30 protein-coding genes are annotated in these 44,444 nt (G+C 59.5%); 10 read left to right on the forward strand and 20 right to left on the reverse strand.

Going from position 1 to position 44,444, the window contains the following annotated elements; translation table 11 throughout:
- Positions 1 to 707: 707 nt before the first annotated feature.
- Positions 708 to 1,571 (reverse strand): sensor domain-containing diguanylate cyclase, encoded by an 864-nt coding sequence (locus tag HX855_RS10835; protein WP_178948002.1) that lies wholly within the window; start codon positions 1,569 to 1,571, stop codon positions 708 to 710.
- Positions 1,572 to 1,649: 78 nt separating this feature from the next.
- Entirely contained in the window at positions 1,650 to 2,258 is a 609-nt protein-coding gene (locus HX855_RS10840) for a LysE family translocator (RefSeq protein WP_177090542.1), read from the reverse strand.
- A 113-nt stretch (positions 2,259 to 2,371) separates the two neighbouring features.
- On the opposite strand from HX855_RS10840, the gene HX855_RS10845 reads away from it, so the two are divergent.
- From HX855_RS10845 to HX855_RS10855, 3 genes are all read left to right on the forward strand, one after another.
- A complete protein-coding gene (locus HX855_RS10845; protein ID WP_177090544.1) occupies positions 2,372 to 3,235 on the forward strand; it encodes a LysR family transcriptional regulator in 864 nt (287 codons plus the stop codon).
- Between the two features lie 301 nt (positions 3,236 to 3,536).
- On the forward strand, positions 3,537 to 4,076 hold the full coding sequence (locus tag HX855_RS10850) for a YbhB/YbcL family Raf kinase inhibitor-like protein (protein WP_177090546.1): 540 nt from the start codon (positions 3,537 to 3,539) through the stop codon (positions 4,074 to 4,076).
- A 5-nt stretch (positions 4,077 to 4,081) separates the two neighbouring features.
- A complete protein-coding gene (locus HX855_RS10855) occupies positions 4,082 to 4,891 on the forward strand; it encodes an AraC family transcriptional regulator (protein ID WP_177090548.1) in 810 nt (269 codons plus the stop codon).
- Positions 4,892 to 5,030: 139 nt separating this feature from the next.
- On the opposite strand, the gene HX855_RS10860 is transcribed toward HX855_RS10855, so the two are convergent.
- Positions 5,031 to 6,290, reverse strand: a complete 1,260-nt coding sequence (locus HX855_RS10860; RefSeq protein WP_177090550.1) for a serine hydrolase — start codon at positions 6,288 to 6,290, stop codon at positions 5,031 to 5,033.
- A gap of 319 nt (positions 6,291 to 6,609) precedes the next feature.
- Here HX855_RS10860 and HX855_RS10865 point away from each other — a divergent pair, with 319 nt between their 5' ends.
- From HX855_RS10865 to HX855_RS10880, 4 genes are all read left to right on the forward strand, one after another.
- Positions 6,610 to 7,836, forward strand: a complete 1,227-nt coding sequence (locus HX855_RS10865) for an MFS transporter (RefSeq protein ID WP_177090552.1) — start codon at positions 6,610 to 6,612, stop codon at positions 7,834 to 7,836.
- Positions 7,837 to 8,194: 358 nt separating this feature from the next.
- Complete coding sequence (locus tag HX855_RS10870) at positions 8,195 to 8,524, forward strand: DUF6124 family protein (RefSeq protein ID WP_177090554.1); 330 nt, start codon at positions 8,195 to 8,197, stop codon at positions 8,522 to 8,524.
- Positions 8,525 to 8,828: 304 nt separating this feature from the next.
- On the forward strand, positions 8,829 to 9,542 hold the full coding sequence (locus HX855_RS10875) for a TIGR02391 family protein (protein WP_177090556.1): 714 nt from the start codon (positions 8,829 to 8,831) through the stop codon (positions 9,540 to 9,542).
- 198 nt (positions 9,543 to 9,740) lie between these two features.
- Complete coding sequence (locus tag HX855_RS10880; RefSeq protein ID WP_177090558.1) at positions 9,741 to 10,700, forward strand: HEPN domain-containing protein; 960 nt, start codon at positions 9,741 to 9,743, stop codon at positions 10,698 to 10,700.
- Positions 10,701 to 10,973: 273 nt separating this feature from the next.
- Here the strand turns inward: HX855_RS10880 and HX855_RS10885 are convergent, their stop codons facing one another.
- Positions 10,974 to 12,428, reverse strand: a complete 1,455-nt coding sequence (locus tag HX855_RS10885) for a serine protease (RefSeq protein WP_177090560.1) — start codon at positions 12,426 to 12,428, stop codon at positions 10,974 to 10,976.
- A gap of 597 nt (positions 12,429 to 13,025) precedes the next feature.
- Positions 13,026 to 16,829, reverse strand: coding sequence for an SIR2 family protein (locus HX855_RS10890; RefSeq protein WP_177090562.1), 3,804 nt, complete (start codon positions 16,827 to 16,829; stop codon positions 13,026 to 13,028).
- Positions 16,830 to 17,296: 467 nt separating this feature from the next.
- On the opposite strand from HX855_RS10890, the gene HX855_RS10895 reads away from it, so the two are divergent.
- Positions 17,297 to 18,793, forward strand: coding sequence for a methyl-accepting chemotaxis protein (locus HX855_RS10895; RefSeq protein ID WP_177090564.1), 1,497 nt, complete (start codon positions 17,297 to 17,299; stop codon positions 18,791 to 18,793).
- Positions 18,794 to 18,985: 192 nt separating this feature from the next.
- Complete coding sequence (locus tag HX855_RS10900) at positions 18,986 to 19,732, forward strand: BPL-N domain-containing protein (protein ID WP_177090566.1); 747 nt, start codon at positions 18,986 to 18,988, stop codon at positions 19,730 to 19,732.
- Positions 19,733 to 19,774: 42 nt separating this feature from the next.
- On the opposite strand, the gene HX855_RS10905 is transcribed toward HX855_RS10900, so the two are convergent.
- On the reverse strand, positions 19,775 to 20,038 hold the full coding sequence (locus HX855_RS10905; RefSeq protein WP_177090568.1) for a hypothetical protein: 264 nt from the start codon (positions 20,036 to 20,038) through the stop codon (positions 19,775 to 19,777).
- A 283-nt stretch (positions 20,039 to 20,321) separates the two neighbouring features.
- Here HX855_RS10905 and HX855_RS10910 point away from each other — a divergent pair, with 283 nt between their 5' ends.
- Complete coding sequence (locus tag HX855_RS10910) at positions 20,322 to 21,530, forward strand: MFS transporter (protein WP_177090570.1); 1,209 nt, start codon at positions 20,322 to 20,324, stop codon at positions 21,528 to 21,530.
- A gap of 58 nt (positions 21,531 to 21,588) precedes the next feature.
- Here the strand turns inward: HX855_RS10910 and HX855_RS10915 are convergent, their stop codons facing one another.
- The 14 genes from HX855_RS10915 to lexA all read right to left on the reverse strand — a co-directional run bounded on the left by HX855_RS10915 (position 21,589) and on the right by lexA (position 44,339).
- A complete protein-coding gene (locus tag HX855_RS10915; protein WP_177090572.1) occupies positions 21,589 to 22,794 on the reverse strand; it encodes an EAL domain-containing protein in 1,206 nt (401 codons plus the stop codon).
- A 103-nt stretch (positions 22,795 to 22,897) separates the two neighbouring features.
- Positions 22,898 to 23,992 (reverse strand): fimbrial protein, encoded by a 1,095-nt coding sequence (locus HX855_RS10920; protein ID WP_177090574.1) that lies wholly within the window; start codon positions 23,990 to 23,992, stop codon positions 22,898 to 22,900.
- Positions 23,989 to 26,586, reverse strand: a complete 2,598-nt coding sequence (locus tag HX855_RS10925; RefSeq protein ID WP_306219138.1) for a fimbria/pilus outer membrane usher protein — start codon at positions 26,584 to 26,586, stop codon at positions 23,989 to 23,991. The genes HX855_RS10920 and HX855_RS10925 overlap by 4 nt, the downstream gene beginning before the upstream one ends.
- Positions 26,587 to 26,620: 34 nt before the next feature.
- A complete protein-coding gene (locus HX855_RS10930) occupies positions 26,621 to 27,361 on the reverse strand; it encodes a fimbria/pilus periplasmic chaperone (RefSeq protein ID WP_177090576.1) in 741 nt (246 codons plus the stop codon).
- Positions 27,362 to 27,422: 61 nt separating this feature from the next.
- Positions 27,423 to 27,965 (reverse strand): fimbrial protein, encoded by a 543-nt coding sequence (locus tag HX855_RS10935; RefSeq protein ID WP_177090578.1) that lies wholly within the window; start codon positions 27,963 to 27,965, stop codon positions 27,423 to 27,425.
- A gap of 264 nt (positions 27,966 to 28,229) precedes the next feature.
- A complete protein-coding gene (locus HX855_RS10940; protein WP_177090580.1) occupies positions 28,230 to 31,871 on the reverse strand; it encodes a transporter substrate-binding domain-containing protein in 3,642 nt (1,213 codons plus the stop codon).
- A gap of 6 nt (positions 31,872 to 31,877) precedes the next feature.
- Complete coding sequence (locus HX855_RS10945; protein ID WP_177090582.1) at positions 31,878 to 32,504, reverse strand: response regulator transcription factor; 627 nt, start codon at positions 32,502 to 32,504, stop codon at positions 31,878 to 31,880.
- 129 nt (positions 32,505 to 32,633) lie between these two features.
- Positions 32,634 to 33,851 carry an EAL domain-containing protein gene (locus HX855_RS10950; RefSeq protein ID WP_177090584.1) on the reverse strand — a complete coding sequence of 406 codons (1,218 nt, stop codon included), beginning with the start codon at positions 33,849 to 33,851 and terminating at the stop codon, positions 32,634 to 32,636.
- 193 nt (positions 33,852 to 34,044) lie between these two features.
- On the reverse strand, positions 34,045 to 36,573 hold the full coding sequence (locus tag HX855_RS10955; RefSeq protein WP_177090586.1) for an excinuclease ABC subunit UvrA: 2,529 nt from the start codon (positions 36,571 to 36,573) through the stop codon (positions 34,045 to 34,047).
- A gap of 224 nt (positions 36,574 to 36,797) precedes the next feature.
- Entirely contained in the window at positions 36,798 to 38,507 is a 1,710-nt protein-coding gene (locus HX855_RS10960; RefSeq protein ID WP_177090588.1) for an ATP-binding protein, read from the reverse strand.
- Between the two features lie 115 nt (positions 38,508 to 38,622).
- The gene (locus HX855_RS10965) at positions 38,623 to 41,712 is read right to left on the reverse strand and encodes an error-prone DNA polymerase (RefSeq protein ID WP_375140077.1); all 3,090 of its coding nucleotides are present in this window, start codon (positions 41,710 to 41,712) and stop codon (positions 38,623 to 38,625) included.
- Positions 41,688 to 43,103: a DNA polymerase Y family protein gene (locus HX855_RS10970; RefSeq protein ID WP_177090592.1), complete on the reverse strand. Its 1,416-nt coding sequence runs from the start codon at positions 43,101 to 43,103 to the stop codon at positions 41,688 to 41,690. The genes HX855_RS10965 and HX855_RS10970 overlap by 25 nt, the downstream gene beginning before the upstream one ends.
- 7 nt (positions 43,104 to 43,110) lie before the next feature.
- Positions 43,111 to 43,722, reverse strand: coding sequence for a translesion DNA synthesis-associated protein ImuA (gene imuA, locus HX855_RS10975; RefSeq protein WP_177090594.1), 612 nt, complete (start codon positions 43,720 to 43,722; stop codon positions 43,111 to 43,113).
- Complete coding sequence (gene lexA / locus HX855_RS10980; protein WP_177090596.1) at positions 43,722 to 44,339, reverse strand: transcriptional repressor LexA; 618 nt, start codon at positions 44,337 to 44,339, stop codon at positions 43,722 to 43,724. The genes imuA and lexA overlap by 1 nt, the downstream gene beginning before the upstream one ends.
- Between the last annotated feature and the right edge of the window lie 105 nt (positions 44,340 to 44,444).

Here is a 44,444-nt window from a genome sequence, read left to right on the forward strand (position 1 = left end):
GACCCGGTACATCTCGCCATCCGCATGGCTGAGCAGGCTGTGATGATCGTTCCCACGCTCGGCGTGGGAATGCCGCCCTGGACGCTCTGCGTCCGGCCGTTGCGCAGGTTTAAGTCCTGCACCGCCGTGACGCGGAGCGTCACTGGAGGCATTCCCACGCGGAGCATGGGAACGATCAGNNGCTGACACACCGCCTTCGCAGCCTCGCTAAAGCTCGACAGCTCCCACACTGAACGCTCTGTGCTTGTCAGATCTTCGCCGCTTGAGTGCACACGATTCGGGAAATCTTGAGTCACTCCGTGGCAAACCGCTGCCTTTTGACCCGGTACATCTCGCCATCGGCATGGCTGAGCAGGCTATCGGCATCCTGATGATCGTTCCCACGCTCGGCGTGGGAATGCCGCCCTGGACGCTCTGCGTCCGGCCGTTGCGCAGGTTTTAAGTCCTGCACCGCGGTGACGCGGAGCGTCACTGGAGGCATTCCCACGCGGAGCATGGGAACGATCAGCGTGGGAACGATCAACCGAGATCAAAGGTGGGAGCTGTCGAGCTTTAGCGAGGCTGCGATGGCGGCAGTCCTGCAAATATTGATGTCGGCTGACACACCGCATTCGCAGCCTCGCTAAAGCTCGACAGCTCCCACACTGAACGCTCTGTGCTTGTCAGACCTTCGCCGCTTGGGTGAACACGATTCGGGAAATCTTGAGTCACTCCGTGGCAAACCGCTGCCTTTTGACCCGGTACATCTCGCCATCGGCATGGCTGAGCAGGCTGTCGGCATCCTCCCCGTCTGCCGGGTAAAACGCCACGCCGATACTGCAGGACGGCATCTTCAACCCGCCACATTCAGCGCCCAGCGGTTCGGCCATCGCGGCGAGTATTTGCTCCACCTTCCCGGCAACCGCGCTCTGCGACTGCACATCCGTCAGCAGCACGGTGAATTCATCACCGCCCATCCGCGCCACCAGGTCTGTCCCGCGCACGCAGCGTTCCAGCCGTCGTGCAATCACGCAGAGCACGCGATCGCCCATGGCATGGCCGTGCACGTCGTTGATGCCCTTGAAGTCATTGACGTCCAGAAACAGCAACGCCAGCGTGGTGTCATGGCGCTCGGCCGCTTGCAGGGCCGCGTCCAGCCGGTCGTTGAACAGGGACCGATTGGTAAGGGCCGTCAGCGAGTCATGATGGGCGAGGAAACGTAACTCTTCCTCCGCCTGCGTCAGGGCCGTTACGTCCCGCGCGACACCGATCCGCGCCCCCACTTCTTCGGACCAGAAGGCCGCCCACAGGATGTGCACCACGCTGCCATCCTTGCGGAGGTAACGGTTGCGGAAGTCGACGTGGGGTTTGCCATTCATCACCCGCACAATCGAGGCCCGGGTGCGCGCCAGGTCTTCGGGGTGCATGTAATCGGTGATCAGGGTGCCGGTGAGCTCGTCGGCGCGGTAGCCGAGCAACGCTTCGCAGGCGTCGCTCACAAACACAATCAGGTTTTCACTGTCGACAACGAACACCGTATCCAGCATCAGGTGGATCAGTTTGGGATAGAGGGCGTGCAGGTCAACGGGCATGGGTCATCGGGCGTCAGGTTCAGATAGGCCGATCATAGCCGGTTCATGAAGGATGGCGAAAAGGAATCATCACAGTCCTCAGGCATGAATCGGCAGCGCCACCCCAAACAGCACAAAAAACCCGCCACACACCTTATTGAAGCGGCGCCCGGTCCGCGCCAACCAGGGCCGGACCCGGTGCGCTGCGCTGGCCACCAGGTACTCGACGATGAACTCCACCACGGCGTAGGTCAGCGCGATGGTGAGCGTCTGCGCGATGATGCTCCGGTGCGGGTCCAGGAACGGTGGAACAAACGCGGTGAACAGCAGCAAGGCTTTGGGGTTGGAAATGGCCGATACCAGCCCCTGACGGAACAGCGACCAGCGCCGCGAGCCGTTAGCGCCGGCCACCTCCAGACTGATGGGCCCCGCCCGCCACAGCCCGAAGCCCAGCCAGATCAGATACAACCCGCCTATCACCTTCAGTGCGGTGAACCAGCTGGCCGACGCCTGGATCAGTGCCCCCAGCCCCAAGGCGCAAAACGCAAGCACGATGGCAAAGCCGAGCACGCCGCCCGTAATCGTGAACAGCGCTTTGCGGCGCCCGTGAAGGGCCCCGTGGGTCAGCACCAGTAACGCATTGGGGCCTGGCACCACCGAGATGCCGCAGCAGGTAAGCAGGTAAAGCAACCAGGTCTCAACGGGCATGATCCGATCCAGAAAGTGTGGGTTCAGGCCTGGAGAGTGCGGGTGAACAAACCGTCATGAAAAGCGCATAATTCACGCCATAGCCATTCGATTAACGAATAGAGGTTCTCGCGATGCCCGCCAGCGATTTGCAACTCGATTGGCTCAAATGCTTCGTGGCCGTGGTGGATGCCGGCTCACTCTCCGGCGCGGCCCACGAGGTCAACCGGTCACAGTCTGCCGTCAGCATGCAGATGAAAAAACTCGAGGCCGCGCTCGGGCGGCAACTGCTGAGCCGTGGCCCCCGGCACCTGCAACTGACCGCCGACGGCCAGACGCTGCTGAGCTACGCCCGGCGCATGCTCGCCCTTCACGCCGAGACCCAGGCGGCGTTTCACGGTGAAGAACTGACCGGGCGCATCCGCCTGGGCGTCGCCGAAGATTATGCGGCCAGGTACCTTACGCCGGTTCTCAAGCGGTTTTCACCGCGCTACGCCGGGGTGGAAATCGAACTGACCTGTGAACAGTCGACCGCGCTGATCCCCCGTGTACGCAGCGGCGACCTGGATCTGGCGCTGGTGTCCAGGGACTCGCCGCAAAGCGGTACATTTCTGTTCAAGGAACCCATGGTGTGGGTCGGTTCACCCCAGTTCGAACTGTGGCGCCGCGACCCGGTGCCGATCGCTGTCTACGAAAGTGCAAGCCTGGCCCGGCATTACGCGGTGAACTCGCTCACCCAATTGGGGCGGGCATTCAAGGTGGTGTACAACAGCTCCAGCCTTGCCGGGCAGGTGGCCGCCGTAGAGGGCGGGCTGGCGATTGCCGCGATCACCCAGTGCACCGTGCAGGAGTCGCTTCAGGTGTTGGGGAGCGAGCACGGCCTCGGAAACATTCAACCCATGGAAGTTTCGATTCTGCGTAGCCGGGCGTCTCGCGGGTCTAAAGCGGTCAACAGCCTGCATGCATTCATCATCCGCGCGCTGAGGGCTCAGCCGTAGTCGTTTTGTGATGTGTGGCACCGGCCTCTGTGGCGAGCGGGCTTGCCCCGCGTTGGGCTGCGCAGCAGCCCCAAAACCTGCCACCGGGCAGTGCCTGACAGAACGCGACGGCACTCAGTGGGGGCCGCTTCGCAGCCCAACGCGGGGCAAGCCCGCTCGCCACACAAGCCCTGTTTGCCTTAATAAGCATTGAGGAGGGTGCGACAGAGCATTTCGGCACAATCATCGAGCGCTTCGGCGCAGTCCGGCGTCCCGGCGCTGTTTAGGCTTAACCCTCACCCCACGCCTGGACACCACCGCGATGAAACTCAAAGCACTTGCACCTGCGATCACCCTGATCATGGCCGCCAGCGGGCACGCCGCCAGCTTCTCCCTCAGCAGCCCGGACATCGCCGACCAGCGCCCGCTGACACGCCTGCAAGAATTCAACGGCTTCGGCTGCAGCGGCGGCAACACCTCCCCTGCCCTGTCCTGGACCCCGGGCCCGGCGGGCACCAAAAGCTATGCCATTACCGTCTACGACCCCGACGCCCCCACCGGCAGCGGCTGGTGGCACTGGACCGTGGTCAACCTGCCCGCCACCGTCACCCGCCTGCCGAGCAATGTGGGCACCCACCTGCCAGCCGGGGCGGTGCAAGGGCGCACGGATTACGGCCAACCCGGCTTCGGCGGCGCCTGCCCGCCCGTGGGTGATAAACCCCATCGCTATCAATTCACCGTATGGGCGTTGAAAGTCGACACGCTGCCGATCGACAATCAGTCCAGCGGCGCCCTGGTCGGCTACATGCTCAACGCCAACAGCCTGGCCAAGGCCACACTCACGGCCCCTTACGGACGCTAGTCACGATGGATGTTCACGAAGGTTTGCGGCACCGGGAAAGCATCATCGAAAGCTGCGTGATCAGGGCCCGGCAACACCACACCCTGCACCGCGTGCCGATCTTCATGACCGCCCTGTGCCGCGTGCGCCAAGGGCAAAAACAGCTGCAGTGGGACGCGCGCGAAATGCGCGCCGGCCCACAGGAGTTGATTTTGCTGCCGGCGGGTCGCGAGCTGGGCGTGACCAACTTTCCCGGCGCCCAGGGGGACTACATCGCCGACGTGGTGTCGTTTCCGGTGCCGGTGCTGCGCAATTTCATCGCCCGGTATGGCGCGCAGTTCAAGGGCAGCCTGAACACAGACCTGTGCGTACGCCTGGACAAACAAACCCGACAAGCCTGGGACCACCTGCTGCTCGCCCTGAACAGCGGCGCCCCGGCGACCTTGTGCACCCACTATGGCGAGGCCGTGCTGCTGTGCCTGTGCCTGGCCGGCCAGGCGGGGCCGTTGCTGATGGACCGCAACGATCCCTTGAGCGAGCGCGTGCAGCGGTTGATCAGCAGCCACCTGTCCCGGGACTGGACGGTGGCCAGTGTCGCGCAGCAGTTGAATCTGGGGGAATCGACCTTGCGCCGGCAACTGGCCAATGAGGATGCGAGCTTCAGGTCCATCCTGGAAAACGTGCGCCTGGGGGCGGCGTTGCAACAGCTGCAAACCTCCAGGGATTCCATTGGGGAGATTTCCAACGCCTGCGGGTATGCGTCGGCTTCACGGTTTGCGGTGCGGTTCAAATCGCATTACGGGCTGTCGCCGCGGTCGTTGCGGGCGGCGATGTGAACGACCTGAGTCGCAAATACCCCGTGGCGAGGGAGCTTGCTCCCGTTGGGTCGCGCAGCGGCCCCAAAAGATGGGACTGCTGCGCAGTCCAGCGGGAGCAAGCTCCCTCGCCACGGGTACGGGGTTGGTCGTTGAGCGGTTACTGAAGCGCTTTGGCAACCGCGTCAAAGGCAAACATATCGTCGATCACCTTGCCACCCGTGGGTTTGGTCTGTGCCTGCCACACCACAATCACCACATTCTTGGTCGGGTTGATGTAAACGTACTGCCCGAACGTACCGGCCGCGGTAAAGGCTTTATCCGCCTTGGAAGCGTCCGTCCAGCCCGGCCACCACATGGACGCAAAGTCACCATACGCCGCATCTGAACCCGTGGTCGCGCTGGCAAAACTCAACCAGTCCTTGGGCAATACCTGCTGCCCACCGGCCTTGCCGCCGCTGAGCACGAACTGCCCAAACCGTCCGTAATCCTCAAGCGTCGCACTGATGCCGCTGCCGCCCACTTCATTGCCATGGGTACCGTCCAGCCACCACTTGGCGTCGGTTTGCATGCCATAGGGCGCCCAAATTTTCTCACTCAGGTATTGCGTCAGCGGCTTGCCCACCGCAGCGCTCACCAGTTGCCCCAACACCTGTGTTTCACCCGTGCTGTAGTTGGTGCGCGTGCCCGGCGGCGCGGCGGTTTGCAGGCTGGCCATAAACTTGAGCAGCGACCCGGGCACTTGCTCGCTGCGCAGTTTGATCAAGTGGCGTTCGTCGGAGGTGGGGTCGGTGTATTGCTCGTTCCACTTGATCCCGGAACGCATGGACAGGATCTGGCGCACCGTCACCTGGTCATAACCGCTGCCCGCCAACGCCGGCAAATAGCGAGTGACCTTGTCATCCAGGCTCTTGATGGCGCCGTCCTGCAGCGCAGCGCCTACGAGCGTCGAGGTAATAGACTTGGCCACCGACATCGACATCCACCGCGTCTCGGCGGTGTTGCCTTTTTCATAACGCTCGTCAACGATCTTGCCGTCCTTGAGCACCAGCAACCCGGTGACCTTGTTGATCGCCACATAGTCGTCAAGGCTGTAGTGCTTGCCTTTATAGTCAAAGGCAACCGGCCCGAGTGGCTGACTGCTGCGGGGTAACGGGAACGGATGGCCGCCGGCCTTGATCGTGCGTGTGGGGAACAACCGGTCCGTGTTACGGAAGGTCGTCACCGCCAGCTCCTCGCTGAGCCTGCCGTCATAGATGGCCTGCACATCGCCAATCGGCTCCTGTGCATGGGGGTAAGGCTTGGCGGGATCCGGGGTGGCCGCGCCGGCGGTCAACGACAGGGCGAGCGTTGAAGCGCACAGCAACACGTTAAGCGCGCGGCGTTCAACCAGGGATGAAGGGCGATGGAGCACGGGCATAAGCACCTCTTTATTATTGTTTGATCGGTCTTGAAACGCTGCTGCACATCAGCTCCACTGACATGCCGAGGCTCAGGATGCAGCGCGGGATTTTTTCTGGCGCGCGGGATCGGGCCGGATTACGCGCGGACTCGGGCCATGGAAAATCCGAAGGGTTTACACGCACGCGAACGCTCTGCTCAGGGCGTCTTATCGATGAGACTGATGATTACTATCGAAATGGTCGCCTATTGGCTTAACAGAACCCCTTCCTATAATCGCCTCCACTTTCTCCCTCCCGCCTGTCCTCAGGCGAAATCTCCTCCCGGAACCCGACACCATGCCAAGCGCAAGCCGGGCCCCTAGCGGCCTCCCCGAACATAATCAACAAACCGTCCTGCAACAGTGGCTGGCCATTCTCTCAGTGGCCGTGGGCGCCTTCGCCCTGGTCACCAGCGAATTCCTGCCGGTGGGCGTACTCAACGACGTCGCCGCCGACCTCGGCATCAGCGCCGGCCACGCCGGCCTGATGGTCACCCTGCCCGGCATCATGGCCGCCCTCGCCGCCCCGTTGCTGTCGGTGGGCATTGGCGCCATGGACCGCCGCTACCTGCTGATCGGCCTGACCCTGATCATGATCCTCGCCAACATGGTGGTGGCCTACGCCAACGACTTCAGCCTGCTGCTGTTCGGCCGCGTACTGCTGGGCATCAGCATCGGCGGCTTCTGGGCCACGGCCATCGCCCTCAGCGGCCGCCTGGCCCCCAAAGGCGTGGGCGTCGCGAAAGCCACCTCCATCATCATGATGGGCGTGACCCTGGCCACCGTCCTCGGCGTGCCCGTGGGCACCTGGCTGAGCGGCCTGATGGGCTGGCGCATGACCTTCCTCGTCACCGCGCTGGTAGGCATACCGGTACTGCTGGCACAAATGTTCCTGCTGCCCCGCCTCGAACCGGAAAAAGCCATCCGCGTCAGCGACCTGCCAGCCCTGTTCATCAACCCACAAGCCCGGGTCGGCCTCATCGCCGTACTGCTGATCGGCCTGGCGCACTTTGCCGCCTACACCTACGTCGCCCCGTTCTTCAAAAACAGCTCCGGCTTCGACGGCCCGACCATTGGCTCCCTGCTGCTGCTCTACGGCGTGGCCGGCGTGATGGGCAACGTCTTCGCCGGCTTCGCCGCCAACCGCAGCGTGCGCCACACCCTGCTGCTGGTGGCCTTGATGATCGGCACCAGCACTGCGCTGTTCCCCTACTTCGCCACCGGCATGAGTGGCGCCGTGATGCTGATCGCATTGTGGGGCTTCGCCTTCGGCGCCTTCCCGGCGTGCGCGAGTATCTGGATGTTTGTGGTTGCACCCAAGGATGTGGAACGTGGCATGCCGCTGTTCGTGGCGTTGTTCCAGGTGATCATTGCCGTGGGCTCGTTCTTTGGCGGGCAGATCGTCGACAAGATGGGCACTTCGGTGCTGTTGAGTCTGGCGACGGCGTTGGTGGGTGCCGGGTTTGTGACGGTGCTGGTGTTGGGGCGCAAGGTGAGTAATAGCCTGGCGGCTCAGCCTGCCTGAGTATGAAAAACGGGACTGATTGATTTCAGTCCCGTGGCTTGTGGCAGTGAGCACAGCACCTTGCTCCATTGCCTACAGTTGCGTCAGAATCCGCCGGCTTGTGCTCCTGGGTCGGCCTCTCTAAGGTTGCTCGGTCGCTGAAACCTCAGTGATCGGGTTTAGTAGCCCGAGGTTCAACCTAACGTGTGCATGAGCTTCATCTGTCGGACGTCCTTGTCTGTGCTTGATGGTGGCTGTGCGTAGGGCGCCCTCGGGCGCGCCGGTTTTTATTAGGTTCCCCCGGTCTACTAACCTGCGTACAGCTGCCACCCCCTCGTTTAGTAGCAACGGGGTGGAAGCCCGAGCAAGGAACTTAACGATGTTCAAGGTAACGCCGAATCCTCCGGGAACTCCCGATCTCAAACTCCACCAGGCCGCCCAGCGCGCCCTAGATCACTACCTCAATCCCTCCTCCGCCAAAACTACCCCGCCGTCGGGTGCGCTGTTCAGTGTTGCGGCTGATGCCAGCAGTGAAAGCCTGATTACCAATAGCTATGAAACCTTTGCCTCGGTCAGCGCGTTACTGCTTGATCTGTCGGAAGAGCTGAGCGGGAAAGACCGTGATGTGGCGTTGGCGATTCACCAGCTTAGTGAATTGGGGGTGTTGTTGATGGGGAAGCTGATGGATCGGGAGGTGCCTTGTAGCTGAAGCCGGGCGTTGTCCAGGCTGCTTAACTAGTTCAAACATTTAGTCGCCGAGGCGCTGTAGGTGTCTACAACGACTCAGCGACGATGTGCCATCAACTGGGTGAGTCGCCGCTCATACCGCGCTCAATGGCGGCTTTCGGCTAAAAGCGGACGGTAGCCAAGTGAACTCAACACTGATTGAATAGTCGTGCATCTACGACATTCGGGGAGAGACTCGATGTGATTGAGCTTGCTTGGCGACTACTCCTCCGTTCGGCTACGAAGGCTATAGTCTGTGATCAGTCGAACTGTAGCAGGTACATTTTATGCTGCGGCTCAAGGATATTTACCCAACGACCACTCAGCTTTGTGACGCGCCTTTGCTGGACCTGAGTGAAGCTATTCTGCAAGTCTTGGGTAGCCAATTGCACGGTTCTCAAAAAGCTGAGTGCGCCCATAACTTTCTTTCAAACGTTCTGACGGACTACGACCGAAGCGAGCTCGCAGCATTGGCATGTTCAGAAGCATGGGGTTGGATGTATAGCAACGGCTTTATTTGCCAACATCCGATTAGCGACAGCCCGTGGATGACCCTCTCACGCCTGGGGTGTAAACATTACGAGCAAAGCACGCCGTTGAAATCGTGGGTAGAGGATCGCCAGCTCCCAGAGGAGTTGCTCCACCCATCGCTACGGTCTGCCGTACTAAATCTGTTCAAGCAGGAAATGTTTGATACTGCAGTTTTTGAGGCGTTCAAGACTCTCGAAGTCTCCATACGCAAAGCAGCACTTCTCAGTGATGAATGGATTGGCACCAAGCTCACTACACATGCTTTTGCTCCGAAGATTGGCCCATTGACAGATAAAAAAGCCGAATCGGGCGAGCAGCAAGCATTGATGCAACTGATGTCAGGCGCAATCGGTAGTTATAAGAATCCTCAAAGCCATCGTCACGTAGGACTTGAGGCGTCCGAGGCACGGGAGATGATCATTATGGCGTCTCACTTGCTCGGCATCGTCGACAGCCGCCGTGCGACATAGCGGCATCCTCGTTCACGGTAATTACCATTTTTAAGGAGGCAGTTAGCGACGAGAAGCAACTAATCGGCCACCGGGTTTCTGGACGCATCACACCCTTCCTGCGGGCTTGCGGAAACTAAAAATATGTATCTCGACACTAATACCTGACGCTATGCTCAGAGCCTTCATACATGTTCATTTCCGCAAAGGATCTGCCCGATGAGAAAATTTTCATGGCCAGCCTATCCCCTGGCAGAGGCTGAGTTTGAAAAGCTCATGGCCGCTGCTGATGAAGCGTTAGCAACTGAAGGCTTGACGCCTTTTCAAAGGCCACTTCACGTTGGACGCTTATTCTGGGAGGCTTTTGGTTGGGGCGGTCGTATGACCCCGCCAGACGAGCTAGCTGACATGCCTGGTTACCAAGGCGATGTTCTGATGGCCAAGGCTCTTCGTTGGTACACACAAACTCTTGGTAACCGGTTGAAAACCTATTTCGAACTAGGGTACGTACCGGCTCGTCTTGCACAAACTATTTGGCGAGTTCGGATAGCTGGCTGGTATGGTTCCGTGGAATTTTTTCTACATAGAAATTTGCAAAATAAAGGATCTAGCAAAGGGAGCCAATCAAGCTTACCAAGTATGAACATACTTACACTCGTTGAAGATTTGCCACAAGGGTTGGTAGACCGACTTACTAACGATGAACTAAAAGCTCACTTCATGTACCACATGTTCGCTGTAGAGAATATCCAATGGCTGGATAATCTTCCCCGCACAAATATGCTAAGCGTTGCGAAAGGTGATTATGCAGGCTCCACTCAGGAACTCCTCGCACACCGTTATCCCCAATCCCGATGGGCAGCGCAGCAATGTGTCGAAAAAACATTGAAAGGGTTCTTGGAAATCGCCGGCATAGCTTATTCCAAGAGAGGAAAAGATGGGCACGACCTCAGTAAGCTGGCGAAGACTCTTCATGATGAAAAAGGAATTTCGATAAGTTCACAGCTGATCGATATGGCTCACTGCTCCACCGGCGCGAGATACCAGGATGAACCATCCACGGAAAATCAGGCTTTCCAAGCTAACGTGGCCGCACTTCACATTTTCGACACACTGAGGAAAAGCCCAGAAGTCGTTAGATTGCTGGAAAACTACTATACAAAAAATCCAAACTGTTAAGTTGCGCCAGAATAAACAAATGGAGCCGTAGGTATTTGCTGGTTTCAACGCCCGCTTCTCAATGACTTCCGTCTAATCGCGAAAATCAGCTATGGGTCGATTGCAGCCCCTTGTGACAGGCATCAATCGGCCAGAAACAGCCACTCGCTCCTTGCCGTTTATATGCTGAAGGGAGCATCAGTAGACCGTTGCTCCGCCATCACATATCAGCTTTTGAGAAAATAAATTCCTTGCTGAAAGCCCGCTCAGACTCAGAGATATTCGGATGTTCAATCATTGAGTATTCTTTTGTACTCTCTTGTTTGGTATCCGAATACCCATCCAGACGAATTTCATATCAGTAAATTCTTCTGTTTCTGGGTTGAAAATCACATCAGCTCTAAAAAGGCATCGTTGGAAAGCCTCCAAGCTTACCATTCCATCTTTCAGTTCTTTGTTATAAAAGTGGCTGTCGAAGTCCATTTCGTGAGCATGGTAGTCTTCTTCTGAAACCTGGATCTCCCAAACTACGCTCAGCAGCTCAAAATAATAGCCGAGCTTGATATTTCCATCATTCAATTGCTCACTTGAGTATATCTCCGGATCCTCAACCCCTTCAAAGTCGGTAGCGGAAAAATTCTGGATAGTTTTAAGGCAATTCAGCGGAACTCCAACTGCCCCCAAAAATCTTTGAATGGGAGAGTCAGATGCGCTCTCAAGATATTCAATTGCAGTTTCAGATGCTGCATGTTCTAGATCGTAGCCCCATTTATCAGTAAATTCTTCTAGTTGATCATCTTTTAGAAATTTATTGGATGTTTTAATGGTCGATGGATCCGACGATAACTTCATGAACTCCATCTCATCTTCAGACAGCGTGAAGACGATATCCCCCCAAGGCTTACGCTCGATACTGCCTTTGATTCTAGAGAGCCCCATAGCCTTTGCAGTTAAAAGACTCACATCTTGATACTTCATTAGCGCTGGAACTGTCCCTCCGATTCGATAATTTAGAGCATCCCAAATAAGCGTAACGTAAGACGGCCCACCATCAAATGAGGATGACACCACACCAATGACGTTCCCATCCGAGTCAACAACCGGGCCTCCGCTCATCCCCCCCATAGTGTCCATTGCTACCTCGATACATGGCGCAGGCATTCGCTCACCGCGTCCTTGAGGAAAAGCCGCAGTTACCAGCCCAGACGAGACCATCGGACTCACGGAGGCTACACCATCTTCAACAAAGCCATGCCTAAATCCAAATGCCCACAAACGCTCGCCAATGAGTGGCAATCCAACCCTTAAAGTCCCAAGGTTAAGCGGGTAGTCCGCCACTGCATCCGAGTTTAGCGTGCAGCTCACCAAAGTTAGGTCTGATGGGTTTTCTTCGCCTTCCTCGTACTTACTCTTGCGCATTGAACTCCGGCTTTCTTTAGCAAGCCAGCCCCTTGCTCCTGTCGGTAAGAACGTCAGGAATATCGGATGCTTTCCCAAAGCCCGTAGTTCATCAAGTACATGGGTTGCAGTCAACAGCAACCCCGGCGCAACCATCACACCGCTTCCTAGAAATGAGGGGCCATCATCATCGAAGTAGGCGACTGCAACCAATGAATCACCGGCTTCATGCAAGGAACGCATTGAGCCAATTCCATCATCAGAACTAAAAACCATGGAAGCCCATGACAGCTTCAAATCTGCCAATAACGGATTGTCTTCAGTCACCTTGAAGGTATGTTGTTCGCTCATATCTAAACTCTATCTGTCTTAATAATTATTTGAATTAAATATTGATGGGGCGCGAAGTGGAATGATTAATTAAATGTCGAAGCCCACGGAAGGAAACTTATACTGCAATTGACGAGCGTTTGATACTTTGTAGCAGCACATCGCTTTCTGCCCGGGTTTGCTCCAACTTCAACTCCAGCATCCATGATGCTGCTCTCGATTTGTCCCGTCATGCTAAGAGCATCCTTTTCTCCCCTGCGGATCTGGTGGCATCGTAGTGGAACGTTTTCAGGTGACTTTAACAAGCCTGCTGAGGAGCTGTCTGCATTGACAAAAGATGCTCCCAGTCTGTCATTAATGCGAATGGGTCGATAACGGCCAGTCGTGACCGGCTGCTATCGACCCTTAGTTGCCACTGACCACCCGTAAAGGTCGACTGGTAGTGGGCATCCAAATAGATCATTCTGTCGAACTGCCCCAACCGCGATACGAACGCTCCGGATGCGCTCATAGCCAGTTGCTTTCCTCGTCCTTCCCGGGTGACTCGTTTGCACGTGCTCCCCCTCGCCGTTCGTTCTAGCTCGAAGGTTAGGTTTATGTTGGCGCGTCCGTTCCAAGCTACCGCCGATGTTCTCGACGCCTCAGTTCTGCCAATCTCGGATCGCAGTGAATATCAGCGTTTTCGGCAAGCTGACTGAAGAGTTTGTCAACACCATAGGGCCAAGCGGCGGGGTCTTCAGCCAGGATTGCCCAAAGCAAATTAAGGAGCGCCTTTGGATGTCTTCTGGCAATGGTGCGACTAGACTCGTCGGTAAGAAACGGCCTAATTCTCAATGATGCACCGTTTGCTGGAACCAGCTTTGGAAGGATCGCCTCCACGATTTCGGGAAAACGGTCAGGTATAGCAAGTGCGAGATCGGCAAGACGCGCAGAGACTGATGCAGTTCGAACGTCACGCTGACGAGGCCAAACCTGGGTCAGGAAAGGAACTAGGCGATCACCCCATCGGCTCTCAGGTTCCAGAGTCCAGCGCTCAAGGTACCAGAGCATCTGCGTCCGCAGATCTTCCTGGGCATGTATAAGAATCTCCCGCATTTCTACACTGGTGATTAGGGGTTCGGAGTCTGCTACGCCCTCATCATCGTTCCAGCCGGCTAACAGCAACCCCGCTAGAGCATTTGCATCGTTTCGGCGCTGACCCGAATGACGCGCGCGAGCAATAAATCCAGGCTTCAGCCGCAGATAAAGGTCCCGTTGGGGTTTTTGAGCGCGCCAGAAATATCCAGCCCAGAACGCCATGCTGTCGTCTTCCGCGCCGCCCGCGAGTGATACAAGTTGAGCTTGAGCCCAGTTAGGATCTATCTGGAACAACCAGTTGAGACGTAGCGAAATCATCACGATGGCGTGCGGCCGACGGTCGCCAGGCAGCCCCAGTAGCTGATCAAGGCGACGTTGCCAAGTATTCGGGAGACCTGACAAAGGCTCAAACGCCATCTTCGCAGGATCAACAAATAACGCTTCCACCATGTTGCCAACAGGACTATTCAATCCCTCATCTGCCCACGCCCTGTCAGGCCGCGGATGCCGCTTCACCACGGGAGCAGTCATCAGTGCCTTGACCGTAGCATCCCAAACCAAGTCGAAAACAACTGGAAGCTCACTAAATAGTCGTCCCGCATGTTCCCTTAGCCATGCCGAGACTGGGTGGACTATCTCCGCCAGATTACTAGGCGATACACGTGCGAGGCGATGCCCTGTAGTGGACAGAAATCGCGTAGACAGCTTTCTGTTTTTCTCCGAAGAAAGGAGTTCGACCCACGCCCATGGCTCGAATACATCTTTCCGGGCAGCATCGGTCAGTACGCTAAGTGCGCGTACTGGTCGATCTACAGCTAAGCCGTAAAAGGGCTTTCGCCGAACGCGGGAAGCGAAATCGTATTGACCAAGGGCTGTTGCCTTTTCAAGGACTTCACCAATAGGTAACTGTTCAAGCAGTGCGGCGTTTGTGTCTGTCTCGATACTGAAAACCCTCGAAACACTTGGCTGAGCCGTATACGCGGCGGAATCTTCCATCCATTCAGGCTCTAGAACACGCAGCTTCGTAATCTCAGCGTTGAAATCGAAGGAAAAATTAACTCCCTGAGTAGAAAGCCATTGAATCCGAGAAAGCCGATAATAAGCAACAAGTTGGTCGCGATCCTCTCTCTGCGCTGTCCAAGGTATTTGCCCCTCGCAAATGCGTGTCTCAATTTCACAGATCATTGATAATGGTAGTTCGGACCATCGGTCGCGTAGGGAAAATAGCAAATCCCGCTCCTGCCTTGATGTCCAAAACGTATCGTCAGACAGACCTAAAAAGATCTGGCCAGCTTCCTCGGGTGTTGTGAGGTTGATGCGTCCAGCGGCCCAAATACACAAGCGAGTAAAGAGCGGATCACTCTTTCCTGACCACCGAGCGACTTCCTCACGCGCGGCGGTGCGATCTACTTCTGTCAGTCGCGCCACCATGTTAGTAAAGATCGCGAGATGGCCCGTCAGTCCATGGCTATCTTCATCTAATTCGTAGCCGTCATCGGCCCGTGTTGTGTCAAAATACAGATCATCATGACAGTTGATCTCACGCTCAATTTGGACAGCATATTCAAGCTTTTGACGGAAAAGCGCTGTGGCATAGACCAAAATTTCTGAAGGAATTTCAAACCCTTCATGAGGTCTCGGATACTCCACATCGATGCGTACGATGTCCTTGAGTGATAGCTCTGGCTGTTCTCGTGGTGCCATATAACTGTTCACTGGAGCGACAGTTAGGACTGGATGGTAAAGCTCAATAGTCTGTCGGACCAACGATGGGGTCCACCCCTCAAGCTTCGTTTTAGCTTCGATATCATATCGACTGGAATCTCGGTCAAACGCTTTCTCCTGCCATGAAGCCAGTAGGATGCGCCAACCATCGCGCACAGCAGAGGTATACCGCGCTGCGTCGTTGCGTAGTGACCATTCGATGCGTTGCTGAATAAGCGGATGTAGCCGCCCCTGCTTAGCCGACCACCACAGTGCGGCCGGTTGATCCGAAACTCTGACGAGCCATATACCGAGCTGCCAAAGGCGGGGAGGTAGATTCGCCGCGACATCTGCATGAAGTCCGCATAGTTGCGCGACGCCTTCATTTAAAAGATTAGCGCAGTCGACCGATAGTAAATCAATTCCGTTCCAAGCGTTTTGTTGCACTGCGCGCTTCATAAACATCTGATCTGGATCAACCGGAACCGGGGGCGTATCACTGTCTAGACCAAATGCATCGAACGGGTCAAATTGAGGACTTGTCTGGTCAAATTGATCCACCCAATTGATTGGTGCGTATCGGGCATTACGATCAAAGACGCACAGCCATTCAGCCGGTAGTGGGTTAACAGCTGAGGCCAGCATTCGGGCACCAGTTGTCGTTGAAGCGACATGCGCGATCATGCCGCGCTCATGTGGAGCCATCAAGGCTGGTCCAATTGACGCGCTCGTAATCAATCGATCATGCCAGCCATCAACATCACGAGAGCGTTCTGCCCAAGCCGAAAGTGTCTTCCACAACGCAGCATGCCCATTGGCGCTGTCATAAACGATGGGTTCAACTCCTTTATGCGCCCACTGAGCAATGGCTTGTGTCGTATCTCCCGATTGGAATGCATAGAGCTTATGGCTAGGCTTTTCAAATCTATTGAGTGCTTCCAGCAGGTACTGAACCGGTGGATCATCGGCGGAGTAACCGACGAATACGATCCTAAAACGTCGTAACAGCGCCTGTATGTAGCGAGTCGCCCAGCCATCTGCTAGATACGCATGACCAAAATCTGCGCTTGAGAGCACAAATTCATCGTCGCAGGCGCGACGATAATCAGAATCAACCCGGCCGTGTAAATGAATAACTCCGCGGAAGTCGATATCCCTACGCGGATCTGGCAGGTGAGGTGGATTGGACGAGCCTATCCCTGGCTCACATTCCTCGAACAGCAGATCGAAATTAGTAGTTACGAGCCGTGCCACTCCAGCCCGCGTCCGCGAAAGATCCAGCATGATTCGATGCGCCCCGAGGCTGTAGTCGAACTCTGGTTTGAGCGCGATTGCCACAGCCTCTCTTACTTCGGTGGGTTCAAATTCTCGTTCCAGCATTCCAAAAATTCGATCAGTAGCAACCAATCCGGTTAAGCCTGTTCTTCTCTCAAACTCCCGGCCGGCATCGAACAAGCGGCGCGCTGGGCTATCCTGCGCTGAGCCGAGCAACCCCAGAACCCTTTCGGCTAAGACCGCAAAGTTAGGCAAATTTGCTTCCGCCTGTGAGACGCCTGCCCCGCAGAAGAACAGCACCTCGTCAGCGTCGCGTGCACTTAGTAGTTCATCGGGTAGCGACGGGCCGTTCGGTATGAATCGCATGGGTTAACTCGCGTGCTCGGTACGGCCTACGGAGAGGCTACGGAATTGGTTCGGAGCTGGGCGGCCCCTTCGAATTGACAGATCAGTCGCCATATTAGATGAGCCTCCCTAAAAGACGCTCGCTTTTGATCGATTTTCGTTTGCGGCGGGAGGTTTGCTATGAGTCGTTATATACCTTCCGCTGCTGGCAGCATCGGTCAGATGTGGTCGTTCAGCGTCTAAGAAGCTTGGGACTACCCAGAACAAGCTCAAAGCGGTGCGCCCATGAAGGACTAATTTTTAACGAATAGCGTCCACCCGAAAACGGCTGCTTTTGGCTTATCCCCCCTAAAGCCCCACCCAACACCGCCGATAACCTCCTACCACCAATCAATCCCCGCTCCCCCACACCCGATTCGCTCCCCGCATGCCGTATGGCACGTCGCATGCTTGCCTCACCCCGGCCCGCCCACATGGAGTACGAGTGAATGCCTGCCCAAGCCCGTTTCATCGAGCACTACCGCAAAGCCGACCGCATCATGCTCGCCCTGATCTGGCTGATGGCCCTGTTCTCCCTGGGCCTGGCGTTCTGGCACGACACGCTGCTCCAAGCGCTCTTCATAGGCAGCGGCACCAGTGTGGTGCTGACCCTGGCCTATCGCGTCATCGGCGGCACGCGCCTGATGCGTTGCGCGCTGGGCGTTGGGTTGATGGTGATGGCGGCGTTGCACATCAATCAGGCCGAGGGTGTCATCGAATCGCACTTCGGTATCTTCGCGCTGTTGGCGGTGCTGACGTTCTACCGCGACTGGCTGCCTATCCTGGTGGCCGCCGTCACTATCGCGGTGCATCACGTGGTGTTCCATGCCTTGCAGCACCAGGGTTTCCCGGTGTTTGTGATGGAGCATCACGGCGGCTGGAGCATGATTTTCGTCCACGCGTTCTACGTGGTGATGGAGACGGTCGCCCTGCTCTACCTCGCGGTGCACAGCCAGACCGAAGCGGTAGAAAGCCAGGAAATGCTCGAAAAGATGCTCGCCGTCACCACTCAGTTCAGCGGTGACGCGGCCCAGGGCAACGCGGAAAAAGTCCATGTTTCCCTGGCCACCCGTTTCGATCACTTTCTGACGCAGATCACCGGGCTGATCGACGGCGTCGCCCGCGACTCCCACGGCCTCGGCCAACTCGGCCAGGAACTGGCCCACGCCAGCGGCACCCTGGAAACAGGCGCACGCCATCAACTGGCGGAAATCGCGCAAATGACCGGTTCCATGCAGCGCATGGAAGACGCGATGGGCCATATCGCCGTGCACGTGGAGCATGCCGTCGAGCACGCGGGTCAAGCCAGCCAGCAGATCATCCGTGGCCAGGAAAGCGTCGGCCGCGCCCAGCAGGAAATCACCCAGCTCGCCACCCGCCTCCACGACACCAACGAGACGGTGCAGGGGCTGGCCGTGCAGGCCGAACAGATCGGCTCGGTGCTGGAGGTCATCAACAGCATCGCCAACCAGACCAACCTGCTGGCCCTCAACGCCGCCATCGAAGCCGCCCGCGCGGGTGAGCAAGGGCGCGGGTTTGCCGTGGTCGCCGATGAGGTACGCAGCCTGGCGCAGCGCACGGCGGTGTCGACCCAGGAGATCAAGACGATTATCGAAGGGTTGCAACACGGCAGCCGGCGGGCGGTTGAGGCCATGCACGACAGCCGCCAAGGCGTGGAGCGCTGCGTGGAAGACAGCCAGCTGGCGGTGGAGATGCTGCGGGCGGTGGGCAATGATATTTCGCAGATTGATCAGTTGAATGGGCGAATTGTGTCGACCACGCGGGAGCAATCCACGGCGAATGTGGAGATTGTCGGGCGGCTGCAGTCAGTGCAGAGCATCGCGCAGAATACGGCGCAGGATGTGGAGACGCTGGCCAGGAGCAGTGAGCGGTTGCCGCCGATTGCGGTGCGGCTGGATGCGTTGGGGCGCCGGTTTCATCAGTGAGTGGGAGCAAGCGCCGGCGCTTGATTCACGCCGACAAATCGGGGGCAGACCGCCATTGTTTTAAATGTGCTCTGACCCCGATTTTTCCTCAGCCGATTTACAAATGTTAACGCCTTCAAACGGCTATTAGCTTTAGGCTTTGACTCGCAAAGTCCGAATCGCCCCCATCAGCTTCAAGATGACTCTACAACCATGAATCTGCATGCCATCGCCGCGACGCTGTTTGCGTTGTTCACGCTGCTTCCTTACTCGGTGCACGCCGCCACACCCATCACCCATGTGGCTATCTACCGAGGCCCCGCGGGCTGCGAGGGATGTTCAGAGAATGTTAAAACAGCCCTGCTGCGCGTCCTCCCGAATGCCCGGATTGACTTTGTAGGGGCAGATGAATCGATCGACATCACGCCGCAAAGCCTCGCGCATTATGATCTCTACGTTCAACCCGGCGGCGGTCAGGACATCCCTGCGGCGCTTGATAGTTTGGGGGATGCGCGGGTGCAAGCCATCCGTAACTTTGTCGCCCAGGGTGGGCGCTACTTGGGACTGTGCATGGGCGCTTATCTTGCCGATAACAGCAACTTTGGCCTGATACCCTACGACCTTGATTCAGAGGCGGGCAGGCCTGGGTTTGAGGTCGCGGGCATTGCGGACGCGGCGGTGCAGGTGGTGTGGGATGGGGAAGCCGATAGCGTCTTTTATCAGGATGGGCCTTACTTTCCCAAGCCTGACGCGACCGTGCCTTCTTCTACCATTGCGACCTACCAGAATGGTGATGTGGCGGCAGCGCGTTACACGTATGAAAACGGAGTCGTGGTGCTGAGTGGCCCGCACCCGGAGGCGGATCGGGAGTGGTTCGAGAGGGCGGATATTCCCTTGAGCGAGATGCCGCGGGGTGAGCTTTTTGGGGCGTTAGTGCGCAGCATTGAGGGGCGCAGGTAGGGGCACAGCTACAGGCCACTGAAAAAGTCTTAGGGCAGCTCGCTATTTGCCCAGGTTTTGATTCATCAAATTATCCAGTACGGGAAGTTCACTGGCCGCCTGCCATTCGCGTAGATGCTTGCAGCCTTCATCATTGAGCTCGGCAAGGTTGCTGCGTGCGTCGCATAGCGTGAACCATTTCTGTCGCAGGGATGGATACTTTACAAACTCTTCCCGGGTTGGGGCTTGGTTAGTGGACAAACGCAGAACTGACACCACTAAAAGTGCAGACACCCCGATACTGATAGAGCCGTTTTTATAATTCATATCAACTTCCGCAAATGAGAAACCCTGACCCCACAGCCAAACTAAGGATCGCTGTTAACGGCTTGGGGCATTGGCCGACTATAGAAGGCAAATGGATCAGTAAAAGATCCATTTTCGATGCATTTCATAGGGCCATTCATTCGCAATGCGGGGAAAAACAGAGATTTGCTCGAAATTCCAGCGTTGCGTCCTCACCTGACAGATCCCGCTGTCAAGTAAAAACCGGATGTGTAACGATATGTGACTCAGCCTTTGATATTGCCTATTACAGGAACCCACGCTGATGCTCGCCGCCTTCAGACACTACCCGTTTTCGGTCAATCTGCTGCTGTCATCTGCGTTGTTCCTGACACTGGGGCGCGCCATTACCCTGCCGTATATGGTGATTTATCTGTCATCCAACTTTACGTTGGGCATCAGCGACATCGGTTTGGTAGTAGGCGGTGCGATGCTGGTGGGCTCGTTGCTAAGCCTTTACGGCGGCTACCTGACGGACAAAATTTCCAGCTATCGATTGATCCTGAGCTTCACGGGGTTCTTCACCGTGGGCTTCATCGGTATGTGCCTCACGTCGCACCTGTGGCTGTTTTTCCTGTTTCTGGTGTCGTTCAATTTCGCCTATTCGGTGATCGACATTGTGGTCAAGGCCGCGTTTGGCAAACTGCTGCCGGAAGCCGAACGCGGCAAAGTGTTTTCGGTGCGCTACACGCTGATCAACATTGGTTACGCGGTGGGGCCGTTCATCGGCGCCGGGCTCGCGCACATGGACATGAAATTGCCGTTCTTGATCTCTGCGATCCTGGGCATGGGCTTCTTCGTGACTTATATGGTGTGGGGCGACAGAAGCCTCAGCTCTGCCGACCCGGCCAATGCCCCGGTGTCGTTCGTGGCGGTGGGGCGCATTTTGATCAAGGACTATCGCCTGGTCTGCTTCACGGTCGGCGGCGCGCTGAGCGCTGTGGCGTTCGGCCAGTTCACCGGCTACATCTCCCAATACCTGGTGACCACAAGCACTCCGGAATTTACCTACCAGGTCATCAGCTCGGTGGTGGCGGTTAATGCGACGGTGGTGATTTGCCTGCAGTACATGGTGGGCAAGCGCATTACCAATGAGTATTTGAATCAATGGCTGACGGCGGGCTTCAGCCTGTTTCTGCTGGGGGTTGTCGGTTTTGCGTTGTCCACCACCGTGTTGCATTGGGCGTTGGCCGTGGCGATATTCACGGTGGGCGAAATCATCGTGTTCCCGGCCGAGTACATGTTCATCGACCGCATCGCGCCGGACCACTTGCGCGGCATGTATTACGGCGCGCAAAACCTGTCCAGCCTCGGCGGTGCGCTTGGGCCGGTGTTGTGCGGGTTTGCCCTGGCGTCGCAGCCGGCGCATTTCATGTTCTACATGCTCGCGGCGTTTATCGTGGCGGGCGGGTGTTTCTATCTGATGGGCGCTTCCTATTCGAAACGCTACGACGCTGGGCGTGGCAGCACGTAGGTACAGGTCCATGCGCTGGACGGCGGACAGAGAAGACGCCCACTGAAAAATCAGTACCTCAAGGCTGCCCAGGCTTTTTGCCATGGCTTTGCAGCCACCGCAGCAGATCGGCCCCGGGCATTGGCCGGGCGTGCCAGTAGCCCTGGCCCTGTGTGCAGCCCAACTCCATCAGGGCGTGTTGCTGTTCGGCAGTCTCAATACCCTCGACCACCACCGACATCCCTAAGGTATGGCCCAATGCAAGGGTGCTGCTGATCACCGCGCGGCAACGGGGTTCGAGCTTGAGACCACGGACGAACTCGGCATCCAGCTTGATCTCGTTGAACGGAAGTTGGCATAGACGCTGCAAAGAGGAAAAACCTGCGCCAAAATCGTCAATCGACAAGTGGCACCCCATCATGCGCAGGCGCGTCAGGTTTTCCAGGTACACCGCCGGCACCTCCAACAAACCACTTTCGGTCAACTCGAAAGTCACACTGCTTCCCGGCGTCTGGTACTGGGCCAGGATCTGTTTGACCTGAGAAGTCAGTTGTCCGTTGCTCAGTTGTGAGGCGTGCAGGTTGAAGGCCATGTTCAGTGGCATGCCCTGGCTCCTGGCGTTCCATTGCAACGTCAACGCCTCGTGCATCTGGGTAAACAGCAACTCATCCATCAACCCGCACCGTTCCACCGTGGGCAGAAACACTGCGGGTGACAGCACGCCCCTGACGGGGTGATTCCAGCGCGCGAGGACTTCAACGCCTAACGTTGCGCCGGTACGCAAGTCAAACTTGGGCTGGTACCAAGCCTCCAGTTGGTGATCCAGCATGCCCCGCCGAACCAACGCTTCACTGGCCACGTCTTCAAGTGGGGGCGGCGATAACTCGGCAGGCTCCACCGTCAGGCAGGCCTCGAGCATCGGCCCAAGCGCCTCGCCCTGCAGCGGCTTGCCAACCTCCCCTAACATGCGCAATCCGAGTGATTCGCCCATTTGCCCCACCGCACGCCGTACATCACAGGGCAGGTCACTGCCGATGATGATAGCGCCCAACTGTCCGCTGCCCCCGGCACGTTGAATGAACTCCACACCATCCATGCCTTTCATTTGCAAGTCGCACAAGGCTACGTCCACCGGGCCCGTCGCGGCCAGGATGGCCAAGGCCTCGTCACCGTTGCTGGCCGACAGCACCTCGCGGCAACCCAGTTGTTTTAACAGGCTGACCGCAACGGAGCGTTGGAATAAGTGGTCTTCAAGCACCAGGACACGTAATGGAAGGCAAGGCATGACAATTCGCTCGGTTGTACTGGGAAGTGCGGGCATGTTCCGGGAGCGACTTGGAATAAGTCCCGTGGAAATATCCGTAACTGAGTAAGACGTTTCCCAGAATTCAGTAGTAGTTAATGGTAAAGGTCGCCGTGGCATTGGCCGGGCCGGCAGTGATGTCGCTTTCGGTCTGGATATACCGGGCACTCAGCGGGATGGAGTAGCTGGCACCTTCCTCGGCGCGCGTGGTAATGCCGCTGCTACGCAAGTTGGCGAGGACAAGAGGGGCACCCGTGCTGTCACCGACTTGCACGCCAACCCCCGTGGCGGCCGGGTCATCGCCCGGGGCGCTGGGGTTTAGGCTGAGGATGCCCAGCGCCGCATTGATCGGCGCGCGTGTTGGATCGAGGCGTACTTGCAGCACGTTGTTTTTGCGCGCGTCGAGGTTGCTGACAGTGCCATCACTGGCCCAGCGCGGGCCGGAGTCCTGGTAGTAACCGTTGAATGCCGGGCAGTTATTCAGCGCGATGGCAAAATCCTTCCACGGCGTAAAGGTGTTAGGGCCGGAAAACTCGCTGAGCATGTGGCTGCCCATCGGCACATTGACATCCGGTGTCGAGCAGGTGCGCGAGACGATGTTGATGCTGCCGGAAAAGTTGACCCGTTGAATTTCCAGGGTGTTACTACTGATCCGCTGCTGGAGCATGGTTGGCAAAGATGCCCCCTGAATCGTCCCCGGCGAAACATCGCCGATTTTTATGAACGACATATCAATGAATATCCCGTTGCCAATAGTCACATTGCACGCGGCAGTTCCGCCGCCACAGTTAATATCGGTATTGGAGTAAGGAAGGGCGTGGCCCGAGAACCATATAGCCACGCCGATGCCAGGTACCCCGGTCTGATATACATTGCCGCCATAGGGTGTCCCTACCCAACTGGACAATGCTAAAGGTGTAACCGGCAATGTACGTCGCGTCTCAATGTTATAGATGCCGGCTGTACACGTGATCGTGAAGGTGACTGGCGAGGTGAAGGTCTGCCGATAAATTTCCGCCCCCAACGGTACGTCCCGCCCAACCGTCAGGTTGCCACCGAGCAACGGCTGAGTACGAACCAGGCTGCCGGTGGTGGGGCTTAGGTAGGTGCAATCAGCCATCGCCACTCCCGCCACCAGTGACAAACCGGCCACTGCAAACACGCGCTTGAAAATCATCATTTTTTCTCTCCTGCACTGCTCACAGAAGCAACGCGATTATCTGGTTGAACCACCGAACACACAGCATCCACTTGCCGCAGTTGCTTGCCGTCACTGGTGCCGGGAGGTAATGGCAATGCACATTGCTGATCTGCCTTATTGCCCCAATTGATCAGTAATTGACGAGCACCGTCCTTGACCCGGGCATACAGCTGCCCGCCCTGCCCGACCACACCCACCGATACGCCACGGTCGTCCGTCACGCTGGCACCGAACGGCAGTGGGCTGCCGTCGCTCAAGGTCACATTCAGCAACAGGGCTTGGCCATTGCGGGTGCCGTACTTGAGGGCCACCACTGCACCGGCGCGCGGCGCCACTTGCTGGCTGGTTTCATTGAGTTCGACGTTCAGCGAGGTGCCTATCGGGTCGATGGCCACCTCGTTCAACTCATAAGGGCGCAGATACGGCACGACAGCATTGCCACGGCCATCGAGTTTGAGACCCGGGAAGCCGACCACCTTGGCGCCTTCAGCGCCTTCGGCCGTGACCACGGCCATGGTTTCACCGCGATACGGTGTAAACGTCACACCGTTGGGGTGGGCCACCACACTGCCGCTGGCGTTCAGGGACAAGCTGTCATACCCCTCGCCACGGCTGACTGTCGCACCGACCATGGCTTTGGGACCGGTGTACTGGCCGTTGACCGACGTACTGTTGGAACCCGTTGCACCTTCATGGCCACCGGTCAGGCTGTAGCTGTACTGCCGATCCTGGCCGGCGGTGCCGCTGAGGGTCGCTTGTTCGCTGTACTTGCCCTCCTTGTCACGCAGCACGCGCGTCGACAATTGCGGCTGGCTGGTCGCGGAGCCAAATTCCAGCGGCATGCTCACGGTGAACAGCAGGCTGTTATCCATCTCCCCCAGGCCGATCCGGCTGCGGTTGGCACTGACGCCATAGCTAACCCGCCCCGCCTGTTTGTTATAGGTGAACTGGTACTGCACATCCCGACCCGGCTGGTTCCAGTAGTCTTGCGAGAACCCACTGAACGCCACCTGCCCCCAAGGCCCGAGGCTCTGGTTGGCGGTCAGGGACAACCGGCTACGTGGGCGGGCATACAGGCTGGTGTCGATGCCGTTGCGCTCAGCATCCAGCAACAGCGTGGCGCCGCTGAAGTCGAGGTATTTTTCCGTTGAGAAACGGGTTGCCGCCACGGCAAAGTTACTGCCGGTGCTCAGAATATTTTTGCTGTAGCTCATGCGCACGCTTTGGCCGCTGTCCTGGCCGCTTTTGAACTGGGTCTGGGCCTGGGTCACGTCTACCGACATCGCGCCGATCGGCGTACTGAATGCCAGGCCACCCAACAGCGAGCGGTAGTCGTCGCTGGCTTGGCCACCGGTATAACCGGTGAAGATATTGCTCAAGCCCAACTGATAGGTGCCTTGCACCAACCTGGCCTGGCTGGAGGTGAAGTTATTGCGGGTCTCACCTGCCGTGACGCTATAGCGTGAAGTCCCTGGGCGCAGCAATTGCGCAGCGGCCGCGTAGGGCACGATAAAGCGCTGCTCACTGCCGTCGGCCTCATAGACGGTCACGTCCAGGTCGCCGCCATAGCCGGTGGAATACAAATCATCAATCACAAAGGCGCCTGGCGCCACGGTGGTTTCGTAGAGCAGGTTGCCGGCCTGGCGCACCGCTACCCGTGCACCGGTGCGGGCAATACCGCGAATCACCGGCGCGTAACCACGCTGGGACTCGGGCAACATCCGATCGTCGGTGCCCAGTTGCACGCCGCGATACGCCAGGGTGTCGAAGATCTCGCCGCTGGTGTTGGACTCGCCCACGGTCAGTTGGCTGCGCAAACGGGTGATATCACGCTGAGCGTAGGTATTGAGGGTCTGGTAGTTTTGCCCCGAGTCTTTCTGCCAACTCATCGAGCCGTTGTGGCGCAAGCGCCAGTCCCCCAGGTTCAAGCCTGCGTTCAGCCCCAGGTAAGCCGAATCGTAGTTACCGAAGTCGGTTCTGTTGTGGTTGCCGTTGAAGCTGTAGCTCAGGGTACCGGCGGTTACGCCGCGGTCCCATAGTTCCGGGCTGACATAGCCCCTCGCATCGCGGCGCAGGGCGATTTGCGGAATGCTGATGTCCAGTAACTGGGTGGACGGCGAAAAACTGGCCGTGGCACTGTCGATCAACTGCCCGATGTCCAGGCACGGCGCACCGCTTTCCAGGCTGGCCAAGGCTTCGGGGGACAGCTTGTGCATGTCCACACCCAGCAACTCCAACATGCCCCGGTTGAAGCAGACCACCGGGTTGCTCCCGTCCGCCGCCGCATTGATACGAATATCCTGACGCGTGACCAACTTGCCATTGATCGCCATGTCTGCCCGATATTCGCCGGGCAGTACCGGGTTGCCTTTCTCGTAAGGAGACAGGTCCAGGCTGCGGGAATCTTCGGGCAAAAAGGCATCGTTGAACTGCACGTCCTCGGCCCATACCCCTTGAGCGGTCATCACGCCCGGCAGCAATGCCAAGGCTTTGATGAGCATCGCGGTCACTGGATTGAGGGCAAAGCGAGGTTGCACCTGTGGGCAATCGCCCAGGCGTGGGATAGTCGTCATAAGTTACTCGTGCGCAGGAACGATCGCGTAACGATCAGGGCTTTACCGGCTGCTGGGTCGGTACAAGGGCGCCGTAATCGTTGATGGCGTTGAACTTGATCTGGGCGGAAGCCCCCGGGAATGATTTGAGGTCAGGTAACGCAAACACCGTGCTTTCGCCCGGGCCGACCATGCCAGCGCCCGCCTCGTAACGCTGGGTACCCGCGACCAACGCCAACTCCACCAGAGACACGTGGTAGACCGTCGGGTTGAAGGCTTGCAGGGCATAACCCGAACCGTCGGCAATCACTTTCCATTGCACCTGGGGCGGCGCGTCGCTGGGCGAACCGGGCAAGTTGTCGGGGCGGTAAAAAATCTTGATCCGGGACCGAAAGGCCATTTGCAGCACGTTCATCTCCACCGGGCCATCGGCCTTGGGTGGGATCTCCAGAATATTGAACCAGAACACCGACTCTTTATTGGCCGGCAAGGGCACGCCAGTGAACATCAGGCGCAGGCTCTGGCCTTTGCTCGGATCAACCCGCGAAACCGGCGGAGAGAGCACAAAGGGGGCCTTGGAACTGGTGGGGCTGGACTGCACATCCCCAGTGTCGACCCAGGCTTGCACCAGTGCCGGTTTAAGGCCGTTGTTGTTGAGCTTGACGGTGATTTCTTTCTGGCTGGCCGGGTACACCAGGCGAGTCCCGGTGATCACCACGCCGGCCATGGCCTGGGAGCAAACCAGTGAGGCCAGGATCAACCAGGCACTGAAACGAACATTTTTCACGTAAGACATAACATTCCTCACCTGCCAGACATCCGCGCACCAGGTCCCGATGCGCGGACGTGCAAGCGACTTAGTTGTAGTCGATGTTGTAGGTCACAGAGCTGAGCACGGTGCCAGCGGTTGCTTCACCGGTGGCGAAGTACTGCACCGCGTAATCCATACGCACACCGCCGGAGGCAAGGGTGTTACGGGTAGTGGTGGTCGTCTGGTTGGTGTTGCCTGCCTGAATGGCGGTGCCGGTCACGGCATCGATCAGTTGCAACTGCACGAGCGTGGCGGTGCCGGTCGTGTTGTTCAGGTTGCCAGTGGCCGGGTCAACGGTGGAGCCAGAGTTGAAGAACGCGGCTGCGGTGGTTGCCGTGCCTGTGCAGCCGCTCAGCGTGACGTCAAAGCCGGTACGGCCTTCGGTCTTGCCGGCAGCATCAAGCAGGCTGTTGGAAATGGTCGGCAGGGTCACAGTGGCGACAGCCGGGCTGACCACACCACCAACGGAGACGGTGCAGGTCTGGTTGACCAGTTCGCCGGCAAAATTGATGGCGCCATCAGCCGCATTGGCGAACTGGGCGCCGGTCGCGCAAAACAGGGCAACAAGCGTGAGTGTTTTGGTTTTCATGGTGCAGCTCCAAGGAAAAGAGAATGAACACTGTCGCTGCGCCTGAATGAATTGCCAGGCGGCGGATGCGGTCCACGAGTGACTGATCATCTGCGTTGTGCGACGGGGCCCATCTTCCCGGTGTGACACTCTGCCTCACGTAGTATCCATCGCCCTGACTTGTAGGAAATTTCCTAGCGATACATCTCGCGCCCCCCGTTCGCACGCACAAAAAAACCGCATCGGGATGCGGTTTTCGGTTATCGGGAAAGCGAAAAGACGGCGTCAGGACAAGTACTCCTCCAACTGCTGCTCCAAATGCTCCATAGCCCGTTGCAAGTCATCTACCGCTTCAGTGAGCATCGCCGAGTTGAGCCCACTGCAAGCGGCTTCCAGGGTTTCACACGTCAGAATCAACCACTGCGCGTTTATAATACGCGCCCCACCCTTGACCCGGTGAGCCAGGTCAGCCAAGCCGGCCAAATCATGTTGAGTGAACAGCTGAATCAAGCGGCTCATGTCTTGCTCGTTGCTGGTAGCCAGGTCTTGCAACAAGCTCTTGATAGCACTTGCATCGCCACGACTGAGTTGTTCCAAGGTGGTCAGGTCGATACGGTCGCTTGCCTGCTGTTGGTCCTCAATCAGAAGCGCCTGAGAAGGCCTCTTATCGTTGGGTACCAGGCTGGCCAGGCGAGCGGCGAGGTCCTTGAGGCTGATGGGCTTGAACAGGCAGTCATCCATCCCCGCCGCCATACAGCGCTCCTTTTCCTCAGGCAGCGCGTTGGCGGTCAACCCGAGAATCAACCCGGGGGTTAACCCACGGGCGTGCTCCTCATCACGAATGGCGCGAGCCAGGTCATAGCCGTTCATCAACGGCATATTGCAGTCGGTAATCACCCCGTCAAAATGCTGGGCGCGCCAGGCTCGCAAGCCGTGTGCACCGTCTTCGGCATCGGTAACCCGGTGGCCGAGAAAATGCAGTTGTTGAGATAACAGCAAGCGGTTGGCCGGATAGTCGTCGATCACCAGAATGTTCAGGACCTGCACAGCGTCTGGCAGTGAGGCGTGTATTACCGTTGCCTCGTTCAGCGCTGGCAGCGTCGGCAAGTCGATCCGTACGTCAACCTGTGTGCCCTGCCCCAACGCGCTGGACAGCGTAAGGGTGCCTCCCATCATTTCGCACAGCGTGCGGCTGATCATCAGCCCCAACCCGGAACCCGCCCGGGCCGATTGCACGTTATTGCCAGCCTGTTCGAACGGCCTGAACAGGCGTTGCTGATCTTCGGTACTGATGCCGCAGCCCGAGTCCTCGACGCTCAGACTGACGGCCAGGCGCTCATCAGTGCCGTCCGGCTCGGCGCAGACCCGCAGCGTCACCTGACCTGCGCTGGTGAACTTGATCGCATTGCTCAACAGGTTGGAGACAATCTGCTTGAACCGCAGCGGGTCCACCAGTACCTGACGGCTGACGGTGGAGTCCAGGTCGAGGATCAGGCGCAATTGTTTCTGCCTCGCCAACCCTTCGAAAATCCGCGCGACTGACTCTATCAACTCGCGCAGATTGGCGCGCTCAGGGGCAAGGGACAGACGCCCTGACTCGATGCGGGCAATATCAAGGATGTCACCGATCAACTCCAGCAAGCCTCGGGCAGCACCTGAGGCGACATCAATTGAAAAGCGGTCGACGAAACCTTGGTCTGCTTTCTTCAAGGCCAGTTCGAGCATGCCGATGATCGCGTTCATTGGCGTGCGGATCTCGTGGCTCATGGTCGTCAGAAAGGTGGTTTTGGCCAGGTTGGCCGCATCGGCCCCTGCCTTGGCCTCGCGCAATGCTTCAAGCAGGATCTGGCGGTCACTGATGTCGATCCAGCCGCCGATCATGCCGCAGACCCTGCCATCACTCCCGCGATACGGCAGCATCCAGTGGTAAATGGTCAGTACCTGGTCGACGGCCACGGTCAACCTGCGGTCCTGTACCCTCGGTACGCCCTCCTCCATCACCTGCAGGTAGTCAGCGTGATAGGACGCCGCCTCGCTGACGGTGCTGAGCGCGCCCTCCAACACGGTCTTGCCGAGTACCACTTCACGGGGCACATCGAAGACTTTCAGGTAGCCGCTGTTGCACATCATCAATCGCGCCTGGCGATCCCGGACATAAATAGGGTGTGGGGTGCCGTCGATCAGTACGCGCATGAACTCCAGCTGGTCGTTCAACGCGACCTCCGCCTGCTTGCGTTGGCGCATCAATACACGCAAATAGGCAATCCATCCCAAGGCAATCAACAACAACACCGCCGCCACCGCAAACCCTTGAACAATCGCTGCACGGTTGCGCAACCAATAACTATCGTCCACCGCAATTTCGCTTCGCCAACGACTGCTCACCTCGTCCATTTCTTCGGGAGGAATGCTCAGCAGTGCTTTTTCGAGAATGGAGTACAGCTCCAGATCACCGCGAGAGGTAGCGAACGCCATGTGTGCCGATTGTGTGCCCACCGTGCTGGTGATATTTAACACACCACGGTATTGGCGAGAAATCATGTAACGGGCAATGATCAATGAATTGACTGCGGCATCCGCCTTACCGCTGGCAACTAGCGCCATGGCTTCTTGAGCATTGAGTGCCGGCACCAGAGTAATCTGCGGATACTTCTCGATCAGGAGGTCCCGTACCGGGTTACCCTCGATTACCGCCAAGCGTCTGCCTGCCATGTCATCAAGAGTGCCGGGGCTGTCCGCATCAACTCGACTGACCAATACGTAAGGTGTACTCAAATAAGGACGGGTGAAGCGCAGTTGGCTTTCGCGCTCGTTGCTTGAGGCCAGGGTCACCAGCAGGTCGGCGTCATCACGGCGAATGCTCTCCACCATGGCGGTCACCGAATTCACGCGTTTTACGTCGAACTTCAATCCAGTCCGCAAGGCAACCTTGGCTAATACATCGGCACTTATCCCACGAAACTCGCCTTCCTCGTTGATAAACGAAACGGGTAAGTAAGTGTCATCAATCACCACCCGCAAGTGTGGATGGGCAATCATCCAGCGCTGCTCGCTGGCGGTGAAATTTAGCGAAGTGCGACCCGGAATGCTGGCTCCGCCGGCGCTCCAGCGGCGCAGGATGTTCATACGATCCTCTACTGGAATGACCGCCAGGGCACTGTTGAGGATGTGCAGCAGGCGGGTATTGCTGTGGTCCACGGCGAAACCAAAGCTGCCGACCTCTATAGAGGAAAAGTCGGCCAACTGCACATTGTTCAAGTAGTTCTTGTTGATAAGGTAATAAGCACTGATCGCGTCACCCAGGTACACATCAGCGCTGCCGAAGGCTACGGCGCCAATGGCACTCAAGGTGGAGGGGTACAACTGCAGCGTGGCCTTGGGGTAGAGCGCCTCGACCTTCGCAGGGGGCAAGTAGTGATACAGCATGGCGATTTTCTTGCCAGCCAGGTCGGGGGTCAGCGACTGGGCTGCCCCTATCCGGGTAACCAGAGTCGGCAGGTCCTCAGCGTAAGCGCTCGACATCTGTAACTCCGCGTCTGCCGCCTCATAGCCATTCGAGGTTCCGAGAACGTCGACTTCGCCACGCTTGAGCGCTTGAATGGCCTCGGCGCGGGAGGCATATCGACGCACTTGGACTGGAGTGCGCAACAGCTCACTCAGCAACAGCACATAGTCAGCGGTCAGCCCTTCATAATCACGACCGTTGCTGGAGATGGCAAACGGCGCATAGTCAGGCGCCGATGCGCCCAGCACCAGCACACCCTTGCTTCTAAGCCATCCCCAATCCTGTGTTGCGAGTGACACCTCATAGCCATCGACGTGTGAGCGCCCCAGTACCTGAAGCGTTTCCACCGGCGTTTGGGCCTCGGCGCTTGTGCTCAAGCCGATACCCAGCAACACTGCTATCCACCATGTGTGCAAGAACACTCCCGTTCAGACCAGGTTATTACGTTTGGCGAAGTCAGCAAGGTATACCACTGACTTGACATTGAGTTTCTCGATCAAGCGAGTCTTGTAGGTGCTGATAGTCTTGTTGCTGAGCAGCATGGCATCGCCGATTTCCTTGTTAGTCAAACCATGGGATAACTGTTGCAGAATAGTCAGCTCACGGTCCGACAGAGACTGGATCAACTCAAGGTCGGTGGTTTGGACATCACTGCGACGCACCGAGCTGGTGGCCAGGTTGGGGAAAAAAGTATAGCCCCCCATGACCGCATCTATCGCCTTGCTTAACTCGTCCAAGTCATGGTTTTTTGAAATAAAGCCAGCCGCACCGGCCTTCATGCATCGCATGGAATAAAACAGGGCCGACTGTGAGGTCAGCACCAGGATCTTGCAGTTGAGGCCCAAGCTGCAGATCCGACTGATGACTTCCAGACCGTCCAGCTTGGGCATACCGATGTCCAGCACGATCAGGTGGGGTTCATGCTCCCTCGCCAGCCTCACGGCATCCACACCATTATCGGCCTCGCCCACCACCTCGAAATTATCCTGTTTCAAGAGCATTTTGACGGAAGAGCGAATAAACGGATGATCGTCCACAACTAACGCTTTAAACATATAAACCTCAGAAAAAGCCTACGGATTCCGCTGACAAGCCAATCCATGGCATTAAGAAGGTAGTAGGCGCGGTGACCGATCAACTCAGCACTCAAAGTACACGGGCTTCGTCAAAGTGTAGGGAAATTCTTAAACATCGGAGCGATTATCTTTGATCGCCAATCGGTTGGCCCTATGTTCTTCCAGCCAGGGCAGCAGGCGGTACGCTGCCATCGGTCGCGCCAAATAAAAGCCTTGGCCAAATTCACAGCCCATCGCAACGACTGCGTCGCGAATTTTCTGGCTGCTGACGCCCTCAATGACCAAGCTCATACCCAGTGAACCAGCCAACGCCAGCGTGCTGGCAATCATCGCTTTGCTGCCGGGGTCATCCACATGGCGGACGATCTCCCCATCAAGCTTGAGCTGGTTGAACGGTAAGTGGCAGAGCAATTTCAACGAGGAGAAGGTCTTGCCGAAATCATCAATGGCCAACTTGCAACCGATCATTCGCAGGCGTAACAGGTTTTCCCGAATCCGTGGCGAACTGTCCAGCAGGCCATTTTCAGCGAACTCGAACAGCAAGGTGGAGCCACCAAAGCCATACCGCTCGATAGCCGCGCGGATATGCCCGACCAGCTCGCTGCCAAATAATTGCGAGGCGTGCAGGTTGAAAGCCAACTCCAATTCCACGTTCTTGCGACGAAGCACTCCCAGTACGCTCAGTCCTTGCTCCAACAGTTGTAAGAACATTTGGTCAATCAAGTCGTACGCCAGTACCGCTGCGAGAAACTCGGCGGGCAGTAAGACGCCCCTGCCCGGATGCTCCCAACGCACCAACGCCTCGACGCCGGCCACCTCGCCAGTGTGCATCCGGAACTTGGGCTGGAACCAGGCACGAAACTCTCCAAGAGCAAGCCCCTGGCGAATCTCCTCCTCAGTGGGCAGCAGTTTCAGGGGCGGCGCTGACGCAGCTGAAGACCGGCGATAGGCATAGCGCAAAAGCATTTTACGCAACACCCACACTTGCAACGGCGACCGTATGACACCTAACAGTTGCAGACCGGAAAGCGTGCTCATCTGCTCCAGCGCCCGACGCAACTCCGGCCTCAGCTCACCACACAGCACCACCGCCTGCACCAGGCCGACCCGACCGGCAATACGTAGAAACTCCAGGCAGTCGATACCGCGGTCGGCGAGGTCGCAGAGCACGATGTCGACCCCGCCCGCTTCCTGCATGCACGCCATGGCCTGCTCGGTGTCACCGGCCTGAATGACATCGGGCACGCCCAATTTGTCGAACACTTTGATCAGAACACTGCGCTGAAATCGCTGGGTTTCCAAAACCAATACGCGAGGGTAGGCCATGCTTGTCAATCACTTTGCAAACGCGAAGACGCTGATATTGGCCGAGCGCAGTCTGATTGAACGCGGGAACCATCCCTCATACACGTAGGAAATTTCCCACACCCTTTTCGACCCAGAAAAACACGTCCGGCTTTTTCAAAAAAAACCGGCCAAAAGCAGACAGTCAACATCCATTACCACATCCCCCGAGCGCTTACACCAACTCCCGCCCCAAAAACGGCGCAGTCCGGCTCGCCTTGCTCTTCGCCACCTTCTGCGGCGTGCCACTCACCACCACCTTCCCGCCTCTATCCCCGGCCCCCGGCCCGATATCAATCACCCAATCACTCTGGGCCACCACGCGCATTTCATGCTCCACCACGATCACCGTATGCCCCGCCTCCACCAGGTGATTGAGCTGGCTCAACAACCGGTCCACATCCCGCGGATGCAGCCCGGTGGTCGGTTCATCCAGTACATACAACGTGGCGCCCCGGGCATTGCGTTGCAGTTCGGTCGCCAGCTTGATCCGCTGCGCTTCTCCGCCCGACAACTCGGTGGCCGGCTGGCCAAGGCGCAAATAGCCCAAGCCAATATCCCGCAGCACTTGGAGTGAGCGCAGCACACCCGGTTGCTCGGCAAACACCTCAACCGCCTGTTCAACGGTCAGCCCCAGCACTTGGACGATGGTCAGCCCTTGCCACTTGATCGCCAACGTCTCCGGGTTGTAACGCGCGCCGTGGCACGTCGGGCATGGCGCATACACGCTGGGCATGAACAGCAATTCCACACTGACAAACCCCTCGCCTTCGCAGTTCGGGCAGCGCCCTTTGGCGACGTTAAAGGAGAATTGCCCGGCGTCGTAATGGCGCTTTTTTGCCGCGGGTGTGGCGGCGAACAGTTTGCGTACGTTGTCGAACAGGCCGGTGTAGGTCGCCAGGTTGGAGCGCGGTGTGCGGCCGATGGGTTTCTGGTCCACTTGCACCAAACGGCGGATGTGTTCCAGGCCACCGCTGATGCGCCCGCCGCTGGTTTGCGGGGCGTCGTCTTCCAGGCTGGGCTCCTCTTCGCTTTCCACCACGCGGCCCAGGCCTGCGCCTACCAGTTCCAGCAGCGCCTGGCTGACGAGGCTGGATTTGCCCGAGCCGGAGATGCCGGTGACGGCGGTGAAGCAACCCAGGGGAAAGTCCACGCTCAGGTCGTTGAGGTTGTTGCGCGTCACGCCTTCCAGGCTGAGCCAGCCGCTGGGTGGGCGCGGGGGCTGGCTGTCCGGGCGCTTTTCGGCGAACAGGTATTCGCGGGTTTGTGAGGCTTCGATCTGCGCCAGGCCGGCGGGTGGGCCGCTGTACAGGACCTGGCCGCCGTGCTCGCCGGCAGCCGGGCCCACGTCGATCAGCCAGTCGGCGCGGCGCATGGTTTCCAGGTCGTGTTCCACCACGAACAGGGAGTTGCCGGCGGCCTTCAAGCGGTCGAGGGCGGCGAACAGAGCTTCGCCGTCAGCGGGGTGCAGGCCGGCGGAGGGTTCGTCGAGTACATAGATCACGCCGAACAGTTGGGAGCCCAGCTGGGTGGCCAGGCGCAGGCGTTGCAGTTCGCCGGAGGACAGGGTCGGTGTGCTGCGTTCCAGGGCCAGGTAGCCCAGGCCAAGGTCGGTCAGGGTGCTGACCCGCTCCAGCAGGTCCTGGGCGATGCGTTGGGCGGCCAGGCGTTTTTCCACGGAGAGTTTTTTGTCGCCCTGCCCTTCGGCCACCGGGCGCAGCCGTTCGGCGAGTTGCAGCAGGGACATTTGCGACAGTTCGCCAATGTCCACGCCGGCAAATTTCACCGACAGCGCGGCTTTGTTCAGGCGTTTGCCTTCGCACAACGGGCATGGGCTGCCTTGCATGAACTGCGACACGCGCTTTTTCATCAGGGCGCTTTGGGAGTGGGTGAAGGTGTGCAGGATGTAGCGCCGGGCGCCGGTGAAGGTGCCTTGGTAGCTGGGTTCCAGTTTGCGTTTCAGGGCGTCGCGGGTTTGCGCAGGGGTGAAACCCGCATATACCGGCGCAGTGGGCGTTTCTTCGGTGAAGAGGATCCAGTCGCGCTGTTTTTTCGGCAGGTCGCGCCAGGGGATGTCGACGTCGTAGCCCAGGGTGACGAGGATGTCGCGCTGGTTCTGGCCTTGCCATGCCAGCGGCCAGGACGCCACGGCGCGCTGGCGGATGGTGAGGGACGGATCGGGCACCATCAGGGCTTCGGTCACTTCATACACCCGGCCCAGGCCGTGGCATTGCGGGCAGGCGCCTTGGGGCAGGTTGGGGGAAAAGTCTTCGGCGTAGAGCATCGGTTGCCCGGCCGGGTAGCTGCCGGCGCGGGAGTAGAGCATGCGGATCAGGCTGGACAAGGTGGTGACGCTGCCCACCGAGGAACGGGTGCTGGGAGTGCCGCGCTGTTGTTGCAGGGCCACGGCCGGGGGCAGGCCTTCGATGGAGTCGACGTCGGGGACGCCCACCTGGTCGATCAGGCGGCGGGCGTAGGGCGCGACGGATTCGAAATAGCGGCGCTGGGCTTCGGCGTACACGGTGGAGAATGCCAGCGAGGATTTGCCGGAGCCCGACACGCCGGTGAACACCACCAGCGCGTCGCGGGGGATGTCGACGTCGACGTTGCGCAGGTTGTGCTCCCGGGCGCCCCGCACCCGCACGAAGCCTGGGCGTTGGGTGGAGAGTGAGGTGTCGGGGGGCAGGTTGCGCTGGGAAGTCATGGGTAGCCTTATCTGGGGGTTGGCTGTGGGGGTGGGCCGGCAAGTCAAGCGAACGCCATGCTCAAGGCAACAAATTTCAAATGTGGGAGCTGTCGAGCTTTAGCGAGGCTGCGATGGCGGTGTGTCAGCCAGCATCAATGCTTGCAGTAATGGCGCCATCGCAGCCTCGCTAAAGCTCGACAGCTCCCACAGTGGATTGGCTTTGCTGGCGGGATCGCCATTTCTCACGGGATCCTGGAGGTCAGCACCGAGCGCACCCGCTGCGCCAACTCATCCGGGCCGTAGGGTTTGCTCAGCAGGTGAATGTCCTGGCTCAGCAGGTGGTTGCTGGAAAGAATGTCGCGGGTGTGCCCGGAGGTAAACAGCACCGCTATCGCCGGCACTTGCTCCCGCGCCCATTCGGCCAGGTCGGTGCTTTTGACCCGTCCCGGCATCACCACGTCGGTGAAGATCAGGTCCGGTTGCAGGCCGGCACGCAGCATCCCCATGGCCCGGTCACCGTCTTCGGCGACCCGTACGGTGTAGCCGGATTGTTCGAGTAATTCCACTGCGGCGGTGCGTACGCCTTCGTTGTCCTCGACCACCAGGATGGTCTCTTGGCCGCCAGTGTGCGGGGTGAGGTCGACGGGGGCTTCGTGGTTTTCCGGTGCTTCGAGGCTGCGAGGGAAGTACATCTGCACCACGGTGCCGCTGCCCTCCTCACTATCCACCTCCACATGCCCGCCACTTTGCCGCACGAAGCCGAACACCATGCTCAGCCCCAACCCGGTGCCGTGGCCATCCGGCTTGGTGGTGAAAAACGGTTCGAAGGCCCGCGCCATGATGGTCGGCGACATGCCGGCGCCGCTGTCGGTGACGGCCAGGCGTACGTACTCGCCGGGGCTGATGCTTTTGCCAATGCACGCCGGGGGATTGAGGATGATGTTTTCGCCGGTGATCCGAATCACGCCCTCGCCTTTCATGGCGTCCCGGGCGTTGATCGCCAGGTTGAGCAAGGCGTTTTCCAGCTGGTTGCGGTCGACGTTAATGCACCACGGGTCTTGAGGCAGTTGCACATCAATGTGGATGGTTTCCCCCAGCGCCCGCTGCAGCAATTCACCCAGGCCTTCATAGATGCGCAGCGGGTTGTACACCGCCGGCGAGAGTGGCTGGCGACGGGCGAAGGCCAGCAGTTGCGAGGTCAGTTTGGCCCCGCGTTCCACGGCGGCGATGGCGGCACTGACCCGGCGCTGCACCTGGGGGTTGTGCGGTTCATGCCGGGCCAGCAGGTGCAGGTTGCCGGCGACCACTTGCAGCAGGTTGTTGAAGTCGTGGGCCACGCCGCCGGTCAGGCCGCCGATGGCTTCGAGTTTTTGCGACTGGCGCAGCTGTTCTTCGGCGGTGGAACGGGCCTGCACTTCGGCCGCGACGCGCTGTTCCAGGTTGTGGGTGAGTTCCTGGCGCAGGCGCTCGGAGATCATATGTTCGGTGGTCTCCACCACAATCGCCAAGACCCCGGCCGGCCGCTGGTCGTCACCGGCCACGGGGCTGTAATACAGGTCCATCCAGACTTCTTCCGGGCGGCCGTCGCGCAGCAATTCCAGGGGCAAATTACGGTAGGACAAGGTGCCGCCGGCCAGGCAGGTATCGACCACATGGCGGTTGAAATCGGCGACTTCCGGCCAGCCCAGTTCCACCGGCGCCCCCAGCAGATAAGGGTGGCGGCCACCGGCAAACACCGAATAGCTGTCGTTGTAGATCATGTAGCCCGCCGGCCCCCACAGCATCACCATGGGCATGGGCGAGGCGAGCATCATCTGCACGGCACTGACCAGGCTGCCGGGCCAGTGGTCCAGCGGGCCGAGGTCGGTCGCGGACCAGTCGAACGCACGAATCCGCTGGGCCATTTCCCCAGCCCAGCCTTCACAACCGTGGGTATTCGATAAAAACTGCATCGGTCGGCTCTGCAAAAAAAATGAACGGTGGGCGGCAATGAAAACTTTGAGCCTGGCAGCAGCGGTTGGTTTCATTACATAGTGCTGATGCGCAGATGAACGGGCAAGGGCCGGTTCAGCGAAAATCCCGGCTGCGCACACTGATGCCCGACAGCAGCGGGGTCAGGTCGGTCAGGCGCCCGGCGATCAGGTGCCGAACCTCCCCCACCGCCTCCCAGCGCCCGTCCACTTTAAGCAACCGCGAGCCCACCAGGGCCTGGCGTTGACGCTCGGCCAGGTCGCGCCACACCACCACGTTGATATTGCCGAACTCATCTTCCAGGGTGACGAAAGTGACGCCACTGGCCGTGCCCGGGCGTTGTCGACCGGTGACCAAACCGGCGACGCTCACATTGCGTCCATGCTCCACCTGCAGCAACTCGTTGGAACTGCGGCAACGCCGCGCCCGCAGTTCATCGCGCAACAGCGCCAACGGATGCGGCCCCAGGGTGGTGCCGACGCTGGCGTAGTCGGCGTACAAATCCTCGCCCACCGTCGGTTGCGGCAGCTCCACCACCGCCTCTTCGGGGCTGGCCACCCCGGCAAACAGGCCCAGTTGTTTCTGCACCCCGGCCACTTCCCAGCGCGCCCGATGCCGATGCCCGGCCAGGCCACGCAAGGCGCCGGCATCCGCCAGCAGTTCCTGGGCGCGGGTGTCCAGGCGGGCGCGTTCGCCCACGTCGGCAATGTCGAAAAATGCCCGGGCCTGGCGCGCGGTTTCGATGCGCCGCCCATCCTCTTCGCGAAACCCGGAGATCATCCGCAAGCCCATGCGAATGGCCGGTTGCTGGCCGTCGATGGGTTCAAGGCTGCAGTCCCAGTCACTGGCCTGCACGTCCACCGGGCGGATCTGCAAATGATGGCGCCGGGCGTCTTGCAGGATCTGGTCGGGGCTGTAGAAACCCATGGGCCAGCTGTTGATCAGGGCGCAGGCAAAGGCCGCCGGTTCGTGGCATTTGAGCCAGCAACTGGCGTAGGTCAACAAGGCGAAACTGGCGGCGTGGGACTCAGGGAAACCGTAGCTGCCGAAGCCCTTGATCTGCTCGAAAATCTGCGCGGCGAAGGCTTCGGTGTAGCCGTTTTTCAGCATGCCGGTGCGCAGGCGCTGCTGGTGGGGTTCGAGGCCGCCGTGGCGCTTCCAGGCGGCCATGGAACGGCGCAACTGGTCGGCTTCGCCGGGGCTGTAGTCGGCGGCGACCATGGCGATCTGCATGACCTGTTCCTGGAACAGCGGGATGCCCAGGGTGCGCTTGAGCACGCTTTCCAGTTCCGGCGATGGGTAGGTTTCGGGTTCTTCCTTGTTCCGCCGCCGCAGGTACGGGTGCACCATGCCGCCCTGGATCGGGCCCGGTCGCACGATAGCGACCTCGATCACCAGGTCGTAGAATTTTTCCGGTCGCAAACGCGGCAACATCGACATCTGCGCCCGCGATTCAATCTGGAACACGCCGATGGTGTCGGCCTTGCTGATCATCGCGTAGGTCGCCGCGTCTTCCTTGGGCACCGAGGCCAGGCTCAGGTCTTGATTGCGATGGCGGCGCAACAGGTCGAAGCAGCGGCGAATCGCGCTGAGCATGCCCAGCGCAAGAATATCCACCTTGAGCAGGCCCACCGCGTCGAGGTCGTCCTTGTCCCACTGGATGATGGTGCGCTCGGCCATGGCGGCATTTTCCACCGGCACCAGGGTGTCCAGCGGCTGTTCGGAAATCACGAAACCGCCGGGGTGCTGGGACAGGTGCCGGGGGAAGCCGATCAGTTGCTGAGTGAGTGTGAGCACCCGGCGCAGCACCGGGCTGTCGGGGTCGAAACCGCCTTCGCGCAGGCGTTCCAGGGGCGGCGCTTCATCGCTCCAGCGCCCGCAGCAGTCGGCCAGGGCATTGACCTGATCCGGCGGCAACCCGAGGGCCTTGGCCACGTCGCGCACCGCGCCGGCGCCGTGGTAGCTGCTGACCACCGCCGTCAACGCGGCGCGGGTGCGGCCGTAGCGTTGGAACACGTATTGCAGCACCTCTTCCCGGCGTTCGTGTTCGAAATCCACGTCGATGTCCGGCGGCTCGTTGCGCTCCCGGGACAGGAAGCGCTCGAACAGCATGTTCATCAGGCTCGGGTCGATCTCGGTGATGCCCAGGGCAAAACACACCGCCGAGTTGGCCGCCGAGCCGCGGCCCTGGCACAGGATCGAACGGCTGCGGGCGAAGCGCACAATGTCGTGCACAGTGAGGAAGTAGCTTTCGTAGCCCAGCTCGCTGATCAGCTCCAGCTCATCGTGGATCTGCCCCAGGGTCTTGGCGTTGACGCCTTCGGGCCAGCGCTGGGCGATGCCCTCTTCGGTCAAGGTGCGCAACCAGCTTTCCGGGGTTTGCCCTTCGGGCACCAGTTCTCGCGGGTATTGATAGCGCAACTGGCCCAGGTCAAAGGTGCAACGCCGGGCGATGTTCAGGGACTCTTCCAGCAGGTGCGCCGGGTACAGCGCGGCCAGGGCGTCGAGGCTGCGCAAGTGCCGTTCGCCATTGGGGTGCAGGCGCGTGCCGGCCTCGGCCACCGGGACGTGGTGACGGATCGCGGTCATGGTGTCTTGCAACGCACGGCGGCCACGCACGTGCATATGCACATCGCCGCAGGCCACCGCCGGCAGGTGCAGGCTGGCGGCCAGGTTCAGGCGTTGCTCCAGGTGGCGGGCATCGTTCTGGCCGCAATGCAGTTCCACCGCCAGCCACAGGCGGTCGGTGAAGGTGCTGCGCAGCCATTGGATATGGGCCTGGGTGTCGCTGTCTTCGGCCCGCCATAACGCCAGCAGGCCTTGCACGGAAGTGAAGTCTTCCTGCAACAGCCGATAGTGACCTTTTTCCGCACGACGGCGGGCGATGGTGATCAATCGGCACAGGTGCTGGTAGCCCTCCAGGTTCTCCACCAGCAGCACCAGCGTCGGGCCGTTTTCGAGGCGCATCTCGCTGCCGATAATCAGCGGCAACTCGACGGCCTTGGCCGCCTGCCAGGCGCGGACGATGCCCGACAAGGTGCATTCATCGGTGATCGCCAGGGCCTCGTAGCCTTGCTGTTTGGCCCGCTCAAACAGTTCCCGGGCGCTGGAGGCGCCACGCTGGAAACTGAAGTTGGACAGGCAATGCAGCTCCGCGTACTTCATGCATACCAGCCTTGCAGCCACAGCGCGCCGCTTTCGCCCACAGTGCGATAAGCCCAGCCCTGCTGGCCGGCGCGGGTGCGCACCAGGTAGTAATCGCGGCGCACATCGGCGCCATCCCACCAGCCGGACTCGATGCGTTCCGGGCCCATTAGAATCTGTAGGCCCTGCTCGGCCAGTGGCGTCGGTTCAGGCAGCAACCAGCCGGGGCGCTGCACAGTGTTTGAGGCCGCGCACGGGCGAAGGTCGGCACCGGGTTGCCAGGCGCATTCGGGGCGGTGGTCGGCGTGAAAACGCAGGCCTTGCACCGCCTCGTCCCCCAGCCGCGCCCGCAGGCGTTCGCGCAGTTGCTCCCACAGCAGGGTTTGTTGCGGGCGTTCGTCGAACAGGTCCTGGCGCTGGGGCACAAACACCGGCAGGTCCTGGGCCACCAGGCGAAAACCACGCACCGGCGAGGTGACTTGCACCTGCTCCAGGCGACCACGGGCCAGTTCGAACAGCATCGCCGCGTCGCGTTCGGCGCTGAGCAGGCCGACTTTGATCACGCTGTCGGGCTCGGCCGCGTGTTCCAGGTGCAGGTCAAAACGCTGCACGCCACTGTCGCGGCCACACAGAAACGCCGACAGGTCGCCGGTCAAACGGCGCAAGGGAAACAGCAACGCCTGGTGGGACAACACATCAAAATTCAGCTCGATGCGCACATCGAACCGGTCCGGCGGCTGATAGAACGCCAGGGCCAGGGGCCGTTGCCCGCACAGGGCATCCAGGTGCTTGAGCAGCGCAGCATCAAAGCGCCGGGCCAGGGTATGCCGGGGCAACGCCTGCACCTGGGCCAGGGTGCGCAGGCCCATGCGTGACAACGCGGTGGCGGCGTGCGGGTCGAGGCCGGCGCGGTCGATGGGGATCGGCGCCAGGGCGTGTTGCAGGTAGTGCTCATCGGCCACGGCCAGGCCGTCGTACACATTTGCCAGGATCCGCGCCGCCGCCGGGTTCGGCGCGGCGACGATGCGGTGACGAAACCCAAGCTCGGTCAGTTCCTTGCGCAAGCGCGCCTCAAGCAGCGGCCACGGCCCGAACAGGCCCAGGCTCGATTCGATCTCGAACAGCAACGCCCGTGGGTAAAACACGCTGACCTGGGAACTGAAACGGTAGGCCCAGGCGGCGAGGAATTGCTGCCAGTATTCGATCTGCGCCGGGTCGTATTCGGCGCAGGCGAACGCCTTGGTCAAGGCATGGGCTGCGGTCAGGGATTGGCCGGGACGCAGCCCGAGTTTTCGCGCGGCGTCATTAACGGTTTGCAGCACCCGGCGCTGCGGCGTACCGGCCAGCAGGGCCAACGGCTGATCCGGTTCGGGGCGCGAACGCAGCACCCCGTCCAGCGCCAATTGCGGGAAGACAATACACACCCAGCGCATGCCAACCTCAGTGCCCAAGCGCAATGGGCGCGGGGTGGGCCAGGCCGCCCCGGCACTTGAGCACCCGCACCTGCGCCGGGCTGGCCTCCACCACCAGGCGCAAGGCCGCCGGTGACGGGTTGATGGCCTCGTTCAAGGAGCGCCAGGCGAAGGCCAGGGTCTGGCCGGTTTCCGCCGCCACCTGCAAGCGGCGCAAGGCGCGGTCATCGGCCTTGCGCGGCCAGCACAGCACCGCGCCACAACTGCCGGAGCGCAGGCATTGCTCCACCGCCCACAGGGCGTCGCGCTCATCGGCCTGGATCACCGACAACTGGCGCACATCCACCCCGGCGTTTTGCCAGGCGTGGGGGTACGGCGTGTAAGGCGGCGCCACCAGCACAATGCGCTCGCCGGCCGCCGACAAGCGCGCCAGGGTGGGCCACACCAGTTGCAACTCGCCCACGCCCTCCTTCGCCATCAGGATTTCGCTTAACGCCGCTTCGGGCCAGCCACCGCTGGGCAGCACTGCATCCAGGGCCGCGAGCCCGGTGGGATGGAGGCTGGCCGGCGGCGCGGCGGGCCGGCCCTTCCAGACGCGGCCGCCATTGAACAGCGAGTCCAGTGCAACGACGGCGCCCATCAGCCTTGCCTCACCAGGCCGCAGAACACCCCTTCGATGGCCAGGTCCTGGTCGGGACGCACCACGATGGGTTGATAGGCGGGGTTGCGCGGCAAAAGGCGTACGCGCTCGCCGACGTGTTCGAAACGCTTGATGGTGACTTCGCCGTCCAGGCGCGCCACCACAATCTGCCCGTTCAAAGCCTCGGCGCTGCGGCGTACGCCCACCAGGTCGCCATCGAGGATGCCGTCTTCGATCATCGAATCGCCCTGCACCCGCAGCAGGTAGTCTGGGGTTTTCGCGAACGTGGCCGGGTCGAGCAACAGGCGGTTATGGACTTCAGCGTCGGCGCCGATGGGCAGGCCGGCGGCGACCCGGCCGAGCACCGGGATGTCCAGCCACTCCGGCCGGGGCGGTTGATTGAGCAGGCGAATGCCCCGGGCCTGGTTGGGGTTGACCTCGATAAAGCCGCCCTCGGTCAGGGCCAGCACATGCTTGCGGGCCACGCTGCGGGAGGCAAAGCCGAAGGCCTCGGCGATCTCGGCGAGGCTGGGGGACTGGCCTTGCTGCGCGATACGGTCGCGGATGAAGGTCAGGATGGCGGTGCGGCGGGGAGTCAGAGTTGTCATGGAGTACATTTGTACTCCTGTGGGAAATTTCTGACAAGGGCCGCTAGTCGGGGGTCGGTGGTCGGGGTGAATATCCGTTGCTGCGGTAACGGCCGCTTAGGGTTCCGCCCTTAC

Source organism: Pseudomonas sp. IPO3778, from assembly GCF_013386825.1.
In the GTDB taxonomy this organism is placed as follows: Bacteria; Pseudomonadota; Gammaproteobacteria; order Pseudomonadales; family Pseudomonadaceae; genus Aquipseudomonas.

Bases quoted from the DNA above. Each gene is read 5' to 3' on its own strand.
- HX855_RS10835 (WP_178948002.1), bottom strand. From the start codon at position 1,571: ATGCCCGTTGACCTGCACGCCCTCTATCCCAAACTGATCCACCTGATG.
- HX855_RS10840 (WP_177090542.1), bottom strand. From the start codon at position 2,258: ATGCCCGTTGAGACCTGGTTGCTTTACCTGCTTACCTGCTGCGGCATC.
- HX855_RS10845 (WP_177090544.1), top strand. From the start codon at position 2,372: ATGCCCGCCAGCGATTTGCAACTCGATTGGCTCAAATGCTTCGTGGCC.
- HX855_RS10850 (WP_177090546.1), top strand. From the start codon at position 3,537: ATGAAACTCAAAGCACTTGCACCTGCGATCACCCTGATCATGGCCGCC.
- HX855_RS10855 (WP_177090548.1), top strand. From the start codon at position 4,082: ATGGATGTTCACGAAGGTTTGCGGCACCGGGAAAGCATCATCGAAAGC.
- HX855_RS10860 (WP_177090550.1), bottom strand. From the start codon at position 6,290: ATGCCCGTGCTCCATCGCCCTTCATCCCTGGTTGAACGCCGCGCGCTT.
- HX855_RS10865 (WP_177090552.1), top strand. From the start codon at position 6,610: ATGCCAAGCGCAAGCCGGGCCCCTAGCGGCCTCCCCGAACATAATCAA.
- HX855_RS10870 (WP_177090554.1), top strand. From the start codon at position 8,195: ATGTTCAAGGTAACGCCGAATCCTCCGGGAACTCCCGATCTCAAACTC.
- HX855_RS10875 (WP_177090556.1), top strand. From the start codon at position 8,829: ATGCTGCGGCTCAAGGATATTTACCCAACGACCACTCAGCTTTGTGAC.
- HX855_RS10880 (WP_177090558.1), top strand. From the start codon at position 9,741: ATGAGAAAATTTTCATGGCCAGCCTATCCCCTGGCAGAGGCTGAGTTT.
- HX855_RS10885 (WP_177090560.1), bottom strand. From the start codon at position 12,428: ATGAGCGAACAACATACCTTCAAGGTGACTGAAGACAATCCGTTATTG.
- HX855_RS10890 (WP_177090562.1), bottom strand. From the start codon at position 16,829: ATGCGATTCATACCGAACGGCCCGTCGCTACCCGATGAACTACTAAGT.
- HX855_RS10895 (WP_177090564.1), top strand. From the start codon at position 17,297: ATGCCTGCCCAAGCCCGTTTCATCGAGCACTACCGCAAAGCCGACCGC.
- HX855_RS10900 (WP_177090566.1), top strand. From the start codon at position 18,986: ATGAATCTGCATGCCATCGCCGCGACGCTGTTTGCGTTGTTCACGCTG.
- HX855_RS10905 (WP_177090568.1), bottom strand. From the start codon at position 20,038: ATGAATTATAAAAACGGCTCTATCAGTATCGGGGTGTCTGCACTTTTA.
- HX855_RS10910 (WP_177090570.1), top strand. From the start codon at position 20,322: ATGCTCGCCGCCTTCAGACACTACCCGTTTTCGGTCAATCTGCTGCTG.
- HX855_RS10915 (WP_177090572.1), bottom strand. From the start codon at position 22,794: ATGCCTTGCCTTCCATTACGTGTCCTGGTGCTTGAAGACCACTTATTC.
- HX855_RS10920 (WP_177090574.1), bottom strand. From the start codon at position 23,992: ATGATGATTTTCAAGCGCGTGTTTGCAGTGGCCGGTTTGTCACTGGTG.
- HX855_RS10925 (WP_306219138.1), bottom strand. From the start codon at position 26,586: ATGACGACTATCCCACGCCTGGGCGATTGCCCACAGGTGCAACCTCGC.
- HX855_RS10930 (WP_177090576.1), bottom strand. From the start codon at position 27,361: ATGTCTTACGTGAAAAATGTTCGTTTCAGTGCCTGGTTGATCCTGGCC.
- HX855_RS10935 (WP_177090578.1), bottom strand. From the start codon at position 27,965: ATGAAAACCAAAACACTCACGCTTGTTGCCCTGTTTTGCGCGACCGGC.
- HX855_RS10945 (WP_177090582.1), bottom strand. From the start codon at position 32,504: ATGTTTAAAGCGTTAGTTGTGGACGATCATCCGTTTATTCGCTCTTCC.
- HX855_RS10950 (WP_177090584.1), bottom strand. From the start codon at position 33,851: ATGGCCTACCCTCGCGTATTGGTTTTGGAAACCCAGCGATTTCAGCGC.
- HX855_RS10955 (WP_177090586.1), bottom strand. From the start codon at position 36,573: ATGACTTCCCAGCGCAACCTGCCCCCCGACACCTCACTCTCCACCCAA.
- HX855_RS10960 (WP_177090588.1), bottom strand. From the start codon at position 38,507: ATGCAGTTTTTATCGAATACCCACGGTTGTGAAGGCTGGGCTGGGGAA.
- HX855_RS10970 (WP_177090592.1), bottom strand. From the start codon at position 43,103: ATGCGCTGGGTGTGTATTGTCTTCCCGCAATTGGCGCTGGACGGGGTG.
- imuA (WP_177090594.1), bottom strand. From the start codon at position 43,722: ATGGGCGCCGTCGTTGCACTGGACTCGCTGTTCAATGGCGGCCGCGTC.
- lexA (WP_177090596.1), bottom strand. From the start codon at position 44,339: ATGTACTCCATGACAACTCTGACTCCCCGCCGCACCGCCATCCTGACC.